Below are 56,136 nucleotides of genomic sequence, written 5' to 3' on the forward strand. Positions count from 1 at the left end.
TGCTTCCGCGCAAAGGCTGGGCGCGACCGCCCCTGGTAAGCGGCGCCTGGATCCGGCTCGGAATGTTGGGGGTGGCGTTTTTGGAGGCGCGGACTGGGACGGGTTCGTGATGATCACGTTGCGGTTAGGCGTCGAGGGGTCATTGCCCCCTGAGCCCAGGCGCCGGCAGGCCCGACAAGCGCGACTACGATCAAAGCCAAGCGTTTCATAGCGCATCTCCCGAGCGAGAACGTCCCCGGGGCAGCCACCGTTCCCATAAGGCTTAGTAACGGGGAATTGTGGTCAGCTTGCTATCTTTCCAGACCCGTTGCGCCGCCACGACGCTGGGCAAACTCCCCGTCGCAAAGTTCCGAAAAGTCGTCGGCCGCGACGGGTCCTCGGTGGTCTGCGTCTTTTTGGTGTCCTGGGCGCTTTTTCCGGGAAAGTTGGCCGGATCCTTGACGCCTTGCGCGAAGGTAGGCTGCACCAGGACGGTGGAAAGCATTAAAACTGCGCGCGGTCAAACACCGGAACAAGAAGTTTTGCGGAATGTCACAGGTTTTGGTGCAAAAGCAAGCGCAGATCCTCCGCTGCCGACGCGCCGTGCAAGCACCTAGCGAGACCGCGTTTTCCGAGCTACTTGATTGGCCTTGATGACCGACCCCGGCGATACCGCGGATACGACCCCGAAGACGCAGGCGATGCGCGCCGAGTTTGTCCGCGTCCTTTCGGAACAAGTCCGCGCCATCTCAAGCGACCCCAAGCAGATGCGGGAGATGGTCTATGAGCTCGCCCGCATCAAGCTTTTGGAGCAGTTTACGCACGCAGACGCTCGCGAGTCTCGCCAGACCCTGCAGGTCCTGGACCACGCCATAAGGGAGGTCGAACGGTCCTTTGCGCGCAACGCTGCTTCGCCGGCTGTCGCAGCTCAACCGCACTCCGTCTCGACAGATTTTCCGCCTCCGCTCCCAAACCTCGAAGCGGAGACGCGCCGTCCCGTCACGCCATTGCCCCCGCCGCCAGCTGATCGCGCCAAAAGAGCCGGCACCTTCAACTCCATCATTCGACTGGCCGCCATCCTCGTGCTCGTTGCGATTGTTGGCGCCGCGATCGCGTATTGGCCGCGGGTGAGAACGCAATTCGCGGCGTTATCGCAACATTCCGAAACGGCTGCGCAGCCTGAACCAGCACCGCCGCCGCGCGCGAGTGAGACTGCCGAGCGGCTTCCGGACATACCCAAAGAGGCGCCCCAGCCTGCGCACCCTGCGATGCCTCTGCCGATCGCATTTGGCGTCTACGTCTTAAGCGATGGCCAGCTTCAAGAGCTAAAGATGGTGCCCGGTAAGGTCCCCGATCGCCGCGTTGCCATTTCGGCCGCGATCACCACGCCAAGCGCAACCACGGTCACCAGTGGGGATGTCAAGTTCATCGTGTTCAGGCCTGACGGAGGCATCGACGCCAGCGGCAACGAAGTCCGAGTCGTCGCAAAAGTATCGCGTGCCATGGGCGTCGATGCGACCGGAAAGGCGGCGGTGGTCAACGCCGGCGATGCCTGGGTCATCCGCAGCATGTCGTTCCCGTACAAGGTCGGTCCGGTCGAGGATCAGCCCAGGATGGTGTTGCTGCAGCCGGAACAGGACGGCTTCACACTCACCCCGGGCCGCTACATCGTGGTGGTCAAGGGCATGGGCTATGACTTTACCGTCGCCGGTGACGTGACCGACCCGAACCAGTGCGTCGAGCGCATCAACGCGACCAACGGCGCGTTCTATTCGCCCTGCCCGCCGCCGAAACGATGACTATTTGCTCGGTTTGCTGTCCTTCGGCGTGGCCGCCGGCGCGTCGTCGACCTTGCCGTTGTTCTCAACGCATTTGTTGAAGTAGTCGCGCTGCTGCTTGGCCGTTCCCTTGGTGCTACCTGCGGCGGGATTGCCGATCTGCTTCGGCGGAAAGGCTTTGGCGACAGCCGCATCACACGCGCGTGCCACCTCGGCGGTAATCGCAGAAGCAGTCGCGGGCGCGACCAACGTCAGGACAAATGCAAATCCAATCGCCTTGCGCGAGATGCTGAAAATCACCTGTTGCTCCATCGCTTCCAAAAGAGTTTCCTTCTGGAACATAGCAAAAAGACTCGGCCGTCCAAATGCCCAAATGCCTCATCGCAGAGCTGAGGGAAGAGAGGGACTTAGAAGGCGATCAGCCCTCTCGCGGCCGCCAGGGCCACCGCGCCCACATGGGTCTGTTCGGCAAATTCACCGGATAGCATGAGTGCACGCAGCTCACCCAACGATGCCGAGCTCACGCAAATGCCGGGCTCCTCTACAAAATCAGGTCGCCGCCCGGCGGTCCGAATAAAGAACGAATAGGTCGTGTTGCTGATCCGGCTGGAGCATGTTGCGCCTTGGCCGATCAGTTCGATGGTCTTCGTTGGATACCCAGTTTCCTCGAGCAGCTCTCGTGCCGCGGCGGAGAGCGGATCTTCATTCGGGTCAAGCAGTCCCGCAGGCAGCTCAAGGGAAAATCGTTCGATCGCGGGGCGATACTGCCGAACCAGCAGGACGCGGGAATCCGGCGTTATCGCCAGGGCGACGACATAGTCGGGCTGGGCGATGGCATAGTAGCTTTCGACGGAGGCCTGGTCGAAAAACTGCACGTCCCGTACGATGACGTCGAGCCAGGGCGACACGGCCAGGCGCGTGGTCGCAAGGATCTTCGGAAGACTATCGGCCATTCAAAGAGGCTCCGCATTTTGCGCGCCGGAGCGCGCGCCTTCCCTCTCGTACTAGGCGAAGCCCTCGCATCTTCCAACACGATTTGCGATTCTGCGCCGTTTCGCCTACCAGAAGGAAACTGAAAGCGGCTTCCCCGCTAGCGAATTTGTTTACTTTACCGGGACATACGTTGTTCGATTCTGGCGACGGTTAAGTCCGAAGAGGCCAAGAAGTTCAAAAATGCTGCGATCGCGGCGGTCAAAATCGAAATCCGAAAAGCCGCGCCTGCCGGCCGGCATTCGCATCTACGCCATCAGCGACATTCACGGCTGCGCCGATCTGCTTGCGCAGATGTTCACCGTCATCGATCGTGACCTCGCGTCCGGCACCACCGACCGCGCGATCCACGTCTTTCTCGGCGATTACATCGATCGCGGCCCGGATTCCAACCGCACCATCGAGCTCCTGGTCGAGCGCGGCCGCAAACACGAATCGGTGTTTCTGAAGGGCAACCACGAATCGTTCCTGTTCGACGTTCTCGAGGACGCATCGCAATTGCACGGCTGGAAGCAGTTCGGCGGGCTCCAGACCCTGGTCTCTTACGGCCTGCGGCCTTCGGTGAACCCCGACGCCGAGGAGCAGGCGGAGCTGGTGCGACAACTCGCGCAAGCCATTCCTCCGCATCACCTGCACTTGCTGAAAAACCTTCGTCCCCGCTTCGTGTGCGGCGATTTCTTTTTCGTTCACGCCGGCGTCAAGCCGGGCGTCGCCCTGGCCAAGCAGCAAGAGCGCGACATGTTGTGGATTCGCGATGAATTTCTCGAGAGCAATCAGAACTTCGGGAAATACATCGTGCATGGTCACACGCCCGTCCAGCAACCCGACCTGCGCCCCAATCGCGCCAACATCGACACCGGCGCCTATGCAACGGGCAACCTCACGCTTTTGACCATTCAGGGCGATCGTCTGCTTGCGCTGTGAATGGCGCGTTCGGGACCGAGCGATCTCGTCGCGCGACCAGATTCGAAATCCGATTCAGCGGGCGGATTTTCCAGCGGCTTCAGGAATCGCCGCTCCCTAATCTACGATCTCGGGCGCGAAGGCCGCGCCTAGTTTGTCGTCGTCGGCCGGTAGTCCGGAAAACGGCTCAGCATCGCCGCTTTCAAGAACTTGAAATGCGCAATCGAGGAGCCGAGTTCCTTGAGCCTGCGCTGGCCGTTCTGGATCTCCTTGTCGAACAGATCCTGATGGTGGCTGTCGAGCGCTTCCCGCTCGAGGTACTCGTCATCGCCATTGCCGATGGTCACCGCGGCCCGCGCCAGCACGTCCTCGACGCGGCGGCTCAGGCCTTCCTGCTCGCGCTCGGCCGCCTGCAAGGCGCTCTCGATGGCGGCCATGATGGCCTCGATGCGGGTCCGGTCGGTCTCGGCGTCCCGCTCGGGTGACCGCGCGCGAAACACCTGCTCGCCGCCCAGGCGATCCCTCAGGAAATTGTGGGTACGGGCCCGCAAGAACAGCTGGAACATCCGCGCATTCTCCGGTCTGAAGCGCCAGACCAGAAGATGGGTCCGGCATGGTTAATAAAGGCTAAAGTTGCTGCCCTGCTCCTTGCGACTTTGCGCCATCCAGGCCTTCCAGGCGCCTTCGTGCTTGGCGTAGAGCTCCAGCCAGCGCTGTTCGCCATCGGCCACCCACCGGCCTCGTTCATCATGCGTTGCCGGCCTGCCCTCCCGATGGAGGATCGACTGGCCGTCCAGCCGCTCGAATTCGAACGTCTCCTCATGCGTCAGGCCGATCAAAACGCGCCGCCCCACCTCATCGATAAAATATCGGCGTGGCGCATTGTCCCGCAGGCTAGTCATGGCGCGTCCCCTCAATCGCGATCCAGGGACCGGTCAACGCGTCGAGACGTCGACCATAGATCCTGACAAAAAGGGGAGCACCCACGAGCGCCCCGATCAGAGCAATCAGCCAGATCATCAGGTAAGACCCCAATCAACGCAACACGAACGGCAATCAATTACTTGCAAAATTCGTGCGCAACCTAGCTGCCAAGTGCCGAGCGAACAACGGCGATCCCGATTTTAACCTAACCCGACATGGTTACCCCCGATGATCGTCGCACACCCAACGCCTGGGCTAGGTCGTCATCCCTCAAAATGCCCGTCGGGTGCTGGCCAGCGGCGCAGAGCGGGAGGGATCATAGGGGGCGTAAAGCCGCTGGCGCTCCCGACGCTTGTGAGATCGCCACGCACGCATCGCGTAACCAAGGCCGAAACCAGCGAAGAAGATCAAGAGCAGGATCAGGACCGGCGCCATCGCAATCTTTCCATTTGCGGAACGTTTCGATCTCCCCGGACGCTCTGTTCATTCGCGCCATTCTCATCGTCCAGTTGTGACGACATCATGATGAACGTCGCTGAATTTCTTGTCACGCTTGAGATTTCTTTGGGCAGCACTCTGCTTGCGAACTAAACTTCGATGCTCCTCAACCGAGGAACCAGAGGAACAACTTCACCAACAACAGCGCGATGAAGTAGACCCAGCCTGCTATCGCAATCAGCGTCACGCCGAAAAATGCGCCATCGAATGCCCGCTGTCTGATCTTTGTAAGCGGCAACGCCGTTAGAGCTCTCTGCAGCATGTCGATATTCACGTCGTTGTTCGCGCAGGGACATAGCAGACCGAATTCGACGATCTCGTGACGCACCTTGTCGCGCGCAAGGAAGGCAACGTGATTCTTCGGAGATGACAGCAATGCGCTGTGCGTGTGCAACCGGATTTGATTTTCAATCTGGTGGATTGCACTGAGTTCGTCTTTGCGTCATCGATCGCCGCCCCGCGGTCCGGAACATGCAATCAACTGGCCAGTTATCCATTCAACGTCATTGGGCTGGAATGGTCAAACTCGTGAAGATTAAGGCTAACGGACAGGACCGATTTGACCACCCCGGTCTATGCACACTATCAATGGCCCGATTCAGATAATTCTTCCCCTGCCAAGCCGCGGAGACGACATGACCAACCGACCGACTGTCCTCGTTACCGGAGGCGCCGGCTATATCGGCTCGCACGCCTGCCGCGCGCTCGTTGCGGCCGGCTATCAACCCGTCGTCTACGACAATCTGTCCACCGGACATAAGAGCTTCGTCGCGAGCCCGCTGGTGACCGGCGATCTGCTGGACGAGGCAACGCTCGCGCGCGTCTTCACCGAACACGAGGTTTCCGCCGTGATGCACTTCGCGGCCGCGAGCCTGGTTGGCGAGTCCGTCATCGATCCGCAGAAGTACTACATCAACAATGTGCTGGGCACGCTGTCGCTGCTCAAAGCCATGCGCAACGCCGGCTGCCATCGCATCGTGTTCTCCTCCACCGGCGCGGTCTACGGCAATGCCGATAGCAAGGCGCTGCCGGAGAATTTCGCCTGCGCACCGATCAACCCCTACGGCGCATCGAAATGGATGATCGAGCGCATGCTCGCGGACTATCGCGCAGCTTATGGCTTCGGCGCGTTCTGCCTGCGCTATTTCAATGCCAGCGGGGCTGATCCTGCCGGCGGCATTGGCGAGCTGCGCGACAACGAGACGCATCTGATCCCGCGCGCCATGATGGCGCTGCAGGGGCATGTCGGTGACTTCGCCGTGTTCGGCGACGACTACGACACGCCCGACGGCACCGCGATCCGCGACTATATCCACGTCACCGATCTTGCCGCCGCGCATGTCGCTGCGCTGAAACTGCTGCTCGAGGGACACGCCGGCGGCAGCTTCAATCTCGGCACCGGCACCGGTTTTTCGGTGCGGGAGATTCTCTCCGCGATCAGGCAGGAGACGGGGCGCGAGGTGCCACACGTGATCAAGCCGCAGCGACCAGGCGACCCGACCTACCTGGTCGCCGATCCCTCCGCCGCACGCAAGGTGTTGGATTTCGTGCCGTCTCATTCCGATCTGCCGACAATCATTCGTACCGCCTGGGCGTGGCACCAGAAGGCCCATCCGCTGCAGCAGACGTGACACGGTGCGGCTGCTAATCCGCCGCGCCAAAATGACTATCCGTGAGAGCGCAGCATCGCTCTCCGCAGATATCAGCGCTCACGGATCGACCTCGGCGAAAAAAACTCCCGTGTTTGTACGGAGCCGCGCGCGCTGATTTCGTCGCGGTAAGGTTGAGCGGTTAGCTTAATCCGCGGTCTTTGTTGCGAGTTTTCGCCAATAGCTTATCCCTCTTGCGCACCGGGCTCCCCCAAGGCCCGGCCCCACCCAAGCAAAGCCGTCGAGCGAACGTGGGTCGCTTGGCGGCTTTGTCGTTGTGTTAAGAGGATCGTTGTCGTCATGGCGCGCAAGCCCTGGTCGTTCAAGGAAGACCGCCGGTTAATGGAGCTAGCCAAGTCTTCAATTACGTTGGAAGAGGCGGCGAAACAGCTGGGACGATCGCCCGACGCTGTCAAGCGCATGGCTCTGCGACTTGGTCTGTCGCTCAAGCCCAAGGCCGCCAAGAAGAGCTGAGGCCCGACGGGCAGGCTTTCAGAATTCTCCGGAACGGCCGCTCGATTCAGGCGGTCTCGACCTTTGGCTGGCGGCCGGCTCTGGACGGCTTAAACCTTATCTTAGCGCCTCGGAGGGTAGGATTCGGGCAATCCTATCTTAACCACCTCGCCGACCGGATGAAACCAGCGCGGCCGCCCGTCTCCCTCATTGCGCTCGTGCTCGCGAGCACGCTGCTCTTTGGTCTGGCGGGCCACCTTGTCGCGACGAGCTTCATCCGCCATCAGCAGGCGCGCCAGCTCGACGAATTGACCGAGGTGGTGCTGCGCCGTTCCGAGTTCGCGATCGACTTTGCCGCTGCGAGCCTCGACGAGCTCGCGGGCCGCGGACTTGCCGATTGCAGCCCCGCGTCGCTCCAGGCGATCCGTCTCCACGTCTACCAGCGTTCCGCGGTCAAGGACGTGCGTCTCGTCAATGCCGACGGCTCGGTGATCTGTTCGGCCTATTCGGAGACGCTGGAATTCGACAAGGGCTGGGTCGACCGCACCGACATGCTGGGGTCACGCGATGCGGGATTGCTCCTGTTCCGCGTCGAGCAGTTCGGCGGTGACGCGCTCGGCGTGCTCCGCGACATCGACCGCAGGAAGGGGTTGGTCGCGATCCTCGGTGTCAATTCGAGCCTGTTCGACATCATGCCGGCCGAACTGCGCGCGCATAGCGAGGTGCTGCTCGCGCTGAGCAATGGCGAAAAGTTAGGCGAGTTCATGCTCGACGCCGACAAGGCACTGCGCGAGACCACCGAGTTCGACAAGAGCTCGGCGCGATATCCGCTTCGCACCACCATTCGCGTCGAGCGCGCGGTGCTGTCGACGTGGAATTCGGAAGTCTATTGGCCGGCGATGGCGCTCGCTCTCGCGCTCGGCGTCCTCTTCGGCATCCTGCTGTCGCGGACCCGGCGCATGGAAGGCCCGGTCGCGGATCTCGACAGCGCGCTCGCGCGCGGCGAGTTCAAGCCGTATTTCCAGCCGATCTTCGCGCTGCGCACGGGCCGGATCATCGGCTGCGAGATCCTGGCGCGCTGGCTGCGCGAGGACGGCTCAGTGGTCCCGCCCATGAATTTCATCCCGCTGGCCGAATCCAGCGGGCGCATCCAGGGCATGACCTGGCAGATCCTGGGCAGCGCGCTTGCCGATCTGCAGCCGCACCTGAAGGCGGACAAGGACTTCAAGCTGTCGCTCAACGTCGTGCCAAAGCACCTCTTGAGCGCCGGCTTCGTTGAGACGTTGCGCAGCACGGTGTTGTCCGCAAAGGTCTCGGCGCGGCAGATCATGGTCGAGGTGACCGAACGCGACGAGCTCGACGATCTCGCACACGCGGCGTCCGTGGTGCGCGAGCTGCGCGACTACGGATTCCGTGTCGCCATCGACGACGTCGGCGTCGGCCACAGCGGCCTGTCGCGGCTGAAGGGATTGGGCGCCAACACCATCAAGATCGACAAGTTCTTCGTCGACACTATCACGGTGGATGCGTCGACCACGACGATCGTCGAGATGCTGGTCGAGCTTGCGCGCGAGCTGCACATGACGGTGGTCGACGAAGGCATCGAGACCGAGGAGCAGGTCCGCGCGCTGATCTCCTGCGGCGTCGAGGAAGGCCAGGGCTATCTGGTTGCGGCGCCATTGCCGTTCGCCAGGTTCATGGCGCTTCTGGACGCACGGCGCCGGGAAACCGGGTCGGATGACACAACCACTGAGACGCCTCTCGTCGCCTAGCCGCGCGCGGCGAACCACGGTCAACCATGTCCACGAAAGGGCAGCCACGTTCCCGCCCGAGGGAGCACGACATCTTAACGATACCGGCAGCTTTTCCGGAGCCTTGTCTTCCGTTGCTCTATGGTAGGGCATGACCCGGAACAAGCTCATTGCCGCAACGGGCCTTTGCCTCGCGCTGATCGTCTACGCCACTCTTGCTGCGCTGACGGGGCGGCCGGTGCTGATCGGCCATGCCGAAGCCTATTGGGTCGTCGTGATCGAACGCTTTAGCGCCTATGGCCTCTTGGGCTTCCTGCTGGCCTTCCTGCTGCCCGGGCGCTTCACCCCGGCCTGCCTGCTCGTGGTCGGCGTCGCCATTTCGCTCGAACTCCTGCAAGCGCTACGGCCGGACCGGGATGCGGCGTTCTTCGACGTCATCCAGAAGGCGGCCGGCGGCGTCGTCGGGGTCAGCATCGCGCAGACCGTTCTGGCGTTCTTGCCCCGGCCGCACTCCTGATCCGGCACTTTCGCGCCTTGCCATGGCGGCATCGGCAACAGAGCCGGTCGGCAGCAGACTTTGGTCGGTAGCAGACTTGCCGAATGACGCCTTGCCCGCCTATTGTCCCGCGGACAATCGAGGAGAGACGTCACCCATGATCAGAATTGTAATTGCGCTTGTGGCAGCTTCGCTGATCGCCGGTGGAAGCGCGTGGGCTCAGACCACCTCTTCGAACGGAATCCGCAGCGGATATGGCGCTCCGGCGGGTTCGCCCACGTCGACGACGCCCACGACGTCAACTTCGACCACTTCGTCAGGCACACGCAATGTGGGAACCGGCCAGGGCCGCACCGAGGGAGCGATGGGCCTCACCCCACAACTCCAGAAGGAACTCGGAATTCGCCGCCAGCAATAGGCAGGAGCCGTAACGGCCGGAGTCTGTCGGCCTTCGCGGAGCGCTGAGCGACTATTTCGCCATCTGCCCGCGGAGCTCGCCCCCCGGATTCGCCGCGGTGTGGATGTTGGCGTACCACTTGCCTGCCAGAAGATCCGCGGCCTGTGCGTCAGAGAGCGTGGCTGTGCCCTGGATCGGGCTCTGGGCCGACTTGAAGGGCAATGCGATGCCGGCGTTGTTGCCGGGCTCGCTCGGGCCATGGAAATGCGCGCCAACCGCAGGCCCGGTCAGACCTGAATAGGTGACCGCATAGGTCAGGACCTTGCTGTCGGTATCGAAGGTCGCCTCGGCCTTGCCGGAGCCGGGACTAGAATTCGGCGGCACCTCGTTGCTGCCCTTGAGCTCGGCCGTCAGCTTGATCACCTCGGCACTGGCCGTCGTGCCCAAAACTGTCGCACCCAAGAGTATTGCACCCGCCAGACGCACGGCTTTCTTCATGACATCCTCCCCAACCTCCAGATCGTATTGCGCTTCGACCCGTTCTGGTTGAACACCCGCGGCAAAGGGAAATTCCGGCAGCAGATTTATGCCTGATTCGAAGGCATCATGTCGCTTGACGAGCCGTCGATCATGTCATCCTTTGGGATGGGTTTCGACCACGGAGCGCATCTCAAGCCACCCCGCGCTTGTCGCCCTCGTCTCGCGTCAGAAGCTCGGCCATCTGCCGATGGGTATCGCGCAAGGCCTCGATCGCACCGTCGAGATCGAAATCCGACTCGCGAATGCTGGCGAAGAACCTGGCCGTCAGCGCGAGATTAAGCTTCACGCGCGTCGCGCCGTCGCTGCTCTTGCGACGGTGAAGCGACAGATGCCGCACCATGAGCCTGGATTCCGCCGCGCTGCAATTGCAGAGCGTCGCGAGTTCATCATACGTCATCCAGACCTGGGGCATGTTCCACCGCCTTGCGAGGCCCGGAAGCTAGACCGGAAATGTAAAGGCGAGGTTGCCGCTGGCGCCTTCCTCAATGCACCGCGGCGTAGAGGATCTTGTCCTGCGTGGCCTCCGCCGCATCGAACTCGGCGACGATGCGCCCGGTGCGGGCGACCAGGATGCGGTCCGAGACCGCGAGCACCTCCGGCAGGTACGAGGAGATCACGACCACCGCCTTGCCCTCGTCGGCAAGCCGCCGGATTTCCGCGTGAATATGCGGGATGGTGCCGACGTCGACACCGCGCGTCGGCTCGTCGAAGATGATGATCGAGGGATCCTGCACCAGCGTCTTGGCCAGCACCACCTTCTGCTGGTTGCCGCCGGACAGCTCGATGATCCTTGCCTTGCGCTGCAGCGCGCTGATCTTGATACGCTCGACCCAATAGCTGGCAAGCTTGCCGCGCCTTGCGCGCGACAAGAGGAAGCTGAAACCCTTCTTGGTGGCGAGCTTGCCGAGATAGACATTGTCGTCGACCACCATGGTCTCGAAGAAACCGTTGGCCTTGCGGTCCTCGGTAATGTAGGCGATGCCGTCGTTGATCGCCTGCCGCGGCACGCGGTAGCGGATCGGCTTTCCGCGCAGGCGAATGGTGCCGCCATTGATCAGATTTCGCTTGAGCGCGCCGTAGATGACTTTTGCGATCTCGGTGCGGCCCGAACCGATCAGGCCGGCGATACCGACCACCTCGCCGGCATAGACGGAGAACGACATGTTCTTGACCGCCATGCCCATGGTGACGTTCTCGACCGTCAGCACCTTTTCGCGGCGCTGGTGGGTCTTCTCCTTGCGGCCATAGACGGCCTGCGCCACCTCGCGGCCGACCATGTGCTGCACCAGGCTGTCGCGCGTGAGCTGTTTTGCCGGCGCGGTGATCACCAGCCTGCCGTCGCGCAGCACCGTGATGCGGTCCGCGATCTGGAGCGATTCTTCCAGCGCGTGCGAGATGTAGATGATCGAGACGCCGCGGGCGCGCAGGTCACGCACCAGATGAAAGAAATGCACGATCTCTTCTGGCGTGAGGGATGCGGTCGGCTCGTCGAAGATGATGATGCGTGCCCTGTTGTAGATCGCGCGCGCGATCTCGACCATCTGCTTCTTGGCGGTGCCGAGCATCGCCACGGGCGTTGCGGGATCGACGTGGAAGTTGAGCGATTGCAGGAGTTGCTGGGCCTGGATGTTCAGCGTGCGGAAGCGCGTCAGGAGCTTTTCGTTGCCGAGTTCGATGTTCTGCGCCGCCGTCATGGTCGGCACCAGGCTCGTCTCCTGATAGACCATGCAGATGCCGGCGTTTAGCGCATCGCGCGGCTGCTCGAAATTGGCGGGCTTGCTGTCGAGCCGGAACTCGCCCGAGGTGAGCCCAATCGCACCAGCAATCGCCTTGCACAGCGTCGATTTGCCGGCGCCGTTCTCGCCGACCAGCGCATGCACTTCCCCGGGATAGAGGTTGAAGTTGACGCCTTCGATGGCGTGCACGCCGCCATAAATCTTGCTGCCGCCGATGATCTCGAGCACGGGCTCGGCCGCGCCGTTGGGGAGATTTGCGCCGTCGCTCATCTGAGCTCTCCCGAATGGAGCAGAAGACAGCCGGTGCCGCGTGCGGCGATCACCACGCCCTGGCGTACCTTGCAGGCGGCCGTGACGCCGTGGAAGCGGCCGCCAGCGCGGCTGTGCAGGCTGTCAGCCGCTTCGCCCTCGGCGTCGAGATGCACGAGCAATCCGTAGGAGCGCGGCGGCGCCCATGGTTTCTGGATGCCGAGCGCCTTGACGCCGCCGATCTGCATCGGCTCCAGGCAGTCGGCGCCGCCGGTAAGCGCCGGCGCGATCCAGTAGTTCTCCGGCATCGTGCGCATCATCTCCTCGCGGAAATCGTCCTCCTTCAGCACGAACTCGATGAGATGCGTGCGCCGCGCGAACAGGCCAAGGAAGAAGCCCCGATTGCCGTCAGGATGCAGTCTTGCAGGATAGCCCGGCAGATTGCCGGCGATGACCTCGCGCTGCCCAAGGCCATTGGCGGTCAGCGGGAAGCGGCTGAGACGATGGGCCCAGCTTTCGGTCAGCCACAGGCTGCCACCATCCGCCGAGACTGTGACGCCGTAGGGATACGGCAGATCGCGCAACAGTACGGACGCGTTCGCGAGGTCCGGTCCGCAGACGATCAGCCGGCCATTGCTCCGCTTCTCCATCAGATCGCGTCGCCACTGATCCGGCGTGCGGCCGGTCGAGCCCTCGACCGCGAAGATGCGCCCGTCCGGCGCCGCCGTGACCGACAGCAGACCTGACAGACCGCGGCCGTCGACGGTCTCCAGCCAGCGCGCGCTGGGGTTGGCCGGATCGATCGCGGCGAGGCCACGCCCGGCGACGCAAACCAGCAGCCGCCCGTCCGGGTGGATCGCGAGCCCACCCGTCTCGTCCTCGAACTCGGCAACCAGCGTCCGTGTCGATAGATCATCGCCCGAGAGCTTCAGGACCCGCTTGCCAGCAGATACATAGATCGCGCCGTCCGCGGCCGCGACGACGTCGTTGACGCCGGGCAAGGGTTCGCCGATCACCGTGCAGCCACCGAGCCGGTCGTTCGGGCTGAGCGCGCCGTCGAGCGGCGGGATCGCGTTCTGGCCGCCATCGCGATCGATGACGCTGCGGATGTCGCGCAGGAGATGATCGAAGAACCCCATCGCCCTACCTCGCCACCCTGCTCTTGTCGCCCCAATAGGCGTCATAGCCGGTCCAGCTCTCGTCGACGCCATCGAGCTTGATGCGGCCGATGCGGTTGTTCTCGAGCCCGCCGAGATAGAGATAGCCCTTGTGCTCGCGCATCGAGGTCAGCGTCGAATGCGAGATGCCGGTCGGATCCCACCAGGATTCCAGCGCCTCACCCTGCTCGTTGAACTTCAGCACGCAGCCATGGTTCAGCGCCGGCGCGAGCCACTCGTCAGCTGGGACCTGCTTGACCATGCGCAGCCGGAAGCCAGGCTTGCGCACGGAGAGATCGAAGGTCGGCGTCCGGATACCGACCAGAGCCAGCCAGTAGGTGCCGTCGGAGGCGCGATTGATGTTGTCGGGGTTGCCTGGCAGCTCATCGATCAGGACTTCGGTCTTGCCCTTCTTCGGTCCTTCGATCCAGTAGCGGAAGACCTTGCAGAGCGAGGTGCTCGCGATCAGCACAGACTTGCCGTCATGCGAGACGCAAACGCCATTCGGGAAATAGAAGTGGTTGATGATCGTGCGCGTCGTCCTGGTCGCGGGATCGTAGCAGACCACGCGGCCGTTGGGCCGTGCTTCGAGGATGTCGAGCGTGTTGGTCGTCATCTCGTAGCGCGTGGTGCAGTCGCTGAAATAGATCTTGCCGTCGGGCGCGATGTCGAGATCATCGGCCATGCGCAGGCGGGAGTCGTCGTTGAGCTTGTACCAGGTGCGGTTGGTCTCGTCGGTGACCTTGAACACGCGCTGGTCTGGCGCGATGCCGTAGACGCCCATGCCTGCCACCGCGACGATCAGATTTTCGTCGCGGTCGAACTGCATGCCGAGCGGCCGGCCGCCGATATGGGCGAACACCTCGCGCGTCTCGAAGTTCTCACCCGAGAAGCGGATCACATTGCCGTCGCGGGTCGAGCCGTAGACCCGGCCCTGGCGGTCGAGGATGACGTCTTCCGGCCCCTCGACCCGGTCGAGCCCGATCGCCTGCGCACGGATCAGCCGATCGTTCTGGGCATAGGGCGAGGCCGCGCCCGGCTGCACCGAGGGCGCCGGCGCCAACGCCACATAGGCTGGGTTCACGTAGATCTTCTGGATCGCCTTGCCGCGGTTCTTCGACCATTTGACATCGATGCCGACGGCGGCGAGCAGGATCATGCCCGTCACCGCCGAGGTGACGTAGCCGGGGATGCCCATCCGCACGAGGCCGTTGATCAGGAGGAAGATGATCAACGCCCCGATCATCGCCCGCCACACCGTGCCCTTGCCGCCGGCGAGCGAGATGCCGCCGAGCACGACCGCGGTCAGAGCCTGGAATTCCCAGCCAACGCCGGTCGTGGAATCCGTGCTGGCCTGCCGTGCGGCATAAAAGATGCCGCTCGCCGCGCACAGCGCGCCCGACAGCACGTAGGTCAGGAACAGCATGAGGCGAACGCGGATGCCGGCGTGCCGCGCGGCCTTGCGGCTCGCGCCGATCGCCGTCAGGTGCCAGCCATAGCGCGAGCGCGACAGGAAGATGTGACAGACGAGCAGCACGACGAATAGCGTCGCCGCATTGACGGGAATGCCGAGCACGCTGCCGGTGCCGATGAAATCCCAGGCATCGCTGTCCACCGAATTGGTCGCGAACACCTGCGCGTAGCCGGTGTTGAGCAAATTGACCGAGGCGCGCAGGATGATCAGCGTCACCAGCGTGGTCAGGAACGGCCGCGTCTTCAGAAAGCCGATCAGGAAACCGTTGATGCTGCCGAGCGCGGCGCCGACCAGAAGCGTCGCCACAACGACGAGGCCGACCGGCCATTCCATCACCAAGAGGAAGAACAGCGCGGCGAAATTGCAGAGGGCGAAGATCGCGCCGACCGACAGGTCGATGCCGCCGCTGATCAGGCAAAATCCCATCGCGAGCGCCACGAAGCCGAACTCGGCGAACAGCCGGAGCAGCGACAACGTGTTCTGCACCGATGCGTAATCCGGGATCGTGAGCGCGAAATAGAGCCACAGGCCGATCATCACCGTGAACGGCACGACCGGCTCGAACCATTGCTTCAGCAAGAGTTCGGACAGCAGCAGGCGGGGTGAGAACCGCCGCGCCGACATTGTAAGGGACTCTGCAAACGCTTCGATCGTCGACATGATCCTGGCACTCCCAAGCAGCCGGCGTGCAGCAGTGCACGCCGGCCAACGTTCAGATCAGCTCTTCTTGGGAAGTGCGAAGCAGTTAGCGCCGGAAGCATTGGTCTTATCGAGCCAGACCGGCCGCGTGTAGAACTCGAGGTTGCGCGTGCCGGGCTTATCGCCGAGCATCAGCAGCGTCTCGGCGGCGAACATCAGGTCGTGGCCCTGCTCTGTCGCCTTGTAGCTGAGGAATTTGTAGAAATTGCCGGAGTTGACCTGATCGCAGTCGAGCGAGGAGCCCTCGCCGGAGGCGAACACCTTGACGTCGTCGATCTTGCCGGCATTGCGGATCGCTTGCGCGGCTCCGGATTCCATGATGCCCCAGAAGCCGATTGAGGCGCAGAGGTCCGGATGCTGCTGGATCACCGTGGCGGTGATGTTCAGCGCGGTGTTGGCGTCCCAGTTTGCGGCCTGGTTCGAGACCACCTTGATGTTGGTATCCTTGTTCAGGACCTCCATGATGCCGCCGACCTGGTCGACGCTGGCCGCCGCCGTCAGCTCACCCTGCACGATCTGCACCTTGCCGGACTTGCCGGACCCGGTGCCGCAGGCCTTGACCACTTCGGTCGCAAGCATCTTGCCGATCTCGCGCCAGTCGGCACCGACGAAGGCACCGGACTTGTAGTTCGAGGACATGTTGATCTGGATGACATGCGTGCCCTGGCTCTCGGCGCGCTTCAGATCCTTCATCAGCAGCGTGACGCTCGGGTTCTGCACGATAAGCACGTCGGGCTTCTGGTCGACCAGCGCGGTCAGGGCCTGCTGCATCGCCGACGGGTTGTTGTTGGGATCGCGGACGATGAACTTCATGCCGCGCCACTCGGCTTCTTCCTGCACAACCCGGCCCCATTCATCGGAGAGGGGAACGCCGAGTGCGATCGGCAGGTATGCAACCGTCTTCCCTTGCAGCGACTTGTCGTAGGACGCGCGAAGCTCACGCGCGGTTTTGGTGCCACCCTCCTCCTGTGCAGCTGCCAGCATCGGCAGCGCAACAAGGGCCGCACCTGCCGCCGCGATCGTCCAGAACTTCCTATTCATGGAATCCTCCTCATCCTGTTTGTTGATTATCGAAACGGGATGCCGTTGACCGGCACTCCTCGTCAGTCACCTTGCCGTGCCGTCTCCTCGTCCCGCGGATGCAGGAAGTTGTCGAGCACGATGGCAGCGAGCAGCACCACGCCCTTGATGATGTTCTGCACCTCGCTGTTGACGTCCATGATGGTGAAGGCGTTGAGCAACGTGCCGATCAGGACGCAGCCGACCACGACGGAGAACACGCTGCCACGCCCACCGATCAGGCTGACGCCGCCGATGACGACGACCAGCACGACGTCGAAGATCATGGTGCCCTGCGTGATCGCCATCTGCATGCTGCCTGTCGTGCCGACCCATACGAGGCCGGCAAGCCAGGCGAGGAAGGCGACCAGCGCATATTCGAGGACGATCAGCGGCCGCAACGGAATGCCGGTCAGCCGCGCCGCTTCAGGGTTGTCGCCCTGCGCATAGATGAAACGGCCGATCGAGGTGCGCGACAGGAACAGGTGCATCGCGATCGCGGAGACGGCGAACACCAGGATCGGCACGGGAATGCCGAACAACCGTCCGGCGCCAGCGAACATCAGTCCCGGCGCGTCCTTCGGCGCATAGACCACCCAGGCCGGCGCGAGCCAGAACGCGAGCCCGTAGATGACGAAGCCCGCGGCAAGCGTCACGAACAACGGCGGCGCCTCCACGAACGCAACCATGACGCCGTTGATCACACCGATCAGGAGCGCGATCGCAAGCGCCAACAGGACAGCGGCCTCGACCGGCATGCCGCGCTGCATTTCGATCAGCCCGATTGCCCAGCTGCCCGCCAGAGTCGCGACTTCGCTGAGATCGATGCCGCGGCTGATCACGATCAGCCCCATGCCGAGCCCAAGCACGCCGAGGATGGAAATGCTTCGCAACAGATTGAGCAGGTTGGAAATGGTCGCAAAGCCGTTCAGCGTGAAGCCAAACACGATCAGCAGCACGATCGTGATCAGGAGGACGATCTGCTCCTGGTTGGGCCTGGCGATATTGAAGGCGATGCGAGGGGTGGTGGCCGGTACAGCAACACTGCGCGATGCCAGAGGCCACCGCATTTGTTTCCTCCCACTCTTATTTTGGTTGCGAGTGTAGGAGCGGCAACCAGTATTCGTCAAATATATTTCTCAAATGCGAGCAGATCACGCTCTCGCGATCATCGCATCGTCGATGATCAGCGTTTGATACTTAGTTTGATTTGACGCGATGAAAATCCCTCTTCGCGGCGAGTAAAATCCGAAGTGGCGATTGTCACAACCAAAAGATGAGGATTTCCATGAAGCGGCATATTGCACGACGCAACAATCTCGTTGCCGCGAAAAGCGGCATCAGGTCAGCGGACTCTTTGACGGCCCGGGCACGCGTGGCGGACGCGGGCGCGAACGGCTGTCCATCGCTTTCGGCAGCTTGTCCGGCTTGAGCTTGACGACCGCGCATTTGGCGTCCGTCGCCGGCACCTCGTTCTGGCTGTAGATCAGCGTCGCCTCGAACAGCACTTCGGGCGCCTCGTTGGCGTGTCCGGAACAGGTCGCCATCGCGCCCGTGCAGATGCCGGACAAATTGACCTCGACCTCGTCGGGACCGAACACCGTCGGCATGCCGTCGGTATGGCGGCGGGTGGTCAGCACCGCGGTGAAGCGATCCTGATCGACCTGGTAGGATCCGCCATAGGTGAAGAAGCTGTCGCTGCCCGATATCCGGCCCTGCGCAAGATGCACGATCCCGGTCCCCTGGCCACCATGCGAGGTCCTGAACCATGCAGCGTATTTGCCGTCTTTCAGCATGGAAAACACCCGCAATAAACGTCGCGCGTATTTGCTACCAAGTCTAGGGCGCGACAATGGCCGATCGCGCGGCCGTCCCGCGACGGTTAACACTTCCGAAAGCAAATCATATAAATTGCGGTTATCGCGGCCGCGAGGGGCGCCCCGAGAGGCGCCGCCAGGAACGACCGCCTCTCCATCCTCGGCTCTTGATCTCGGGTGACCACCAGCTTCCACATGTCAGTCCTGCATTGCGATTTGCGCGAGCTTCTCGTCACGTATGACCATCGCGATAAGCACGCTCGGAGATGCGCTGAAGCGCGCCTCCCGCTACAGCCGCATCACCAATGAGGCCGTCGTGCTCCAGTATCAGGAGGCGCGCGAACCCAAACTGCGCCTGGTCTATTCGGGAATTCCACGCCACGCCGACCTGCAGCAGATTGAATTCTGCATCGTCGCAGTGGTTCGCGTATCTCGCGCGTTGAGTGGCCGCAAGTTCGTTCCCAAACACGTATCCATCAGCCACATCCGTCCACGAGGCTCCGCGAAGTTTGCCAGGGCTCTCGGGAAAGGCGTCGAATTCGGCAGCGAGGTCGATGAGATCGATTTCCCGGCCGGCTCGGCGGAGTGGACACTGGTCAATGCCGACGCGCGACTCAACAAAATCCTGCTCAAGACCTGCGAAGAGAGCCTGACTTCCCGCACGCCCAACGCCGGCAGGTTCCGCACCACCGTCGAGAATACGATCTCTCCCTTGCTTCCGCACGGCCAAGCCAAGGCGAGTGTTGTCGCCAGGAAGCTCGGGATGAGCGAGCGGACGCTGGTGCGGAGGCTTGCCGAGGACGGCGTGACCTTTACCGAGATCCTGCAGCAACTCAAGGCGAGCCTGGCCGTCCGCTATTTGGATGAAGATGGCATGTCGATTTCGAGGATCGCCTGGCTTCTCGGTTTCGAGGAGGTGAGCTCCTTCAGTCACGCCTGCCGACGGTGGACGGGCAAGTCACCCCGGGAGCTTCGGCTTTCGGGCTGATGATCCATCGTCGATTCGCTGGCGGCGGAGAGCCGGCGGACGTGGAATTGCGCAACGCCGTCGCCCGGATATTGCCGGAGAAGCGCGGCGATGTCGGCCACGGCCGTTGGCCGGTCCTCTTCCAGAAGCCGGTCGATGTCATCCCAGCGCTGGCAGAAGGCTAATTCCGCGGCGACGTCGCCTGTGCGCTCGCATCTGAGCTCGAAGATCGTCACGGCCTGCGCAAATCCCTTCGGCCTGATCCGGTCCACCTTGCGAAACACGAAATCAGACTCCGCGCGCTCCTTGACGGCCTCGCTGACCAGCATTTGCGTTCCGTAGCTCTTGTTGAGCTGCTCCAGCCGCGCCGCAAGATTGATGGTGGCGCCGAGCGCGGTGTAATTCATGCGATCCGACGAGCCGATATTGCCCACCACCGCATCTCCGGTGTGCAGGCCGAAGCGGGTCTCGTAAGGCGGCCATCCTTCCGCTGCGAAAGTCTCGTTCAACTCGGTTGACGCAGGCAAGAGCGGCCCGGCAGGCATGCCTCACGTGGTCTGGATCATCCGCAGGCGCATTCCAGAACGCCATCACGGCGTCGCCGATGAACTTGTCGATGGTGCCGTGGTGATCCATGATCATCGACGACAGCGCCGCGAAATAGCGCGAGGTATAGATCATCACGCGCGAGGGGTCGGCGCGTTCGGTCTTCGCGGTGAAATCGGCAACGTCCGTGAACATCACGGTGATCTCACGCCGCGTCCCGCCGAGGCTGAGCGACGATCCGGACTGGATCAATTGGCGCACGATCTGCCGCGGGATGAAGCTCGCGAAGCTGCGCACCACGCTGCGCATGGTGAATACCGAGCGGCCGAGCTCTTCGATCTCTGTGATAACCGAGTGAACGCGCGGGCGCTCGGCGATCTCGAAGCGCTGGATCTCGTCGGTCTCGCGCGCGAGCTTGCGCAGGGGCCGCGCCATCAGAGACCCCAGCCAGAACGCAAACGGCAGAGTGGCACCGACGAAGGCGATCGCCAGCGCGAACAGCGCCCGCCGCTCGGCGATGATCCGTGAGAAGAACTCGTCGGGCGGCGCCATCACGGCGAGCCTGACGTCGGCCTCGCCGGTGGTCTTGATCGGATGAAACGCCACGGCGTAGGTCCGCCCACCCGGCCCCGCGAAGAACTGCTGCGCCGGCGCGCCGCCGCGCCATGCGTGAACCGCCTCGACGAGGCCGGGAAGCCCGATCGCGTCCAGCGCCGGCAGATCGTTGCCGGGCCCGGACCTGTCCTTCATCAGCCGACGCATGTCGGGATGGCCGACGATCCGGCCCACGTCATTGAAGAGGAAGGTCAATCCGGATTCCCCGAGCCGCTGCTCCGCCAGCATCTCCTCGAAGCGGTTGAGCAGCACGTCTGCAGCAACGACGCCGGCCCTGCCCTGCCTGAGCGGCATGCGCAGCGTATAGCCGGGCTCGCCGGTCGCGTAGAAGATGTAGGGCCCGGTGAGGAGCGTCTGGTTATTTCCCAAGCCCTCGACGTACCAGGGCCGCAACCGCGGATCGTAGTCGGCCGGTCCCGCACGTTCGGCCACCGCGAACAGAGCTTCGGAGAGAAAGGTCGTTCGCGACGGCGCACCGGGTGCGATCACGACGAGCCGGAATGCGGCGCTGTCGTCGACAGCGAGGCTCTCCCTGAAGGCTGGCCGCGCGCGGTCGATGACGTCCATCTCGAGGAACGATCCCTCATCATAGCCGACATAGAGATTGAAGAGCTGCGGATTGTTGCGCAGCATGGACGCCAGCACGGCGTAGAGCCGCGGATTGTCCGCGACGCCTGCTGCCTGGATCGAGGGCAGCCCTGCCAGAACCCCGAGATTGTCCCGTACCGTCTTGAACTTCTCGTCGATGTGGTCGGCGCTGAGCTGGGCCGCCTTCTCAATGAAGCTGCTTGCCGCGGCCCGGGTGATCGCGGTAACGCGCGCAAAACTCAAATAGACCAGCGTGAGGCCGACGATCAGCACCACCGCGACGAACACGGCGATGATCGAGGCCCGGAAGCCGATCCGGAACGGGCGGGTGGACTGGTCCGCGAAAAACTTCGTGGCGCCCTCCCTCTAATACTTGCGCACGATCGGCTTCGGCGCCGCTGGCTCTGGCGGCGCCGGCGACACGGCAAAGGTAACCCACGCCGTCCAGGTGTTGGTGCGGTTCTCGACGTCAAGATCTTTGTAGCCACGGACGTTGAGATAGCCTTGGTAGCCTTCAGATAGCGGAATGATAAATCCAATCTGCGGGCCGAGGCCGATCGCCCGCCCTCTGAAGCCGCCGAGCTTCGCGCCCGGACCGGTGTCATCGGTGAGCTGCTGGAAGAAGTAACCGGCCACGCCAATCTGCACGTTCTTGCTGATGAACTGCGAGGCCGCCCACTCGACGTGGAAGTCGATGCCGTTCTGGTACTGAAGGAACGGATTCATGAAGCTGTAGGTGAGCCCGCCGACGACCGAGAACTCGTGCCCGGTCTTCAGGTCGAGATAGGTGTAGCCGGCGCCCGCATCGACAGCCGGAAAGCCGAAGCTCAAATTGGCCAGGCGGATGGGATCGTAAGTGCCGCTCGGGATATTGCCGGTGACGTAGACCATCTCATTGTGGACACCTTGATTCCATTTCAAGCTCCCCTGATAGAACACGTCGGTCAGCGTCGTGCGATTGTCGCTCGCAGTCCCCGAGATGGTATTTCCCCTCGGCCCGGTCAACGAAGCGTCAATGCCGACGCCGACATTTCCGGGCGCCGTGAGCACGGTGAAGGCAGCCTGTCCACCGAGCACGGGCATCGGCGAGGTGTAGGTGATGCCCTGCACGAGTGCGTCGGCATGGGCATTGATGCCGGCGACGACCGAGCCGCGCACGCCGTTGCTGGTGACGAAGTTTTGCCCCGCCCCGGCATTGCCCTGGAGATGGAGATAGATCGTCGAGTAGGCCCACCCCGGCACCGTGGGCACAGCGGCGAGGCTGCCGAAGATGCCGGGCAGCCAGAAGCTGACGCCGCCGGAGTCGGCAAGAGCGGGCTGAGCCGCGAAGCCGCTCGCTGCGAGCGCTACCACCAGCGCAGCCTGTCGGATTTGTACCGCCATATCGTGTTTCCCCATTTTGTCATCATTCACCCAACCTCTCCAAACGACCATGCGACCCCACTACTTCGTGGCACCTCCGATCGTGGTGACGACCCGCTCGACGTCGGGTAGCTTCCAGCTGTGATCAAACAGCGGCTTCTCGGGCCCGTAGAGGCGGAACAGCAGCTCGAATTTTCGCGCGGGGTCGGTGGGCACCCAGTTGGCTTCCTTGCCGTCCGGTGCCTTCGGGCCGAAATAGACGTCGATGGAGCCGTCGGCGTTCTTCTGGATGTCGGGGCTGATCGAGGCTCGGCTGGCGCTCGGCATGTTGCGCACCAGCGCGTGCGTCTCGCGGTCGTAGACGGTTGCCGACCAGTATTGCTTGACCGGCGCATTCGCCGGTACGGTCAGGCGATAGGTGGCGGCGCCGTCGAAATCCTCCCCATCCCTGTCCTTCGCCACCATCAAGTAGAACTGGGCCGTGCCGATCCGCTTGATGCCGGTAAAGCCGAGCGTGTAGGTGACGCCGCGCGCGTCGATCGGATAGCTGTCGGAATCGGCGTAGCCACCTTGCGCCGCCTTCACCATCTCGGGCATCGCTGCCGGGAACCAGCGGATGCCGGGATTAATCACGGGAAAGCCAGCGTCATAGCGCTGCGACAGCAGCGCGTGCGCTTCATGCGCAGCATCGTCCAGGATCGCGGCGGTCTTCTGATCGGGATTGAACGGCTTGCCCTTCTCGATGCCGATCGACCTTAGCTGATCGATCATCGCACGGTCGCGGTCGAGCCAAGGCTCGTTCTGCACGACGCGATCGAGGCTACGATAGAAGCGCGCATCGTAGGGAATCGTGGAATCGAACAGGATATCGTAAGCGTCGGTGAAATTGGTCGGCGGCGGGTTTTGCGCCTGCGCGAGCGGATAAATCTTCACCTGCTTGCCATAGGCGACCGACTTCGCGATATCGGCGTCGGCGTGGCTAGCGAGGTTGGAGCGCAGCAGCGCAAAGCCGCTGAAGGTGTCGGATTGAAGCCCGATGTAGCCCGAGGGCACCTCACCCTTGTAACCGGGCGGCAGGATCAGATACTTGCCGCCCTGCCCCTGATCGGCGCCCGTGGGGCCGGCGTCCTCCAGCGGCATCTGCCATGCGGTGACGATGTTGCCTGCGATCGAGCCGCCCTGTGCCGGCGGGATTTCCAGCACGATCGGCCCATCCTTCACGTTCCAGAACGACATGAAGTAGATCGAATCCGGGTTGGGCGTCAGCGTCTGGTTCTTCCAGTTCACCGGCCTCGACCAGTAGACGATCTCGTTGACCTTGGCTTTCGTGCTACCGAGCATTGCCTGGAGCATCAGATCAGTGTTGACCGCGGGCATCGCCCAGATCATCGCCTCGACCGCCCGGCGCTGGATGTTGCGCGCCGCGAGTTCGTCCGGCGACATGCTTTGCGCGTATGCGCTCGTGGTCATCAGTGCGATGCCGACGGCTCCGATGATGGCTCTCATCATGCTGCACTCCCTCAGAACGGATTGACGTAATTCAGGATCGCGACCTGGCGCAGGATAACGCGACGGACCACATGGGTCGGCTTGAGGCGATCCGTGTAGATCGCCGCCGTGCCGGCGCTGCCGGCCGGCAGGCGCGTGGCGAAATCGGCATCGTCGAGCCTGACCCGCACGATGAAGGGCGCGGCCTCGATCGCCTTTGGCACGACGGCCGTGCCCGACGTCTGCGCCTGTCCGGTCGCGATCGCCTGCAGCACACTCTCGACCTTGCCAGGAAAAATCCTCCCGGGTGCAAATTTGAAGGTGGCCTCCACCTCCTGCCCCGGCGCGACATAGCGCGCGTCGATCTGGTTGATCTGGACGCCGATGATGGTGTTGGAGGTGTCGATGAAGGCCATCACCGGCGACAGCGGCAGATTGGCGACGCGCGCGCCCTTGCGCAGCGCGAGATTGGTGACGTAGCCGTCGGTCGGTGCCCGCACGACGGTCTTGTCGAGATTCCACTGCGCGGCCTCGAGCTGGCCGGAGAGCTGATCGACCTCGGACTGGCGTTGCTCGACGTCGAAACCGCGGCCGGCGTCGCGCTCGTAGAGCTGCGTCATCTGGCCGAGGCGCGTTTTGGCGAGCTTGAACTGCGCGTCGATCGCCTTGACTTGCGCCGCGTACGGCGTCGGGTCGATCTTGAACAGGACGTCGCCGGATTTGAGCGGTACGTTAGCGACGACCGGGACATCCGTCACCTCGCCCGCCACATCCGGTACGATCGACACCGCATTGCGCACGACAAGCGCGTCGCCCTGCGGCGCGCCCCACCCCATCGGGATGAGCAACCCTAACAGCACGAGCACCATCACGATCGCAGGCGACGCTTTCCAGAACAGGTTGAAGCGTACGATCTTGAAGTGCACCAGCAGGAAGAGCAGCACGAGATAAGTATTAAGGATCGCGATCGCCATCACGCATCTCCCGCCTTGCGCGCCGGCACGTCGAGATAGGCCCAGATCAACGCGATCGGCCACAGCGCGAAGCCGAAGAACAGCGTGATCCAGCCGGCGACCGTCACGGCCTGCGCATGAGGATGGTTGCGCGATTTGGCGATGTGGCCCGGCAGCCAGCCGGCGATGCAGACCACGCCGATCGCGCTGGCAAGAAGGATCACCAGCACGATCCAGGCGAAGATGTCGTAGCCGCTCATGGCGGTCGCCTCGCTTTCATCGGAGCGCCGCCACTATTGGCAATAGTTCCAGAAGCCCTGCGTCCGGGACGGATTGGTACAGTACCAGCACATGCGGGCGTATGATCCGACATTGTCGCACCTCTTCTTGCTCGTCCGATTGTTGCCTGCCGAACCGAACCAACATCGCACCCGTCCTTCCCGTCGCCTGCGCACTATTGTGGCTTCATGCGCTCGAGCTCGTTGAGCCGCTTCAGGGCGGCCTGTTGCCGGAGCAGGCCGTAATTGATGCCGCTTGCGTTCAGCGAGCTGCCTTCCTGGTATGGGAACTGGTCGAAGTCGGAGAAGAACTCCTTGATCTTGCCTTGCACGGGCACGATCAGCCACATGTTCCGTGCAAGGAAGTCGATCGCTCCGCCTCCCTCCTCCATGCCCCGCTCGTAGGGGTCCATGCGCAGGTTTGCGATCAGCGACCATGCCGGGACTTCGCGGGTCGCGGTTGCGATGTTGCCCTTGGACGCTGTCGCGAAGCTCAGCTTCCAGTCATTCCACCTGATCGCATTGAGATTGCCGCCCTGATCGAAGTAGTAGATCGCATCACGCGGCGGCTCCTTCGCGTCTCCCTTGAAGAACGGCATGAAGTTGTAGCCGTCGAGGTGAACCCGAAAACTCTTGCCGCCTGCGCCGGCAAAACCGGTCTTCATCTTCTCCTTGATGTCGGGAATGCCGGCAGCAGCGCAGAGCGTCGGGAACCAATCGATCAGCGAGATGATCTCGTTGTATTGCGTGCCGGGCTTCACGACGCCCGGCCAGCGCACCATCATCGGAATGCGCATGCCGCCTTCCCATGTCGTGCCCTTCTCGCCGTGGAAGGGCGTCTGGGCGCCATCAGGCCACAACGCGAGCTCGGCGCCGTTGTCCGTGGTGTAGAGAACGATCGTGTTGTCGGCGATGCCGAGATCGTCGAGCTGCTGAAGCAGTTCGCCCACCATTCCATCGTGTTCGACCATGCCGTCGGCGTGCATGCCTTTGCCGGTCTTGCCAAGCGACGACGGCTTCAAATGGGTGAAGACGTGCATCCGGGTCGAGTTGAACCAGCAAAAGAATGGCCTGTTTGCCCTGGCCTGACGCCCAATGAAGTCCTTGGCGCCGCCGAGAAACTCCTCGTCCACCGTCGGCATGCGCGCCGTGTTCAGGGGACCGGTGTCCTCGATCTTGCCGTCGGCCGACGCCTTGAGGACGCCGCGCGGGCCATATTGCTTCCGGAAATTCGGGTCCTTCGGATAGAAATAGCCTTCCGGCTCTTCCTCCGCATTGAGGTGATAGAGATTGCCGAAAAATTCGTTGAAGCCGTGCTTCGTCGGCAGATGCTCGTCGCGATCGCCGAGGTGGTTCTTGCCGAATTGGCCGGTGGCGTAGCCCTGCGTCTTCATGACATCGGCGATCGTCGGCATCCAGTCCTGGATGCCGTGGGGATCACCGGGCATGCCGATCGTGAGCAGGCCGGTCCGGAACGGCTCCTGACCGAGAATGAAGGAGGCGCGGCCGGCCGTGCAACTCTGCTGGCCGTATGAATCGGTGAAGATGGCTCCTTCGCGCGCGATGCGGTCGATGTTTGGCGTGCGGTATCCCATCATGCCCATGGTGTAGGCGCTGATCTGGGGAATGCCGATGTCGTCGCCGAAGATAACGAGGATATTGGGCTTGCGGTCGCCGGCGGGCGCCGCCGGTGCCTGGGCCGGCGCGGCCTTCTGGGCTTGCGCGAGCGCCTGCGATGTCAGCGCCGCCGCTGCGACGATCGACGATGTGCCGAGCAGCACGGCCCGGCGATGAATTGCTGAATTGTCGCTACAGGTGGAATCGGCAACGGCATTATCCTGCTTCTTCGTCTCACTGGTCATTCGACGCTCCTTGATCTTATTCGATTATGGTTGGCGCTGTTGATACCGAATGATGATCGTCCGTTCCGTCTGAGTGCTCTCCTTGTGCTTCGCTCATCTGGCGGGCTTTTTGCTGCCATACGCAGCAACGTTCGTAGTCCCGACCGGATTCAGATGTTGGGGTAGACCCGTCGTGTCGCAGCGCCTGGCGCGCGGGCGCAGGCTGCGGCGGGCGGCGGCGACGTGGTGCAGCAATTGGCGAGGAGACCAGGAGGCCGGATCGCGCCTATTTGCGAACAGCGCGCTCTCGAGCGCGCCGATCTGATGGTCCAGCACCGGATCGCCTGCGACCGCCTTAAAGGCTCCAGCCGTGTTCGAAGGCGGCGTCGCATTGAGGTGCGGCAGCCACTCAAGCAGCGTGAAATACGATGCTCTTGCGTCGCGATGGCGGATCGCGCGGCGGAGCCGATTGAAGGCGAAGATCTCCGACCGGCGATAGGCCTCGTGGCGGCGGCGATGGTCGGCGGCGATGCGCCTGATCACGCGCGGCGCGACCAGGCCAAGGCCTGCAGCGATAACAGCTGCGAGCAACGCGATCAGCCAGTGATCCGCGACGAGGTCGCGGATGCCGGACCATGTCCATGCCCGCCCCGATCGATCGATGGGCATCTGGCTCATGGCCCCGGCGCTGGCGGCAACCGCGAGAGGCACCGCATCGAGGTGGATCCGTTCAACCTTGCGGTTCGCGGTGCTCCACCAGCCGATCTCGATTGCGGGCAGCGAATATTCGCCCGCCCGTTCCAGCATGTATGTCGCCGAATCGACGCGGGTCGACGTCATGACGTCGGTTCGTCCGTCAATCCTGTCCTCGAGCTTCGGCTGCGCCGGATAGAGCGGCAGTCCATCGACGGCAAGGAATTGCTGAGGAGGCAGCAGCATCGCAGGCGTACCCTCCGCCTTGATCGTCACTGTTCGGATGACGGCGTCGCCGGCCTTGAGCTCAACCGACGAACGCTGGATCTCCTGTTCCGCGGTCAGGCTGCTCGCCGATACGAACGGCTGAAGCGGGCCCGCCGCGTCCGGAATGAACGCTTCGAACGACACGCGCGGCAGCGCGATGGTCACCTCGCGCGTAGCCGGCGGCTCGGCGGCATATTTGATCTTCACGCTCTGGTCGGCGACGGCGTACGAGCCCGGCTCCTGCGGCGAGATGGCGTATTCGAAGCGCACACCGGCGTAGGACACACCGTCCCGCTGATCGCTGGTGTTGACGCTTTGCAGTTGCCGGGTCACTGCGTTGCGGACCTGGAAGCCGGGCAGTTCGGGCGGCGATGTCATGTAGTTCGGCGCCATGGTCGAGATCGCAAGCGTGGTCTGCTGTCCCACCACGACGCGCGGCGGATCGATCGTCACCTGCACGATCGGCTCGGGCGCAGCCGCCTGCTGCGCGCGGTCATCTTGCGACGGGAGCACGGCCGCGAGCAGCAGGGCGATGGAGCCGATCCAACCTCTCACCGCGACGCCCTCCCCTGTTCCGGAGCGGCCGCCTGGATCGCGAATTTCAGCTTGAGGAAATCCGCAGGCGAGGTCTGGACCTGACGCATCCAGGCTTCGGCTGCGCCGGAGGTGGTGACGTCCTCCGGCGTGACCGTGATCTTCTTGCCGCCCTTCTGCTTGGGATCGACTTTCATCTCGTCGGCCTTCTCGTCCGGCGGTGCACTGTCGTCCTGCTCCTGCTTGCGGCGTTTCGCTTCTTGCGCATCCAGCGCAGACTGGACGATGGCGCGGTTGGTCTTTGCGGCGGCATTGCCGGGCTGCTCCTTCAGCACGTCGTCATAGGCCTTGAGAGCCTTTTCATAGGCGTGGTTCTGCGCCTGCGAATTGCCGAGCGCGAATTTGCCCTCCAGCGTCTCAACGCGCGAAAATTCCTCGGCAGCGGCGAGAAAGTCGTACGCACGATAGGCCGAGATGCCGCGCCACATCGGATCGGCGAACAGATTCTTCGCGGCGGCATAGTCACCACGGTCAAACGCAAGCCGCCCCTGCTGATCCGGCGTCAGCCACAGATTGACGAAACGATGGGTCTCTTCCGCCCTCGCGGACTGCGCATGCATCACGATGATCAGGGCAAGCGCCCAGGCGACCGTCGTGCCGCGCCGGAACCAGATCACGCTGAGGAATGCGAGCGGCAGCAAGAGCCAGTAGCCTTCATCCTGCCATCGTGTGCCGAACGCATCACCTTGCGCGGCCTGGAAGCGTGTTTCGATCCGGCGCTCCAGTCGCACGACGTCCGAGCCGTCGACACTGACCTGCACGACATCCGTGCCGGCCGGCAGCGATGGTGTGTCCGCGTTCACCGCCAACACGACGAGATTGTTCCGCCCGGCCGCTTGCCGGACCGTGGCCGCATCCACGGTCCCGAGATCATCTGCGACCAGGAGGATGGTGCCGGCGACCGGCTCGGTCGCGAGTGATTCCGCCGCCAGGGCGATCGCGCGCGCGACGTTCTTGCCATCCGCCGGCATCAATCCCGGCGCAAGCGCGGCCAGGAACGGCGCGATGACGGAACGGTCATCGGTCAGCGGCATCACCAGATGCGCGGTCCCGGCGTAAGCGATGAGCCCGGTGCGGGCGCCGGCACGGGCTGCGAGGAGATCACTGATCTTCTGCTTGGCGCGTTCGAGTCGCGACGGCGCGACGTCGGTCGCGCCCATCGAGGAATCGACGGCGAGCGCGACCATCAGCGGCGCCTTGTCCTCGACGAAGGGCGGCAGCTCGCGCCGCCAGGTCGGGCCGGACAGCGCGATGATGCCGAGCATCAGGGCCGCCGCAACGAGATAGAGCGGATTGATGTGGCGCCCCTGCTGCGGCCGCACGATAAGATGCGTCAGGAGGTGCGGCGCGATCACATTTCCCCATTGTGCGCGCACATTCTGCCGCCGCAGCAGCACCGCGAACACGATGGCGAGCGGGATCAGCGCGAGCAGCCAGAGCGGACGCAAGAGGTGGAAGGAGATTGCGGCAACGTCATGCATGGCTGGAGGTCCTGATCCGGCGCCATTCGCTGCCGAGGAGAAGCGCGATCCACAGGAGCAGTCCAAGCATCACCGCGCCTCCCAGCGGCCACTGAAACAACGGCAGCTTCGGCCGCCACGATTGGGTCTGAAGCTTTGCCGGCGCGAGGCGGTCGATGTCGGCATAGATCGCCTGCAACTGTGCGCCGTCCTCGGCGCGGAAGAAGTGACCACCCGTCGTGGCCGCGACAGATTGGAGAACGCTGAGGTCCACGCGGTTCTCGCCCGAGGCCGCGGGATCGCCGACGCCGATCGTGTAGACCGTAACGTCATTCTGGCGGGCGATGTCGGCGGCGTGTTCGGGCGGCACCCGGCTCGCCGTGTCGTTGCCGTCGGTCAGGAGGACCAGCAGCTTTTGCTTCGCCGTGCTGGCCGCTAACGTCTTGATGGCAAGCCCGATGGTGTCGCCGATCGCCGTCTGCTGGCCGGCCATGCCGACCGCGCTCTGGTCGAGCAGTTGCTGCGCCGTCTGAAGGTCCTGCGTGAACGGAACCTGCACATAGGCTTTGGTGCCGAACAGAATCAGCGCGATGCGGTCGCCTTTGCGGCGCGCGATGAAATCCTTGATGACGCGCTTGACCCCGTCGAGCCGCGTGAGCGTCGTGCCGTCGGACGTCTTGAAGTCGCGCTGATCCATCGACCCGGATATGTCGATGGCAAGGATCAGATCGCGCGCGGAGACATCGCGTGTCACGGGATCGCCGACCCATTGCGGCCGCGCCAGTGCCACAACAAGCAGCGTCCAGATTACCGCCGCCACGATCATCTGCACCGCGCGGCGTTCCAGCACGACAGCGCCCCGCTGCGGCGTCTGTCCGGTCGCAGCCGCCAGCCTCTCGAAGAAAGGCACCTGAACAGAGGCTTGCCGCGCCCGGTATGGCGGCAACAGCCACCACATTAGGATTGGCAGCGGCAACAGCGCGAGCAGCCATGGCCAGGCGAATTCAAGCATGGTGGCCCCCGATCCAGTGGCGGACCAGACGGAGCAGCGATCGCAGTTCGGCATCGTCCGGCGGACTCTGCCGATAAGGCCCGCTCGCGAGGAGGCGGCCCACCCCGTCGGAGAATTCCTCGCCGCCATAACTGCGATCGAGGAACGAGAGCCAGGCCGGCCCGACCAGAGGTGCCACCTGCTCGCGCGGAAAGGCGGCGAGCGCGGTTCGCCGCACCAGCACGGTCAGTTTCGACAGCAGCTCCGACGCTCCCGAATTGCGGGCGTGCTCGATCCGATCGAGCTCCGCGAGCGCTTCCCGTCGGTAGCGGTTGACGCGGCGCAGATGCACAAAGCGCCACACGCCCGCGACGATGGCGGCGAGCAGCAGGACAATTGCGAGCCGCGCCTCCCAGGTCTGCGGCCAGAGGCTCACCTCACGCGGCAGCGGAAAGTCGATCAGGCCGGCAACGGGATCGGCTGTCGTGGATGGAGCTTCAGCCAAGCGCCGCCTCCGTCCGATTGTGGCCGGCGCCTGCGCCGTGATGGGCCGACAAGCCGCCAAGAAGACGACGAACCTGGCCAGCGGTATCCTCTGAGGCGCTGAGCGGCAACACGGGTACCCCGAGTTCGTGCGTCCAGGAAAAGATGCCTTTCAGCCGCTCCTGCGTGGCCTGCGATACGCTCTGGCGGACGCTGTGGCGTCCAACTTCGAGCCGGATCTGCAATTCGCCATCGGTCACGGTCATGCTGGCTGAAGGCGGCAAGTCGCTTTGCAGGGGGTCATGGACCAGCGCGGCGATCACGTCGTTGTGCCGGGCCATGGCGGCGACCATCTCGCGCGTGGCATCGTCCGCGCCGTCGAAATCGCTGATGATGACCACGGCGGCATCATGTGGTGCCCGGCGCCTCGCATGATCGAGCGCAGTGTTGAGCATGGCCGGAGCGGAGACCAGGCCGCGCCCGACGCCGAGCGCCTCGTTGTACGTGACGATGGCAGCCAGGATCTGAAGCACGGTCGCCCGGCTGCGCCGTGCCCTTACCTCGACGAGATCACGATCGCCGAACACGACGGCGCCGACGCGATCACCGACGCCGAGCACCCGCCATGCCCCGATCGCCGCGGCCTCTGCCGCCGTCACCGATTTCATGGCGCGCCGGCTGCCGAAGAACATCGACAAGCGCTGGTCGACCACGAGAATGGTCTGCCGGTCACGCTCCTCGTTGAAGACGCGGATATGCGGCTTGCGCAGCCGCGCCGTCACCTTCCAGTCAATCGAGCGGACGTCGTCGCCGGCGCGATAATCCCTGATCTCTTCGAAGTTCAGGCCGCGACCGCGCATGCGCGAGGCGAAGCGGCCCGAGAGCAGGCTGTGCACCGGCTGGCGCGGCAGGAACGAGATCTTGCGTCCGCGATATTCGAGCGCGATCAGATCGTCGAGACCGACATAGACACCTGGCGTTTTTGCTGATGTCCCGGTCATGCTGGCCTCAGGCTGCTGCGACCAATTCAGTGATCTTGTCGATCACCTGGTCGGGCGTAACGCCCTGCGACACCGCCTCGTAGCTGAGGATGATCCGGTGCCGCAGGCAGTCATGGATCACGGCGCGGACATGATCGGGTGTCACGAAGTCGTATTCGTCGAGCCAGGCCCGGGTGCGGGCGCAGCGGTCGAGCGCGAGGCTGCCGCGCGGGCTGGCGCCGACCTGCATCCATTTGCTCAGGGGCTCGCCGTAGCGGCCGGGAAAGCGCGTCGCGTAGATCACGTCGACCATGTATTTCTGCGCGAGATCGGAGACGAAGATGCCGTCGATCTCGCCGCGCGCATCCAGGATCGCCTGTTGCGGGATCGGCGGCGGCTCGGCTGCGTGGTCTTTCGGCTTCTGGGCGTTTTCGGCCCGATTGAGCGCGATGATTTCGCCTTCGATCGCCTCGTCGGGATAGGTGATGACGACGTGCATCAGGAAGCGGTCGAGCTGCGCCTCGGGAAGCGGGTAAGTACCCTCCTGCTCGATCGGGTTCTCGGTCGCGAGCACCATGAACAGATCGGGCATCTTGTAGGTCTTGCCGGCGACGGTGACCTGGCGCTCCTCCATGGCTTCTAGCAGCGCGGACTGCACCTTGGCCGGCGCGCGGTTGATCTCGTCGGCGAGCACGAGGTTGGCGAAGATCGGCCCCTTCTGGAACTGAAACTGGCCACCCCTGTCGGTCTGGACGTAGATCTCCGCACCCGTCACATCCGACGGCAACAGGTCCGGCGTAAATTGCACGCGCGAGAGATCGGCCGCGAGATTCTTTGCAAGAGTTTTGACCGCGCGGGTCTTGGCGAGGCCGGGGAGGCTCTCGATCAGCATGTTGCCATTGGCGAGCAGGCCGATCAGCATGCTCTCGACCAGGTGATCCTGGCCCAGCACCGCCTTTGCGATGCGCGACTTGAGCTCGAGCACGGAATCACGGGCCGCCGATTTCGTCGTGCTTCCCGGCTCTGTCACGGTTTGCGGCCGGTTCATCCTAAGATCAGGCATGGCTGTCCGCCGATGAGAATGGTCTCCGGCCGTCCGGATCGGTGGCCGGAGCGCTTGTGCTCGCTGGCTATTTCGGTGCCGTCTTGTCGAGGCTCTTCATCAGCGCATCGATCATCTGATCGATGCTGAAGCTCGCCGACCGCTGGCTTGGCGGATACTCCTTGAAGGTCTGAAGGAACGGCGCCACGCGCCAGACACCATACTGGATCAGATAGGCGTTCTTCGCGAACCAGTCATAATATTGATCCGACACAATGTCGGCGCGCTCGAAAGGATCCATCCGCAGGTTGAACACCTTCGGTGCGCGCAAACAGGTGAACGGGTTGGCCCAGACCACGAAACCGCCGGGCTCACGCTGCTCGCAGAACACGATCTTCCAGTCGTTATAGCGATAAGCGACCATGTTGCCGTCATCGTTGAAATAGTAGAATTCGCTGCGTGCCGACTTCGGCTGCTGGCCGGTCAGGTAGGGCAGCTGATTGTAGCCGTCGAGATGGACCTTGAAGGTCTTGCCGCCGAGATCGGTACCCTTCAGGAGCCGATCCTTGATGTCGGCATCACCGGCCGCGGCGAGCAGCGTCGGGAACCAGTCGAGACCGGAAACCATCTCGTTGGAGACATCGCCGGCCTTGATGCGGCCGGGCCACCGGATCATGGCGGGAACGCGGAACGCACCTTCCCAGTTCGTGTCCTTCTCGCTGCGGAACGGCGTCGTCGCCGCGTCCGGCCAAGACCATTGATTGGGACCATTGTCGGTCGTGTAGACGACGATGGTGTTGTTGGCGATGCCGAGATCGTCCAGCGCCTTGAGCAGCTTGCCGACGTCGCCGTCGTGCTCGATCATGCCATCGGCGTATTCATTGCCCGGCATGCCGCTCTGGCCCTGCATCGATGCGCGCACATGGGTGAACGCGTGCATGCGCGTCGTGTTCATCCAGGTGAAGAATGGCTTGTTGGCCCGCGCTTGCCGCTGCATGAAATCGATCGCCGCCGCCGTCGTCTCGTCGTCGACCGTTTCCATGCGCTTGCGGTTAAGCGGCCCGGTATCCTCGATCTTGCCATCGGCGGAGGCCTTGAGCACGCCACGCGGCGAGTTGCTCTTGGTGAAGGTGGTATCGTTCTTGGGATAATAGGGCCGCTCCGGCTCCTCCTCCGCATTCAGATGATAGAGGTTGCCAAAAAACTCGTCGAAGCCGTGTTTCGTCGGTAGATATTCGTCCCGATCGCCGAGATGATTCTTTCCGAATTGTCCCGTCGCGTAGCCAAGGGGCTTGAGCGCCTGTGCGATCGTGACGTCGCGATCCTGCAAGCCGACCGCTGCGCCGGGAATACCGACCTTGCACAGGCCGGTGCGCAGGCAAACCTGACCCGTGATGAACGTCGAGCGGCCGGCCGTGCAGCTGTTCTCCGCATAGTAGTCGGTGAAAATCATGCCTTCATTGGCGATGCGGTCGATGTTCGGCGTCTTGTACCCGACCAGCCCGCGCGTGTAGGCGCTGATGTTGGACTGACCGACGTCGTCGCCGAAAATGACGAGGATGTTGGGTTTTGCCGTAGTCGGCTGCTGTGCGTTTGCAGGCGACTTGACGAAGGGAGACAGGCTTGTCGCGACCAGAGCCGCTGTAAGCAGGCCGCGAAGCAGCGGTCTCCGGCTTCTGACAGCCGAGTTTGCCGCAGCCTTGCCCTTGTCTTTGACTTCGTCATCCATTTGGCACTCGCTACTTTCCAGAAGGCAGCGGTGAGGGCGCAGAAGCTGGCATCCGCACCACGCACCTGAATCCGACATGGCACGTCGACGTGTCGACCGGTTCCGCATGACGCGCAGCGGGGCGATAACGGCGGCAGTAGTTCGGCGCGCAAAGATGCGAACCGCCCTTCAAGACTTTCCGCGGTATCCGGATGCTTGGTTGACATGGATCAAAGCTCGCCTCCTCGCGGCCGCCGCGCGGATTGAGCGGGATGCAGCAGGGCTTCGCCGCGTCGGCCTGATGCCTCGGCGACCACCAGTCCGAGGTCCACTCCCAGACATTGCCGATCATGTCGTAGAGGCCGTAACCGTTCGGGGGAAAGGCCATGACCGGCGAGGTACGCTCGAACCCATCCTCGCCGAGGTTTTGGACAGGGAAGCTTCCCTGCCAGATATTGGCCATGTGTCTGCCGCCCGGCGTCAGCGTGTTGCCCCAGGCGAATTCCTCGCCGTCGAGCCCGCCGCGCGCGGCGAACTCCCATTCCGCTTCGGTCGGCAGGTCCTTGCCGGCCCAGCGCGCATAGGCGAGCGCATCGCTATAGGAGACGTGGACGACCGGATGATCGTCGAGCCCCCTGAGGTTGCTTTTCGGTCCGTAGGGATGCCGCCAATTGGCGCCGCGCATGAACGTCCACCACTGGCTCCAATCCTTCAGATCCGTGATGCGCGGGAGCGGCGAGAAGACCAGCGATCCGGCATAGAGCATCTCGCGCACCGCGCCGGGATAATCCTTCGCGTCGGGAACGATCTGGGCTTCGGTGACATGGCCGGTCGCGTTGACGAACTCCTTGAACTGCCGGTTGGTCACCGGCGTTCGATCGATCCAGAAGCCGTCGACCGAGGCGCGGTGGCTCGGCGCTTCCTCGGGATAGTGGTGATCGGATCCCATCAGGAAGGTGCCGCCGGAGACGAACACCATCTCGCCGGTCCGCGTGTCGTCCGGTCGCCACACGCAATGATCCATGTCCACCCGCAACATGGTCAGACTCCACATCGTTCCCGCTGCCTCAGGGTAGTGGTATTCGGCGATTTCGACGGCTGCGGTTGGCGCGTCTCAGGCGGCACATTGGTCGGGTTCCCATGTCTGCCGGAGGTTCGAGAAAGCCGATGGCCCCTCCCCTCCTTTTCTCTGCGCGCGCGTCACTGCGCACGCAGCCGGCCTTGCGGCGCGTGATCCGCCTTCAGCGGATGATCGCGACGAATATCGTTGAGGTTGCAAAGGCTAACCCAACTTTCGCGCGCTGTGATGTGCAGATCGTGCCAGCACGCGTCGCGTGCAGGCGTCACGCAGTAACGCGTGAGGCGAGATTTTCCAATTGGCCCCGCGCAACCCCAAGTTCCTTTATGTGGAATTCAAGGAAGATTTTCCTCAGCTTCGGAAGTTGGCTCGTCGCGCCGCCGTGATGGCAGGGGACTGCAACTTGCCGCAGAATCAACACGCTTCGGCATCACGCTCACGGAATGGGGACGCATCTACTGGTTGATTCGCGAAGGCTCGACGGTTTCGAAGGGCTGCATCAGGCTGTCCACGGGACCCATGTCGACGTGATGCAGCTCGGGCGCGGCAGGCTCCGCGGCACCTTGTCTCATGTGGGCATCGGCGACTTTTCGCTCAGCATCGGCTCCTTCAACGTCGGCATGCGGACGCAACGGATCTCAAGCGACGACAAGCTGATCGTCGGCATGCTGCTGACGGCCGAAGACCGGGTCAATCACTGGTCGTTCGATATGCGGCCGACCGACGTTCTGGTCATGCCGCCGCTGGTCGAGCATGACGGCATCTTCCACGGCGCCTCCGCCTATGCGGCGATGCGGTTCGACCTCGATGAGGTCGCCTCGATCTTCGGCGGTGAACCGCGACTTGCCGATCCCGAAAGCTGGCGCCACAAGAACCACTTTCGCGCCGATCTCGACGTCGGTCACGTCGCCGCGTCCCGGCTGAGCCGGATCGTGCTCCAGCTCGGAACGCATGACGGCGCCCTGTCCGACTCGTCCGCCGAGTTCTGGAAGCGAGCGATCGCCGAATGCATGGGAATGACGGTCCTGTCCTCATTGCCGCCGGATGGAAACGCGCGGCTGCCGTCGGCGCGACGGATCATCCGCAAGGTCGAGGATTATCTGGAAGAAGCGGGCATCCGTCCGGTCCATATCTCGGAGATTTGCGTCGCGCTCGGCGTGCCGCGTCGCTCGCTGCACCGCGCCTTCAATGAAGTGTTCGGCGTCGGACCGGTGACTTTCCTGCGCCACAAGCGCCTGTGCACCATCCACTCGATCCTGCGCGAAAGCATTCCCGGCTCGACGACGGTGGCAACCGTCGCAATGCAGCAGGGCTTCTACGAGCTCGGACGGTTCTCGCATTACTACCGCGCGATGTTCGGCGAGTATCCGTCGCAGACGCTGGGCGTGCCGGTCGCCGAACTCGTCGATCGGCCGCTTTGACGGCGGCCTCCAAACGGGCTTCCCGGCCGACCGTGCGGCGTCACGCCCTGCGTGCTTCGCATTGAACCTATCCCGGATAAAGTGCACCAATAACCAGAGTGATTCTGGTCACATTTCCTGCGGCTGTCCCCCTGCTACGCGGGGACGCCAGAACCTTTGAATTGGATGAGAAAGCCCATGAGACGCCTGATCGGTGCCACGGCCGGCGTGTTCTGCCTTGCGGCGCCCGCGTGGGCCGAAACTCCGGCCGCGATCGTCGAGGACGTGCAGGGCAAGGTCGACGGCGTCGAGTTCATGGACTACGTGGCGCCCGGCAAGGTCATCAAGCTCGGCCCAAAGGGCACGCTGGTGCTCGGCTATCTCAAATCATGCTGGCGCGAGACCATCACCGGCGGGGTCGTCCTCGTCGGCGCCGAGCAAAGCTCGGTGCAGCTCGGTGACGTCCAGCGAGTCAAGGTGCCCTGCGACGCCAACGCCGCGCAGCTCTCCGAGCGCGAGGCCAACCAGAGCGCAGCAACCACCTTCCGCACCGTGCGCTCGGACACGAAGGGCGCGCCGGCAAAGCTGCCCACGATTTACGGCGTATCGCCGCTGGTCCAGGCCAAGAGCGGCAGCACGCTGGTCATCGAGCGCACGGACGGCAAGGAGCCGACGATCACCGTACCGCTGAAGAGCGATAATCTGGTCGCCGGCAAGTTCTACGACTTCGCAAAGGCCGGCAAGACGCTGACCCCCGGCGGCACCTACCTCGCGACCCTCGGCGCGCGGCGCTACACCTTCCAGGTCGACGCTCAAGCGACTTCGTCCGCGGCGCCGATCGTCGGCCGGCTGCTGCGGCTCGAATAGGCGGCACGCGACGGGGCGATGCGAGGGATCGGCAGGCGGGACATCGTAGCGGCGATCGTGATCGCGCTGCTCGCAGGCGCCGTCTTCACATCGCCGCCCCTCAACACGCTGCAAGGGCTTTCGCTCGATATCTTGACCGCCCTGCGCGCGAGGCTTTTTCAAGATCGTCGCGATGCCGCAGCCTCACCTGTCGTCGTCATCGCGATCGACGACGAAACCCTTGACACCCCCCCGTTCAGGGGGTCGCCGACGCTGACCTGGACGCGCGAGATCGGACGTGTGATTGGCGCCGTGGTCGACGGCGGAGCCAAGGTGATCGGCTTCGACGTGATCTTTCACAGTTCGATCGAACAGTCGGAGATTCCCTTTGCCGATGCGCCGCTCGGCGATCGCATGAAGGGCTTTGACCGCGATTTCCTGATCTCTTTACGGAAAGCATCCGATGCCGGGAAGCTCGTGCTCGGCGCGGTCGTGAGCAACGAGCGTCCGGACTTTCCCTTCCGCGCGCAGCAGTTGGCGGTGAAGGGCAATGTCCGCGCGCTCAACGTCAACACCGACCCCGACGACGTCATCCGGCGAATGCCGCTGAGCTTTTCGATCGATGGCAAGCAGGTTCCCGCGATGGCGGTCGAGCTGGCCTCGCGCGCGCTCGGCGCAGGGCCCGAGCTTACTCCGGACGGCAGCACGGCGCTCGCCGGCTACGCGATACCGAGCGCCGTGCCGAACACGCTGACGCTCAATTTTCGCGGCGTCGGCCGCGATGTTCCGAAGTTTTCCTTCGCGGATTTGCGCGCCTGCGTCGAGAAAGGCGACGGTGAGTTCTTCCGCCGCGCCTTCGATGGCAAGGTCGTCATTTTCGGTAGCGTGCTCAACGTCGACGATCGCAAGCTGACCTCGCTGCGTCTTGCCGGTGGATATGACGGAACGCCCGCCCCGCGCTGTGCGCTGCCCGCCCCTTCACGGGCAGCGCCCATGGCACGCCGCGACATCGCCGGCGTCTTCGTGCACGCGACCGTGGTGCGCAACCTGATGGAGCGCGATGCGGTGAACGAGCTCGGCTTTCCCATGCGGACAGTTCTCACGATCGCCATCGCGGGGATCATCGCATTCGCTTCCTGCCTGCTTGCGCCGGGCCGCGCAGTGCTCGCTTATCTTACAATCATGGCCGTCTACACCGCCTGCGCCGTGAGCCTGTTCGCCCGCGGGCATGCCTTGCCGTTGACCGAGCCGGCACTTGCAGGGCTTGCCGCCAGCGCCATGATGATCGGTTACCGTTTCGTCATCGCCGACCGCGACGAACGCTTCCTGCGCAGGAGTTTTGCGCTCTACCTCGCCCCGCAGGTGATCGAGAGTATGGTGGCTTCCGGCAAGATGCCCGCGCTCGGCGGCGAGATGCGCAACGTCACCGTGTTCTTCTCGGACCTCGCCGGCTTCTCCGCGATCGCCGAGAAGATGGCGCCTGGTGAGCTGGTCGCGCTGATGAATGAGTATCTCTCCGCCATGACCGACGTCATCGAAAGCCATGGCGGGTACGTCGACAAATATATCGGCGATTCCATCGTGGCCGTGTTCGGCGCCCCGGTCGCCGATCCTGATCACGCCCGCAATGCCGTCCGTGCCGCGCTTGCCTGCACTGCGCGGCTGGACGAGCTCAATCGCAGCCGCGCCGCCTTCGAGAGCCTTGCGCACCGCATCGGCCTCAATACCGGTGAGGCCGTGGTCGGCAATATCGGCTCGCGCCGGCGCTTCAACTATACGGTCATGAGCGATACCGTGAACGTCGCCTCGCGCCTCGAGGGCGCCAACAAGTACTTTGCGACCTCGATCATGGCCTCCGAAATGACGGTCGCGCAAACCGCCGACAGTTTTGCCTGGCGCGAGCTCGATGCCGTCCGTGTCAAGGGCCGCGACGAGGCGATAAAGGTCTATGAGCCGCTGGCCGCACGAGGCGCGGAGACGGCGGAGCAAGCGAAAACGGCGATGGGCTATGCCGAGGGGCTTGCGTATTGGCGGGCGCGCGAATTCGCGAAGGCCGCAACTTGCTTCGACCACCTCGCTGCGACCGATGCGCCATCAGCCTTGTTTGCAAAGCGCGCCAAGGAACTCGCCCCCAATCTGCCAGCCGCGGATTGGACGCCGGTGAATACGCTGGAAGGCAAGTAGCGCCAAGCAAGCCGGCGCGCCCTAAAACGGCAATCCAACGTAATTCTCGGCGAGCAGCCGCTGCGCCGTCTCGGACGAGAGCAAATATTCCAGCTCGGTCTGCTGCAGCCTATCCTCGTAGTCGATCCGGTCGGGGAAACGATGCAGCATCATCGTCATCCACCAGGAGAAACGCTGTGCCTTCCAGATTCGCGCGAGCGCCTTGGCTGAATAGCCCTCGAGCCCGGAATCGTCGCCCTTCTGATAATGGGCGAGCATCGCGTGATAGAGATAGTAGATGTCGGAGGCTGCGCTGTTGAGCCCGCGCGCGCCGGTCGGCGGCACGATGTGGGCGGCATCGCCCGCGAGGAACAGCCGGCCATAGCTCATCGGCTCGGCGACGAAGCTGCGCAGGGGTGCGATGCTTTTCTCGATCGACGGACCCGTGATCAGGTGCGCCGCGACCTCGTCCGGCAAACGGCGCTTCAGCTCGCCCCAGAACGCCTCGTCGGGCCAGTCCTCCACCTTGTCGGTCAGCGGCACCTGGATGTAGTAGCGACTGAGCACCTGCGAACGCAGCGAGCAGAGCGCAAAGCCGCGCTCGTGCTTCACATAGATCAGTTCCGGCGAGACCGGCTTGGTACGCGACAGGACGCCGAGCCAGCCGAACGGATAGACCTTCTCGTATTCGCGCAATACGTCCGTCGGGATCGACTTGCGACTGACGCCGTGGAAGCCGTCGGCACCGACGATGTAGTCGCAGTCGACGCGGATGGTCTCCCCGTTCACGCGATAGGTCACGAACGGCTTGTCCGACTTCAGATCGTGCGGCGTGACGTCCTCGGCATTGTGCACCACCTTGCCGCCGAGACGGTCGCGCGCCTCGTAGAGATCGCGCGTCAGCTCGGTCTGGCCGTAGACCAGCACCGAATTGCCACCGGAATGCTTGTGGAGGTCGATATGCGAGAGCACGCCGTCATGGGCGATCTCGAACCCCTTGTGGATCTCGCCTTCACGGTCCATCCGCTCGCCGCACTGCGCCTCGCGCATCAGCTTGGCAAAGCCATGCTCCAGCACGCCGGCGCGGATGCGCGCTAGCACATGGTCGCGGCTGTATTTCTCCAGCACGACCGTGTCGATACCCTTCAGGTGCAGGAGCTGGGACAACAGCAGTCCCGACGGGCCGCCGCCGATGATACAGACCTGAACTTTCATTTTCCCGTCCTCCCGTGCACGAGTTTTTCGCAAATTTCGCGCGGCAAACCGATGGAGGGATTGGCCTTTATCTTGTACAATTCGAACATGCCCCCTGCCCCCTCGACATCGGCCATCAAGGTCTACAATTTGTTCGGCGAATCCGGCGATCTGCCCGACGTCGTGCACTGCGAGACCATCGCCTCCCGCTCGGTGCTGCATGATTGGACGCTGGCCGTGCACCGCCACGCGCGGCTGCACCAGGTGCTGCTGATCGAGCGCGGCGGCGGCGAGGCGACGCTCGACGGGCGCATCGTGCCGCTGAAGCCGATGCAGATCGTCAACGTGCCGGTCGGCCACGTCCACGGCTTCCGCTTCGTGCCTGATACCCAGGGCTGGGTTCTGACGATCGCCGCCGAAATTCTCGACGAGGCGCTGCTCGCCTCGGAAGGGCTGCGCGCGGCGCTGTCGCAATCGGCCGTGGTGCGCGGCACGCCGCAGATCCGCACCATCATGAAGCAGATCTTTGCCGAGCACGCAGCTCGAAACTTCGGCCGCGCGCATGTGCTGCGCGCGCTGTCGGCGGCGGTGATCGGCCTCGTGGCACGCGAACTCGCCGGCACGAGCGGCGGCGGCGGCTCAGCGGATTCCGACCTGTTCCGCCGCTTCGAGGCGCTGCTCGAAGCGCACCATCTCGAACGCTGGAGCGTTGCTGACTATGCCGGGGCACTGTCGGTGACGCCGACCCATCTCAACCGGATCACGCGCACCGCCACGGGAGATACCGCTTCGCATCTGATCCTCAACCGGCTGATCCGAGAGGCGCGGCGCAACCTCGTCTACACCAACCTGCCGGTGTCAACGATCGCCTATGCGCTCGGCTTCGAGGATCCTGCCTATTTCAGCCGGGTCTACGCCGCGGCGACCGGCCGTTCGCCGCGCGCTTTTCGCGCGCAGCTCCATAGCGATGAATGATGATTTCTACGCGGGAGAACGACCTACTTGCCGTTACGTCGCGTGCGGGTTGACGACGGTATAGCCTCGCAGCGACCGCGCGTGAATTCGCGTTGACCGACCACCTGAATTGGCATCATACGCCATCCACATGTCGCCCTGCAGGTGTTGCTCCAAGACGAAGACGTGTCCGCGTCGGGCCGCAACCATTCCCGGTGCGGGCGGTGTCCGTGGGAAGCGCAGCCAGTTGGCCGCAAGGTTCAATTCCGGGACGATCCGGCCGAAGACGTGCAGAGCCGCCCCGCAACCGCAGAAACTCCGCGGACACCCGGACGGGCGACCGCTGACGATCTGGGTGCCGGAAACATTCACCTGTGTCACGGCGGCTTGAGCGTCAGCGACCGCTCCTCGCATCACGAGGTGCGTTCGTCGCGTGTCCCGCGAAACTTTCTCGCGACGAACTTGAGAGGACGAGAAGTCGCACGGCATCGTCACATTGCATTCCGGTGCCGTGTTGGTGCGGGAAGGACGTGCTTCCGCAGCGATCGAACTGGTCACGACAAGGAAAGATGCAATAAGAACAGATTTAAACAACATGCAGGACTCCATATTGAACAGTCCTGCCCCGGCACTTAAGGGCCAATACCAGTTTGGCGAAATTTGGTCTAAACAAAAGCCGATCGCGGTCTTCGGAGCGTTCGAAGACGTTGAAGCGAACAGCGTGCGAGCCGCACGCGGTGCCGGGGTCGCGACCGCGATCATGGAGTGACGGATGGGGGCCGGATCAACCGGCCCTGTTCATTTCGCCACGAACTCCGGCGGGGCTTCGCGCGGCACGATGATGCGGAACGTCGTCCCGCCGCCGGGCTCGGTCTCCAGCTTGATCCGGCCGCCCAGACGGCTCGTCACGATGTTGTGGACGATGTGCAGTCCGAGGCCGGTGCTGCCCTGGTCGCGCCTTGTCGTGAAGAACGGATCGAACGCCTGGCGCCTGACATCGGCGGTCATGCCGCAGCCGTCGTCAGAAAACAGCACTTCGACCTTGTCCTTGCCGAGCGCCTGCGCCGCGATATGAACCGATCCGCGCACGCCGTCCGGAAAGGCGTGCACCGCCGAGTTGATCACGAGGTTGGTGAGCACCTGGCCATAAGGCCCGGCATAGCTGTTCATCGCGAGATTGGGTTCGCATTCGACCCTGACCAGGAGATTTTCGCTGCGTAGCCCGGAGCGCAGTCCCTTGACGACCTGCTCGGTGACCTCGCCGAGATCGAAGCGCCTGCGATCCGACACGTTGCGATCGGCCGCGACCTGTTTGAACGACTGGATCAGATCGACAGCGTGATTGAGGTTGATGATGATCTGCGATGCCGCCTCGCGGCTTGCCGCGATGAATTCGTTGAGGGTTGAGCGACGCAGATCGCCGCGTGCGACGTCGGCTTCAAAACGGTTGGCCTTGTTGGCGAAGGCGGAGGCGACCGTCAGGCTGGTGCCGACGGGCGTATTGATCTCGTGCGCGACTCCCGCCACGAGCCGTCCCAAAGCGGCGAGCTTCTCCGTTTGTAGGAGGCCGTCCTGGGCGGCACGCAGTTCGTCCAGCGATTGCGACAATTGCCGCGTGCGCTCCTGCACCTCGGTGAAAAGCCGCGCGTTCTCGATCGCGATGACCGCTTGTCCCGCGAAGGTCTTCAACAGCTCGACCTGCGCCTTGGGGAATAGTTGCGGCACGAGCCGCATGACGGCGATGGCGCCAATTGCGACCTCGTCTCGAAGCATCGGTATCACGAGGATGCTGCGGTAGCCCGACGTCCGCTGCAATTCGCTATATCCGCCGGAGACGAGCACGTCCGGCTCGTGCACGACGCGCCGCTCGCGAACGGCAACCGAGATGAGGTTTCCGCTAGTGATCGGCGCCGGATAGGCTGTCTGCACCGCCGCGATCGATTCCGGCGAGAACTGGTCGTAGGCGACAAGGTGAACGCGCTCGCCGTCGCTGCGATAGACGGCGCTGAGAACGCTCTGGCAGAGCCGTGCCGCATTCCTGACGATCCGGTCGAACACGCGCGGAAGATCAGTCGGCGCATCCGAGATAAGGCTCAGGACCTCGGCCGTCGCGGCCTGCCGCTCTCTCGCTTCCTGGAGCTCGAGAGCAAGCTGCGTTGCTCCAGGTTTTGTCCGCCTGGAAACGAAAGCGCGAGGCGCCTTCGGCGCGCTGCGTCGCTTTTTCGTCTTCGCCGTGCGGCTGCCCGATTTGCTCGGCCCGCCTGCCCGAGAGTGCTTTCCCATGGCCCTCCTCCGGCCCCAGAATAAGCCATCGTATCGGCTCGGGCGAATAACGGGAACGGTGATCAGCTGCGGGGCCTCAGCAAAAAAAGCCGGCCTCACCATTCGATGAGGCCGGCCTTCGTGGATATCGAGGGCTATCAGACGTCGAAGAACACAGTCTCCTCGGGTCCCTGCAGATTGATCGTGAAGGAGTACACGACCTTGCCGGCGCGCTCGCTGCGCTTGGCGATCAGGGTCGACCGCCGCACCGGCTGCTCGATCAGATTGAGAACGGGATCGGCGGCGTTGGCGGCCTCTTCATCCGAGAAATAGAGCCGCGTGTTCAGCCCGATATTGATGCCGCGGGCGACGATCCAGACGTTGACGTGCGGGGCACATTTGCGCCCCGCTTTGTCGGTGATCGCGCCCGGCTTGATCGTCTCGAAGGTGATCAGCCCGCTGTCGAAATCCGAACCCGCGCGACCCCAGCCGCGAAAGTCCTCGTCCAGTGCGCCAGCCGAGCGGTCGGCCGGATGGTTGTAGCGGCCGGCCGCATTGGCCTGCCAGATCTCCAGCAGCACGTCGCGCAGCGGCGTGCCCGTGCCATCGAGCACGCGGCCCTCCAGCGTAATCCGCTCGCCCTTGGTGTCCGGCGTAACGAGCACGTTGGAGAAGTTCTTCTCGAAAATGTCGAAGCCGGCCATGCCCGGAATCAGTCCGATATGGACGTAGGGCCCGGCGGTCTGGGAGGCGGTTTCCTTGAGATAGTTGAGCGGCTGCGCCATGACTTTAGTTTCCTTCCGGGCGATTTTCGAAATAGGTGGAGCGCGCCCCGCGCAGCACGATGTCGAAGCGGTAGGTGAGCGAATCGAACGGCGTAGAGGCGTTGAGATCGAGCGGGGCGACGAGACGGTCGAGCGCGTCCTTGTCCGGGATCGTCGTGAGGATCGGGCAGACCGGGATCAGAGGGTCGCCCTCGAAATACATCTGGGTGATCAGCCGCTGCGCAAAGCCCGAGCCGAACACCGAGAAGTGGATATGCGCCGGGCGCCAGCTGTTGACGTAGTTGCGCCAGGGATAGGGGCCGGGCTTGATGGTGCGGAAGTAATAGTAGCCGCTGTCGTCGGTCAGCGCGCGGCCGCAGCCGCCGAAATTCGGATCGACCGGCGCCAGATACGTGTCCTTCTTGTGCCGGTAGCGACCGCCGGCATTGGCCTGCCAGAACTCCACCAGCGTGTTGGGCACGCCGCGACCGGTCTCGTCCATCACCCGGCCGTGCACGATGATGCGCTCGCCAATGGGATCGCCGTCCTTGGCGTAGTTGCGGATCAGGTCATTATCGAGCGGCCCGAGGTCGTTGTGACCGAACACCGGCCCGGTGATCTCCGAGATCGAGTTCTCCAGCGAAAGCAATGACTGGCGCGGTGAGCGCAGCACCGAGGATTTGTAGCCGGGCGCGTGCGCCGGCGGGTGGATGGAACGGTCACGCTGGAAGAAGCCGCCATCGCCAAGCGGCGGCGTGAACGGCTCGGGGCGGTTGAGGCGGGCGGCGTCCTGCGCGGCTGCGATACGAGCGGCCTGGGCGGTCATCTGGCGTTGTCTCCCTCTGGCGCCGGGTCGGGCGCGGCTTATCGGAGAGGATGCGCCGGCCTATTCTCAAGATAAATAGATGAATTATAATGTATCTCATGAAGGAAATCGATCATTTGGCCCTCGACGGCCATTCGCTGTCGCTGTTCCTCGCCGTGCTGGAAGAAGGTTCGGTGACGGGGGCCGCGACCCGGCTCGGCCTCACCCAATCCGCCGTCAGCCACGGGCTGAAAAAGCTGCGGCGCATCGCCGGCGATCCCCTGTTCGCCAAATCCGGTCGCGGTATCGTTGCCACCGCGCACGCGCAGGCGCTCGCCGCCAAGGCGCGCGCGCTGATCGACGAGATGCGGAGCTTTGCCGGCGGCGTCACCTTCGAGCCGAAAGCGGCGCACCTATCGCTGACGATCGCCGCCAATGATTTCCAGCGCGACCTGTTGCTGCCGCGCTTCTTCGGCCATGTCGCAGCCCAGGTGAAGAGTCTGAATCTGCGCGTGATCCCCTCGCAATCACCCTCGCCTGCCATGTTGCGCGAGAACCGTTGCGACCTCCTGATCAGCCCGCTGCCTCCGTCCGGCATCGACATCGTGCAGAAGCGCCTGCTGCGAGACCACTACGTCTGCTACTACGACCGAACTGCGCGCTCTGCGCCGGCGACGCGCAATGCCTATCTGGCCGCGCGCCACGTCACGGTGGTCTATACCGACAACGAGCGGCTCGACTTCGATCGCAGGCTTGCGGCAAACGGCTTCCACCGCGACATCGCGATATCAGTGCCGAGCTTCTCCGGCGTGCCGTCTTTCCTGCGCGGCTCGGACATGCTGGCGAGCATGCCGAGCCTGCTTGCGGACGGCCTGATGCGCGACTTCGCGCATGTGCACATTCCGCTCGCCTCGCGCGCCAGGACGCTCGCCGAGCTGCCGATGTTCATGGTCTGGCACCAGCGCTACCAGAAGGACCCGGCCCATCGCTGGATCCGCAGCCAGCTCGAGGCAGTGGCGACGACCGCGGCTGGGGCATGAACAGGGGGCGCCCTGCCCCCCGCCAAACCCACTGGTTGCGCCGCATCCGCCACGCTAGAATTCGGCCATGACCGTGACCGATATTGCGAGCCGAACCTATAACCACAGCTGGCGGCTGGACCCGATCGTCCGCAGCCTGCTTGATACCGATTTCTACAAGCTGTTGATGTTACAGATGATTCGGGAATTTTACCCGGATCAGAGGGTGACGTTTTCGGTCATCAACCGCTCGCGCCATGTGCGCCTCGCCGAGATCATCGACGAGGGCGAGCTGCGCGCCCAGCTGGACCATGCCCGCACCATCCGCTTCACCAAGAAAGAGCTGATCTGGCTTGCCGGTAACACCTTCTACGGCAAGACCCACATGTTCTCGGCCGACTTCATCCGCTGGCTCGCCGAATTCCGCTTGCCCGAATACGAGCTGCGCAAGGTCCAAGGCCAGTACGAGCTGCACTTTCACGGGCCGTGGACCCACACCACGATGTGGGAGATTCCGGCGCTCGCGATCCTCAACGAGCTGCGCTCGCGCTCGGCGATCAAGGGCCGCGGCCGCTTCGAGCTCGACGTGCTCTATGCCCGCGCCAAGGCCAAGCTCTGGACCAAGGTCGAGCGGCTCCGCCAGCTCGAAAACCTGAGGCTCTCGGACTTCGGCACGCGCCGCCGCCACGGCTTCCTCTGGCAGCGTTGGTGCGTCGAGGCGGTGAAGGAAGGGCTCGGACAATCCTTCATCGGTACCTCCAACGTCCTGCTCGCCATGGACAATGATCTCGAGGCGATCGGCACCAATGCGCACGAGCTGCCGATGGTGGCGGCCGCGCTCGCCAAGGACGACGAGGAGCTGCGCTTCGCGCCCTATCGCATTCTCGACCAGTGGCGCCAGACCTATGGCGGCAACCTCCTGATCGCGCTGCCCGACGCTTTCGGCACCAAGGCCTTCCTGCGCGATGCACCGGAATGGGTTGCCGACTGGACCGGCTTCCGCCCCGACAGCGCACCGCCGATCCAGGCCGGCGAAGAGATCATCAAATGGTGGGAGAAGAAGGGCCGCAATCCCAGGGACAAGCTGCTCGTCTTTTCCGACGCGATGGATGTCGGCTCGATCGAGGAGACCTACCATCACTTTTCGGGCCGGGTGCGCCTATCCTTCGGCTGGGGCACCAACCTCACCAATGATTTCGTCGGCTGCCCACCGGACGGCTCGGTCAATCTCGATCCGATCTCGCTGGTCTGCAAGGTGACGTCGGTCGACGGACATCCGGCCGTCAAACTGTCCGACAATCCGGAGAAGGCGACCGGCATGCCGTCCGAGATCGAACGGTATTTGCGCGTGTTCGGCGACGCCGGCCGTGTGCGCAAGGCCGTGCTGGTCTGACGCCTCGCGGAGAGCCCACGCCGGTCGCGCACGGCCCCGCGGACGGTCGATGCAGCATTCTTCGAGACGGTGCGAGGAGGCGTGAGCCGGCAGGCTAACTTGCTCTGCGCCGCTCCTGCGCGTAGCGCAGCAGGGCCGTGAAGCGGTAGATGCCGTGCACGAACTTGCCATAGGGCATGGTGATGAACAGCGCGAACACCGCGCCGAGATGCAGAGCCAGCAGCGGCCCCATCGCGGCAGTCTCACGCAGGACCAGCAGCACGAGGCCCGTGATGCCGGTCAGGAACAGCATTGCGATGAAGCCGACGTCCATCCCGTAGCGGCCCTCATCCAGCAGCGCAGGATCGCGGTCTCTCTTGGCAACAAAGAGCCCGATCGGTCCGACGACGAGGCCGATGCCCCCGAGCGTACCGAGCACAACCGGCAGGTCCCACCACGGATAAGGCGCTTCACGTCCGAGCAGATAGTGGTAGAGCGTGCCGACGCATGTTGCGGCAAAGCACAGCAGGAAGCCATAGAAGGTGAAATGATGGTAGAGCTTGCGTCGGTCGGTCGGACGGTCGTCCTCATTGTAGCAGCCGACGCCGCCGCCATGGAGATAGCGAAGCTCGCCGGCATCGCGGATCGCCTGAAAGATCGAGCCACCATCCGCGCGGCCGCCGATCGGCGCGCCGATGTCGCGCCAGAACGCGCGAACGCTCATCACCAGCGCCAGGATCGCGTAAAGGAACGCGGCACCGAATAGTGCCGCCATCGCGTTGTGCGGCATCAGCTTGTAGAAGGCGCCGGGGCCGGTGTGAACGCCGAATAGCACGTCGCGGTCGTGCGCGACCACAAAGCCAAGGATGAACGCGGCCATGCTGAGCGCAGCCATGACGCTGATGACGAGACCGTTGCGCGCGAACACGCCGGACAGGGCCCGCGGCCAGGCATAGGCCGCATAGGACTCCGCGCGGGCGACGGCGAGCGTCTTCGGGACGTTGACGTTGAACTCGTGCGGCGGCGAAAACTGGCAATCGACGTAGCAGGCGCCGCAGGCATGGCAGAGATTGGCGAGATAATTGAGGTCGCCGTCCGAAAACGCGCGGCGCATCTCCATGGCTGGAAACACCGCGCATAGGCCTTCGCAGTAGCGGCAGGAATTGCAGACCGTCATCAGGCGGTCGGCTTCGTCGAGAATCCTAGTTCCGTGCATGTTTCGCCGCTTCTTGTCCTGCGATCCGCCCGAACACGCTGCCGATGGTCATGCCCATGCCGGCGGCATAGCCCTTGCCCAACACATTGCCGGCCATGATTTCGCCGGCCGCGAACATATTGGCCGATGGCCTGCCGTCCTTCATCAGCATGCGCGCTTCCTTGGTCACGCGTGTGCCGAGATAAGTGAAGGTGATGCCGGGGCGCACCGGATAGGCGAGATAGGGCGGCGTCTCGATCCGCCGCGCCCAATGCGTCTTCGGCGGCGTGATGCCCTCGGTGCGGCAGTCGTCGAGGAGGGTGTGGTCGAAGGTGCCGGGACGCACCGCAGCGTTGAAATCGGTGACGGTCTTTTCCAGTGCGACTGGATCGAGACCGAGCTTGTCGGCGAGCTCGGCAACCGTCTGCCCTGCAATCGGTGGAAACAACGTCGGCATGAAACTCGTGACGACGGTCGAGTCGAAGATGATGTAGGCGATCTGGTCCGGCTGCGCCGCGACCAGCCGGCCCCAGATCGCGTAGCGCTTCGGCCAGAGGTCCTCGCCCTCATCGTAGAAGCGCTGCGCGTGCTTGTTGACGACGATGCCGAACACGACGGAGTCGTGCCGTGTGATGATGCCGCCGTCGAACTTCGGCGCCCGCGCATCGATTGCGACCGCATGGCACTGGGTGGGATCGCCGACTTCCTGCACGCCCTTGGCAAGCAGCATCTTCAGGATGGAGCCGCGGTTATAGGGCGTGCCACGGATCAGGAAATTGTCGGCGGCCTCGCCCCAATATTCCTTCAGCCATTCGATATTGGCCTCGAAGCCGCCGGCAGCGGCGACCAGCGACGTCGCGCGGATCTCGTTTACGGCATCGATCGGCCGCTTCAGACGCGCGGCCAGGAACATGGCGTCCTCGATGACGAGATCGGTGACCTCGGCATCATAGTGGATCTCGACACCGAGCTGCTCCGCGGTGAAATACAGCGCATTGAGCATCGCCCGGCCGCCGCCGAGGAAGAAGGAGTTGGTGCGCCCGAGACTGAGCGTGCCGCCGAGCGAGGGTTGCCAGCGCACACCCTGCTCCACGATCCAGTTCAGGATGTCCTTGGACTCCCGGATCATGTGGCGCGCCAGCTCCTCGTCGGTCTGTCCGCCCGTGACCAGCAGCAGGTCCTTCCAAAACTCGTCTTCGGTATAAGGGCCGGTCAGGATCTCGGTCGCGGCATCATGGGCGCAGCGCATGTTGCGGGTGTGGCGCGTATTGCCACCGCGATAGAATTTGGGCGCGCCTTCCAGCACGATGACCGAGGCACCGCCGCGCCGCGCGGCGATCGCCGCGCAGAGCGCTGCATTGCCGCCGCCGATCACCAGCACGTCGTATTTTTTGCTCATGCCGCCTGCCAGGACCCCAGAGCCGGAGCGATTCCGTGTCTTACTGACGCTACCGCCATTGCGCACCTTTGTATACAAAGATATACAAGAATTGCGCAACGCTCCGCTTTGCATGGGAACGATGCGCCGGGATCGGAGAGAGCATGGCCAGGCGCCCGGCAAAGACAAGCGGATCGATCGATCGCGGTTCCGGCGTGGCGCTGGGCGAAGCCGTGTTCCGCTCGCTGTGCGAGGCACTCCAGGCCGGCAGCTACCGCGCCGGCGATCGCTTGCGAGAGGAGGAGGTCGCGCAGCGGCTGAACGTCAGTCGCACGCCGGTGCGCGAGGCACTGGGGCGGCTTGCCGCGCGCGGCTTCGTGCAGCCGGCCGCGGGCCGCGGGCTGATCGTCCGCAACCTCGACATTTCCGAGGTGCTCGAGCTCTACGCCATGCGCGAGATCCTGGAGGGTGCGGCGGCACGGCTCGCCGCCGAGCACGCCTCGCGCCCCGAGATCGACTCGATGACGGATATCGAGCAGGCTTTCACCGAACATTCCGCCGACGCTATCGAGATGGCCAGGCTCAACCGCGCCTTCCACGAGGCGATCTGCCGCGCCGCGCGCAACCGCTATCTCGACAGCGCCTCGAAGGAGCTCCAGGACTGGATCGCGCTGCTCGGCCCGACCACGTTCTCGGTCACCGGTCGGCCCTCGACCAGCCACAGAGAGCATCAGGCCATCATCAGCGCCATTGCCGCCCGCGACGGCGACAAGGCCGAAAAACTGGCGCGCGCCCACATTCGTGAGGCGCTACGGTGCCGGCTGAAGCTCCTGCAGAAACAATAGCAAGAGGTCACCGAACGATCGATCACGAAACCTTGTGGGAATGAGATCGCGGCGGCCGCGATCTCAGGGAAGAGCGGCAGGCTGTCGGAGCCTGCTGGAACATCTGCAAGGAGAGCTCCTATGACTGTCCGCAAGACGCACGCCGCTGCCCTGGCACTGACAGCGCTCGTGGTCGGCACAGTAGCATTTGCCGTCGCCCCCGTCGCGGCAACGGCCCATCCGATCGCCGGCGCGCGAGTTGCGCCGACGCGGCCCGCAGCACATGCCTATCAGACTCGCGAGACGCCCGCGCCGCATGTCCAGATGCCGCATCCGTCCGACCATCCCGATGGGACATTCCCGTTCATATGGCTCGGATGATCGAGCGGGAGCCGGACTGGTCCCGCGCTGATCAGGCAAGCACGTCTGCAGCCGCGGCTTTCAAGACGTCACGCACATCGCGCGGGCTGAGCCGCACTTGCAAGCCGCGTTGACCGCCATTGACGTAGACGAGGTCATGCGCAAGCGCGCTCTCCTCAATGACGGTCGTCACCGCGCGCCGCTGCCCGAACGGGCTGATGCCGCCGACCTTGAAGCCGGTGACGCGCTCGGCCTCGAATGGCTTCATCATCTGGGCCGACTTGCCGCCTGCGGCGGCCGCGAGCTTCTTCATCGAGACTTCCCGGTCGGAAGGAACGACGACGCAAACCGGCTTGCCGTCGACGAGCGCCATCAGCGTCTTCAGCACCCGCGCCGGATCTTCACCAAGCGCGGCAGCAGCCTGAAGCCCGATGCTCTCGGCGTCGGGATCATAGTCATAGGCATGGACGGTGAAGGATACGGAAGCGGCAGCGAGCGCGCGTGTGGCTGGGGTCACTTTGGACATGCGCCATCGTTTAGCACCGTCATTGCGAGGAGCGAAGCGCAGTGAACCGTATGGGCACACGCCTCGATACTCGCGCTGTCATCGCCCGACTTGATCGGTCGATCCAGTACTCCGAGACGCCCGTAATGATCGATAAGCCGCGGCGTACTGGATGCCCCGCTTTCGCGGGGCATGACAGCAATCGGTATGGCGAGCATCGCCCGCAATGAGAGGAGTACGCCCTTACTCCGCCGCGTCGCGCATTTCCACGCGCTCGGCCCTTGCGGCGCAGAACTTGAACTCGGGGATCTTGCCGAAGGGATCTAGCGCCGGGTTGGTGAGGAGGTTGGCGGCCGCTTCCGCGTAGCAGAACGGCATGAACACCATGTTCTCCGGCACGTCGCGGTCGGAACGGACCTTGACCTCGACCGCGCCGCGGCGGGTCTCCAGGCGAATGAAATCGCCGGGCGTGAGCTTCTTCTTCCGCATGTCCTTCGGCGACATGAACGCCACCGCCTCCGGCTCGATCTGGTCGAGCACCTGCGCGCGTCGTGTCATCGAGCCGGTGTGCCAGTGCTCGAGCACGCGGCCGGTCGAGAGCACCATCGGGTATTCGTCGTCCGGCAACTCGTCCGGCGGAATGACCTTGGCCGGCACGATCTTGCCGCGGCCGCTCGCGGTCGGGAAGCCCGTGGTGAAGATGATCTCATTGCCGGGCTTGTCCGGATCGTCGGCCGGATAGGTGACGGCGCCTTCGCGCACCAGCCGCTCCCAGCTGATGTTCTTGAGCGACGGCATCAGCTCCGCCATCTCGGTGTAGACGTCGCCGGGGCCCGAATAATTCCACGGCAAGCCCATCCGCTTGCCGATTTCCTGGATGATCCAGAGATCCTGCCGCGCATCGCCCGGCGGCTTGATGACCTGGCGCGCGAGCTGCACGCGGCGATCGGTGTTGGTGAAGGAGCCGTCCTTCTCCGCAAACGCGGAGGCCGGCAGGATGACGTCGGCGTGGAAAGCGGTCTCGGTGACGAAGAGATCCTGCACCACGAGATGATCGAGCATGGCGAGCGCCTGGCGCGCATGCTGGAGATCGGGATCGGACATCGCGGGGTTCTCGCCCTCGACATACATGCCCTTGATCTCGCCGGCGTGGATCGCGTTCATGATCTCAACCACGGTGAGGCCCCGGACGGGATCGAGCTCCTGCCCCCACAGCTTCTCGAAATTGCCGCGCATGTCGTCACGGCCGACCGGCTGATAGTCGGGCAGGAACATCGGGATCAAGCCGGCGTCGGATGCGCCCTGGACGTTGTTCTGGCCCCGTAGCGGATGCAGGCCCGTGCCGGGACGACCGACCTGGCCGGTGATCAGCGCGAGCGCAATCAGGCAACGCGCATTGTCGGTGCCGTGGACATGCTGGCTGATGCCCATGCCCCAGAAGATGATCGAGGATTTTGCGCGCGCATAGGTGCGCGCCACCTCGCGCAGGGTTTGCGCCGGGATGCCGCAGATCGGCGCCATCTTCTCCGGCGTGAATTCCTTGATCTTCTCCTTCAGGTCCTCGAAACCCTCGGTGTAACCGGCGATGTACTGGTCGTCGGTCAGGCCTTCGGTGATGATCGTGTTGATCATCGCATTCAGCATGGCGACGTCGGCGCCGGGCTTGAACTGCAAATGCTTGGTCGCATGACGCGACAGCGTCTGCCGACGGGGATCCATCACAAAGAGCTTTGCGCCCTTCTTGGCCGCGTTCTTGATGTAGGTCGCCGCGACAGGGTGGTTCACGGTCGGATTGGCGCCGATCACCCAGATGACTTCGGCGTCCGTCGCGGCCGCGAACGGCGCCGATACAGCGCCCGAGCTTAAGCCTTCGAACAGCGCCGCGACCGACGAGGCGTGGCAGAGCCGCGTGCAGTGATCGACATTGTTCGACCCGAAGCCGGTGCGTACCAGCTTCTGGAACAGATAGGCCTCTTCATTCGAGCCCTTGGCCGAGCCGAAGCCGGCCAGCGCCTTGACGCCCTTGGTATCGCGGATCTTGACCAGGCCCTTGGCCGCGATGTCGAGAGCCTCCTCCCATGAGGCTTCGCGGAAATGGGTGAAGGGGTTGGCGGGATCGACCTGGTCGTTGGCATCCTTCTTCGCGTTCGGCAGCCGCACCAACGGCCTCGTCAGGCGATGCGGATGGTGGATGTAGTCGAAGCCGAAGCGGCCCTTGACGCAAAGACGGTTGTGATTGGCCGGGCCGTCGCGACCCTCGGCATAGATCACCTTCTCGTCCTTGACCTCATAGGTCACCTGGCAGCCGACGCCGCAGAACGGGCAGAGCGAATCGACCTTCCTGTCGGCATAGGTGACGCGGGTCTGGTTCTCGTCGAGCATCACGGCCGGCATCAGGGCGCCGGTCGGGCAGGCCTGCACGCATTCGCCGCAGGCCACGCAGGTGGACTCGCCCATGGGATCGTCGAAGTCGAACACGATCTTGGCGCCGGCATTGCGGTAGGCCATGCCGATGACGTCGTTGACCTGGACCTCGCGGCAGGCGCGCACGCAGAGGCCGCACTGGATGCAGGCATCGAGATTGACGCGCATCGCCGGATGGCTGGCGTCTG

At 63.7% G+C, this 56,136-nt stretch carries 53 protein-coding genes and 1 pseudogene (1 of these 54 cut by a window edge); 15 read left to right on the top strand and 39 right to left on the bottom strand.

Features of this window, described 5'->3' with window-relative positions:
• Positions 1–262: 262 nt before the first annotated feature.
• On the bottom strand, positions 263–484 hold the full coding sequence (locus tag YUU_RS0125220) for a hypothetical protein (RefSeq protein WP_027524880.1): 222 nt from the start codon (positions 482–484) through the stop codon (positions 263–265).
• 148 nt (positions 485–632) lie between these two features.
• Between YUU_RS0125220 and YUU_RS0125225 the strand changes: the two genes are divergently transcribed.
• Positions 633–1,778 carry a hypothetical protein gene (locus tag YUU_RS0125225; RefSeq protein ID WP_027524881.1) on the top strand — a complete coding sequence of 382 codons (1,146 nt, stop codon included), beginning with the start codon at positions 633–635 and terminating at the stop codon, positions 1,776–1,778.
• On the opposite strand, the gene YUU_RS0125230 is transcribed toward YUU_RS0125225, so the two are convergent.
• Together YUU_RS0125230 and YUU_RS55240 are read right to left on the bottom strand one after the other, a co-directional pair.
• The gene (locus tag YUU_RS0125230; RefSeq protein WP_245288095.1) at positions 1,779–2,099 is read right to left on the bottom strand and encodes a hypothetical protein; all 321 of its coding nucleotides are present in this window, start codon (positions 2,097–2,099) and stop codon (positions 1,779–1,781) included.
• Between the two features lie 65 nt (positions 2,100–2,164).
• Positions 2,165–2,710 carry an NUDIX hydrolase gene (locus tag YUU_RS55240; protein WP_051389894.1) on the bottom strand — a complete coding sequence of 182 codons (546 nt, stop codon included), beginning with the start codon at positions 2,708–2,710 and terminating at the stop codon, positions 2,165–2,167.
• A gap of 220 nt (positions 2,711–2,930) precedes the next feature.
• Here YUU_RS55240 and YUU_RS0125240 point away from each other — a divergent pair, with 220 nt between their 5' ends.
• Positions 2,931–3,671, top strand: coding sequence for a metallophosphoesterase (locus YUU_RS0125240; protein WP_027524883.1), 741 nt, complete (start codon positions 2,931–2,933; stop codon positions 3,669–3,671).
• Between the two features lie 128 nt (positions 3,672–3,799).
• Here YUU_RS0125240 and YUU_RS0125250 read toward each other — a convergent pair whose 3' ends face one another.
• The 3 genes from YUU_RS0125250 to YUU_RS58905 all read right to left on the bottom strand — a co-directional run bounded on the left by YUU_RS0125250 (position 3,800) and on the right by YUU_RS58905 (position 5,346).
• A complete protein-coding gene (locus YUU_RS0125250; protein ID WP_027524884.1) occupies positions 3,800–4,216 on the bottom strand; it encodes a hypothetical protein in 417 nt (138 codons plus the stop codon).
• Between the two features lie 51 nt (positions 4,217–4,267).
• Entirely contained in the window at positions 4,268–4,552 is a 285-nt protein-coding gene (locus tag YUU_RS0125255) for a hypothetical protein (protein WP_027524885.1), read from the bottom strand.
• A 626-nt stretch (positions 4,553–5,178) separates the two neighbouring features.
• A complete protein-coding gene (locus YUU_RS58905; RefSeq protein ID WP_156944508.1) occupies positions 5,179–5,346 on the bottom strand; it encodes a hypothetical protein in 168 nt (55 codons plus the stop codon).
• A 361-nt stretch (positions 5,347–5,707) separates the two neighbouring features.
• Here YUU_RS58905 and galE point away from each other — a divergent pair, with 361 nt between their 5' ends.
• From galE to YUU_RS0125290, 4 genes are all read left to right on the top strand, one after another.
• Complete coding sequence (gene galE, locus YUU_RS0125275; RefSeq protein ID WP_027524886.1) at positions 5,708–6,703, top strand: UDP-glucose 4-epimerase GalE; 996 nt, start codon at positions 5,708–5,710, stop codon at positions 6,701–6,703.
• Between the two features lie 318 nt (positions 6,704–7,021).
• Positions 7,022–7,195: a hypothetical protein gene (locus tag YUU_RS60345; RefSeq protein WP_198031824.1), complete on the top strand. Its 174-nt coding sequence runs from the start codon at positions 7,022–7,024 to the stop codon at positions 7,193–7,195.
• A gap of 158 nt (positions 7,196–7,353) precedes the next feature.
• Positions 7,354–8,946, top strand: a complete 1,593-nt coding sequence (locus tag YUU_RS51755; RefSeq protein WP_051389895.1) for an EAL domain-containing protein — start codon at positions 7,354–7,356, stop codon at positions 8,944–8,946.
• A gap of 130 nt (positions 8,947–9,076) precedes the next feature.
• On the top strand, positions 9,077–9,442 hold the full coding sequence (locus tag YUU_RS0125290; protein ID WP_027524887.1) for a VanZ family protein: 366 nt from the start codon (positions 9,077–9,079) through the stop codon (positions 9,440–9,442).
• A gap of 198 nt (positions 9,443–9,640) precedes the next feature.
• On the opposite strand, the gene YUU_RS58910 is transcribed toward YUU_RS0125290, so the two are convergent.
• The 9 genes from YUU_RS58910 to YUU_RS0125335 form a co-directional block, all read right to left on the bottom strand.
• Positions 9,641–9,796 carry a hypothetical protein gene (locus tag YUU_RS58910; RefSeq protein ID WP_156944509.1) on the bottom strand — a complete coding sequence of 52 codons (156 nt, stop codon included), beginning with the start codon at positions 9,794–9,796 and terminating at the stop codon, positions 9,641–9,643.
• A gap of 94 nt (positions 9,797–9,890) precedes the next feature.
• Entirely contained in the window at positions 9,891–10,316 is a 426-nt protein-coding gene (locus tag YUU_RS0125300; protein ID WP_027524888.1) for a CHRD domain-containing protein, read from the bottom strand.
• Positions 10,317–10,488: 172 nt separating this feature from the next.
• On the bottom strand, positions 10,489–10,770 hold the full coding sequence (locus tag YUU_RS0125305) for a hypothetical protein (protein WP_027524889.1): 282 nt from the start codon (positions 10,768–10,770) through the stop codon (positions 10,489–10,491).
• A 70-nt stretch (positions 10,771–10,840) separates the two neighbouring features.
• Entirely contained in the window at positions 10,841–12,364 is a 1,524-nt protein-coding gene (locus tag YUU_RS0125310) for a sugar ABC transporter ATP-binding protein (RefSeq protein WP_027524890.1), read from the bottom strand.
• On the bottom strand, positions 12,361–13,482 hold the full coding sequence (locus tag YUU_RS0125315) for an SMP-30/gluconolactonase/LRE family protein (protein ID WP_051389896.1): 1,122 nt from the start codon (positions 13,480–13,482) through the stop codon (positions 12,361–12,363). Before YUU_RS0125315 ends, YUU_RS0125310 begins: the two co-directional genes overlap by 4 nt.
• A gap of 4 nt (positions 13,483–13,486) precedes the next feature.
• Positions 13,487–15,634, bottom strand: a complete 2,148-nt coding sequence (locus YUU_RS0125320; RefSeq protein WP_051389897.1) for an SMP-30/gluconolactonase/LRE family protein — start codon at positions 15,632–15,634, stop codon at positions 13,487–13,489.
• 57 nt (positions 15,635–15,691) lie between these two features.
• Positions 15,692–16,714 (bottom strand): sugar ABC transporter substrate-binding protein, encoded by a 1,023-nt coding sequence (locus YUU_RS0125325; RefSeq protein WP_027524893.1) that lies wholly within the window; start codon positions 16,712–16,714, stop codon positions 15,692–15,694.
• 62 nt (positions 16,715–16,776) lie between these two features.
• A complete protein-coding gene (locus YUU_RS0125330) occupies positions 16,777–17,802 on the bottom strand; it encodes an ABC transporter permease (RefSeq protein WP_245288096.1) in 1,026 nt (341 codons plus the stop codon).
• A gap of 270 nt (positions 17,803–18,072) precedes the next feature.
• Positions 18,073–18,528, bottom strand: a complete 456-nt coding sequence (locus tag YUU_RS0125335) for a hypothetical protein (protein WP_027524895.1) — start codon at positions 18,526–18,528, stop codon at positions 18,073–18,075.
• Positions 18,529–18,787: 259 nt separating this feature from the next.
• Here YUU_RS0125335 and YUU_RS51760 point away from each other — a divergent pair, with 259 nt between their 5' ends.
• Positions 18,788–19,537: an AraC family transcriptional regulator gene (locus YUU_RS51760; protein ID WP_051389898.1), complete on the top strand. Its 750-nt coding sequence runs from the start codon at positions 18,788–18,790 to the stop codon at positions 19,535–19,537.
• Here YUU_RS51760 and YUU_RS62390 read toward each other — a convergent pair.
• The 15 genes and pseudogenes from YUU_RS62390 to YUU_RS0125415 form a co-directional block, all read right to left on the bottom strand.
• Positions 19,480–20,061: an adenylate/guanylate cyclase domain-containing protein gene (locus tag YUU_RS62390; RefSeq protein WP_256375300.1), complete on the bottom strand. Its 582-nt coding sequence runs from the start codon at positions 20,059–20,061 to the stop codon at positions 19,480–19,482. The genes YUU_RS51760 and YUU_RS62390 overlap by 58 nt on opposite strands.
• Before the next feature lie 22 nt (positions 20,062–20,083).
• Positions 20,084–21,553, bottom strand: a pseudogene (locus YUU_RS51765) (cache domain-containing protein); the annotation flags it as partial.
• A gap of 78 nt (positions 21,554–21,631) precedes the next feature.
• Positions 21,632–22,648 (bottom strand): transporter, encoded by a 1,017-nt coding sequence (locus tag YUU_RS0125355; protein WP_027524896.1) that lies wholly within the window; start codon positions 22,646–22,648, stop codon positions 21,632–21,634.
• Positions 22,649–22,708: 60 nt separating this feature from the next.
• Positions 22,709–24,136, bottom strand: coding sequence for a DUF1254 domain-containing protein (locus YUU_RS0125360; RefSeq protein ID WP_027524897.1), 1,428 nt, complete (start codon positions 24,134–24,136; stop codon positions 22,709–22,711).
• A gap of 11 nt (positions 24,137–24,147) precedes the next feature.
• Positions 24,148–25,089: an HlyD family secretion protein gene (locus YUU_RS0125365; RefSeq protein ID WP_027524898.1), complete on the bottom strand. Its 942-nt coding sequence runs from the start codon at positions 25,087–25,089 to the stop codon at positions 24,148–24,150.
• Positions 25,089–25,328, bottom strand: coding sequence for a DUF3302 domain-containing protein (locus tag YUU_RS0125370; protein WP_014495358.1), 240 nt, complete (start codon positions 25,326–25,328; stop codon positions 25,089–25,091). The genes YUU_RS0125365 and YUU_RS0125370 overlap by 1 nt, the downstream gene beginning before the upstream one ends.
• A gap of 194 nt (positions 25,329–25,522) precedes the next feature.
• The gene (locus YUU_RS0125375; protein WP_027524899.1) at positions 25,523–27,208 is read right to left on the bottom strand and encodes an arylsulfatase; all 1,686 of its coding nucleotides are present in this window, start codon (positions 27,206–27,208) and stop codon (positions 25,523–25,525) included.
• Between the two features lie 93 nt (positions 27,209–27,301).
• The gene (locus tag YUU_RS0125380) at positions 27,302–28,702 is read right to left on the bottom strand and encodes a BatD family protein (protein ID WP_027524900.1); all 1,401 of its coding nucleotides are present in this window, start codon (positions 28,700–28,702) and stop codon (positions 27,302–27,304) included.
• Positions 28,699–30,222, bottom strand: a complete 1,524-nt coding sequence (locus tag YUU_RS0125385) for a VWA domain-containing protein (RefSeq protein ID WP_027524901.1) — start codon at positions 30,220–30,222, stop codon at positions 28,699–28,701. The genes YUU_RS0125380 and YUU_RS0125385 overlap by 4 nt, the downstream gene beginning before the upstream one ends.
• Positions 30,215–31,213, bottom strand: a complete 999-nt coding sequence (locus tag YUU_RS0125390; RefSeq protein ID WP_027524902.1) for a VWA domain-containing protein — start codon at positions 31,211–31,213, stop codon at positions 30,215–30,217. The genes YUU_RS0125385 and YUU_RS0125390 overlap by 8 nt, the downstream gene beginning before the upstream one ends.
• Complete coding sequence (locus tag YUU_RS0125395) at positions 31,206–31,697, bottom strand: DUF4381 domain-containing protein (protein WP_027524903.1); 492 nt, start codon at positions 31,695–31,697, stop codon at positions 31,206–31,208. The genes YUU_RS0125390 and YUU_RS0125395 overlap by 8 nt, the downstream gene beginning before the upstream one ends.
• On the bottom strand, positions 31,690–32,676 hold the full coding sequence (locus tag YUU_RS0125400; RefSeq protein WP_027524904.1) for a DUF58 domain-containing protein: 987 nt from the start codon (positions 32,674–32,676) through the stop codon (positions 31,690–31,692). Before YUU_RS0125400 ends, YUU_RS0125395 begins: the two co-directional genes overlap by 8 nt.
• 7 nt (positions 32,677–32,683) lie before the next feature.
• Positions 32,684–33,703: a MoxR family ATPase gene (locus tag YUU_RS0125405; RefSeq protein WP_051389899.1), complete on the bottom strand. Its 1,020-nt coding sequence runs from the start codon at positions 33,701–33,703 to the stop codon at positions 32,684–32,686.
• Between the two features lie 82 nt (positions 33,704–33,785).
• Complete coding sequence (locus YUU_RS0125410) at positions 33,786–35,426, bottom strand: arylsulfatase (RefSeq protein WP_051389900.1); 1,641 nt, start codon at positions 35,424–35,426, stop codon at positions 33,786–33,788.
• Positions 35,427–35,436: 10 nt separating this feature from the next.
• Positions 35,437–36,444: a formylglycine-generating enzyme family protein gene (locus tag YUU_RS0125415; protein WP_027524907.1), complete on the bottom strand. Its 1,008-nt coding sequence runs from the start codon at positions 36,442–36,444 to the stop codon at positions 35,437–35,439.
• A gap of 482 nt (positions 36,445–36,926) precedes the next feature.
• On the opposite strand from YUU_RS0125415, the gene YUU_RS0125425 reads away from it, so the two are divergent.
• The 3 genes from YUU_RS0125425 to YUU_RS0125435 all read left to right on the top strand — a co-directional run bounded on the left by YUU_RS0125425 (position 36,927) and on the right by YUU_RS0125435 (position 40,913).
• Positions 36,927–37,904, top strand: a complete 978-nt coding sequence (locus tag YUU_RS0125425) for a helix-turn-helix domain-containing protein (RefSeq protein ID WP_027524908.1) — start codon at positions 36,927–36,929, stop codon at positions 37,902–37,904.
• 177 nt (positions 37,905–38,081) lie between these two features.
• Entirely contained in the window at positions 38,082–38,750 is a 669-nt protein-coding gene (locus tag YUU_RS0125430; protein WP_027524909.1) for a hypothetical protein, read from the top strand.
• 18 nt (positions 38,751–38,768) lie between these two features.
• Positions 38,769–40,913 carry an adenylate/guanylate cyclase domain-containing protein gene (locus YUU_RS0125435; RefSeq protein WP_027524910.1) on the top strand — a complete coding sequence of 715 codons (2,145 nt, stop codon included), beginning with the start codon at positions 38,769–38,771 and terminating at the stop codon, positions 40,911–40,913.
• Between the two features lie 21 nt (positions 40,914–40,934).
• On the opposite strand, the gene pobA is transcribed toward YUU_RS0125435, so the two are convergent.
• Entirely contained in the window at positions 40,935–42,107 is a 1,173-nt protein-coding gene (gene pobA / locus YUU_RS0125440; protein WP_027524911.1) for a 4-hydroxybenzoate 3-monooxygenase, read from the bottom strand.
• A gap of 51 nt (positions 42,108–42,158) precedes the next feature.
• On the opposite strand from pobA, the gene YUU_RS0125445 reads away from it, so the two are divergent.
• Positions 42,159–43,061 (top strand): helix-turn-helix domain-containing protein, encoded by a 903-nt coding sequence (locus YUU_RS0125445; RefSeq protein ID WP_027524912.1) that lies wholly within the window; start codon positions 42,159–42,161, stop codon positions 43,059–43,061.
• 33 nt (positions 43,062–43,094) lie between these two features.
• On the opposite strand, the gene YUU_RS56660 is transcribed toward YUU_RS0125445, so the two are convergent.
• From YUU_RS56660 to pcaH, 4 genes are all read right to left on the bottom strand, one after another.
• The gene (locus tag YUU_RS56660; RefSeq protein ID WP_245288097.1) at positions 43,095–43,637 is read right to left on the bottom strand and encodes a hypothetical protein; all 543 of its coding nucleotides are present in this window, start codon (positions 43,635–43,637) and stop codon (positions 43,095–43,097) included.
• Between the two features lie 201 nt (positions 43,638–43,838).
• Positions 43,839–45,425, bottom strand: a complete 1,587-nt coding sequence (locus YUU_RS62765; RefSeq protein ID WP_371260503.1) for an ATP-binding protein — start codon at positions 45,423–45,425, stop codon at positions 43,839–43,841.
• Between the two features lie 35 nt (positions 45,426–45,460).
• On the bottom strand, positions 45,461–46,087 hold the full coding sequence (gene pcaG, locus YUU_RS0125460) for a protocatechuate 3,4-dioxygenase subunit alpha (protein ID WP_027524914.1): 627 nt from the start codon (positions 46,085–46,087) through the stop codon (positions 45,461–45,463).
• 4 nt (positions 46,088–46,091) lie between these two features.
• The gene (gene pcaH / locus YUU_RS0125465) at positions 46,092–46,892 is read right to left on the bottom strand and encodes a protocatechuate 3,4-dioxygenase subunit beta (RefSeq protein WP_027524915.1); all 801 of its coding nucleotides are present in this window, start codon (positions 46,890–46,892) and stop codon (positions 46,092–46,094) included.
• Between the two features lie 89 nt (positions 46,893–46,981).
• Between pcaH and YUU_RS0125470 the strand changes: the two genes are divergently transcribed.
• Positions 46,982–47,911: a LysR family transcriptional regulator gene (locus tag YUU_RS0125470; RefSeq protein WP_027524916.1), complete on the top strand. Its 930-nt coding sequence runs from the start codon at positions 46,982–46,984 to the stop codon at positions 47,909–47,911.
• A gap of 67 nt (positions 47,912–47,978) precedes the next feature.
• Complete coding sequence (gene pncB / locus YUU_RS0125475; RefSeq protein ID WP_027524917.1) at positions 47,979–49,283, top strand: nicotinate phosphoribosyltransferase; 1,305 nt, start codon at positions 47,979–47,981, stop codon at positions 49,281–49,283.
• A 94-nt stretch (positions 49,284–49,377) separates the two neighbouring features.
• Here the strand turns inward: pncB and tcuB are convergent, their stop codons facing one another.
• Both tcuB and tcuA read right to left on the bottom strand, forming a co-directional pair.
• Positions 49,378–50,478, bottom strand: a complete 1,101-nt coding sequence (gene tcuB, locus YUU_RS0125480; RefSeq protein ID WP_027524918.1) for a tricarballylate utilization 4Fe-4S protein TcuB — start codon at positions 50,476–50,478, stop codon at positions 49,378–49,380.
• Positions 50,465–51,856: an FAD-dependent tricarballylate dehydrogenase TcuA gene (gene tcuA / locus YUU_RS0125485; protein ID WP_027524919.1), complete on the bottom strand. Its 1,392-nt coding sequence runs from the start codon at positions 51,854–51,856 to the stop codon at positions 50,465–50,467. The genes tcuB and tcuA overlap by 14 nt, the downstream gene beginning before the upstream one ends.
• 143 nt (positions 51,857–51,999) lie before the next feature.
• On the opposite strand from tcuA, the gene YUU_RS0125490 reads away from it, so the two are divergent.
• Positions 52,000–52,680: a GntR family transcriptional regulator gene (locus YUU_RS0125490; protein ID WP_027524920.1), complete on the top strand. Its 681-nt coding sequence runs from the start codon at positions 52,000–52,002 to the stop codon at positions 52,678–52,680.
• 120 nt (positions 52,681–52,800) lie between these two features.
• A complete protein-coding gene (locus YUU_RS0125495) occupies positions 52,801–53,040 on the top strand; it encodes a hypothetical protein (protein ID WP_027524921.1) in 240 nt (79 codons plus the stop codon).
• A 31-nt stretch (positions 53,041–53,071) separates the two neighbouring features.
• Here YUU_RS0125495 and ybaK read toward each other — a convergent pair whose 3' ends face one another.
• Together ybaK and fdhF are read right to left on the bottom strand one after the other, a co-directional pair.
• Positions 53,072–53,545 (bottom strand): Cys-tRNA(Pro) deacylase, encoded by a 474-nt coding sequence (ybaK, locus tag YUU_RS0125500; protein ID WP_027524922.1) that lies wholly within the window; start codon positions 53,543–53,545, stop codon positions 53,072–53,074.
• Positions 53,546–53,767: 222 nt separating this feature from the next.
• Positions 53,768–56,136: the 3' portion of a formate dehydrogenase subunit alpha gene (gene fdhF, locus YUU_RS0125505; protein WP_027524923.1), read on the bottom strand. Its footprint extends 397 nt past the window's final position; the window shows 2,369 of its 2,766 coding nt (coding positions 398–2,766); its start codon lies beyond the right edge, outside the window — the gene reads right to left on this strand; it ends in the stop codon at positions 53,768–53,770.

This window comes from Bradyrhizobium sp. Ec3.3, from assembly GCF_000472925.1.
Classification (GTDB): Bacteria; Pseudomonadota; Alphaproteobacteria; order Rhizobiales; family Xanthobacteraceae; genus Bradyrhizobium.

What these genes read in the sequence shown, in the direction of transcription:
- YUU_RS0125220 (WP_027524880.1), bottom strand. Translation starts at nt 484, where the DNA reads ATGCTTTCCACCGTCCTGGTGCAGCCTACCTTCGCGCAAGGCGTCAAG.
- YUU_RS0125225 (WP_027524881.1), top strand. Translation starts at nt 633, where the DNA reads ATGACCGACCCCGGCGATACCGCGGATACGACCCCGAAGACGCAGGCG.
- YUU_RS0125230 (WP_245288095.1), bottom strand. Translation starts at nt 2,099, where the DNA reads ATGTTCCAGAAGGAAACTCTTTTGGAAGCGATGGAGCAACAGGTGATT.
- YUU_RS55240 (WP_051389894.1), bottom strand. Translation starts at nt 2,710, where the DNA reads ATGGCCGATAGTCTTCCGAAGATCCTTGCGACCACGCGCCTGGCCGTG.
- YUU_RS0125240 (WP_027524883.1), top strand. Translation starts at nt 2,931, where the DNA reads ATGCTGCGATCGCGGCGGTCAAAATCGAAATCCGAAAAGCCGCGCCTG.
- YUU_RS0125250 (WP_027524884.1), bottom strand. Translation starts at nt 4,216, where the DNA reads ATGTTCCAGCTGTTCTTGCGGGCCCGTACCCACAATTTCCTGAGGGAT.
- YUU_RS0125255 (WP_027524885.1), bottom strand. Translation starts at nt 4,552, where the DNA reads ATGACTAGCCTGCGGGACAATGCGCCACGCCGATATTTTATCGATGAG.
- galE (WP_027524886.1), top strand. Translation starts at nt 5,708, where the DNA reads ATGACCAACCGACCGACTGTCCTCGTTACCGGAGGCGCCGGCTATATC.
- YUU_RS60345 (WP_198031824.1), top strand. Translation starts at nt 7,022, where the DNA reads ATGGCGCGCAAGCCCTGGTCGTTCAAGGAAGACCGCCGGTTAATGGAG.
- YUU_RS51755 (WP_051389895.1), top strand. Translation starts at nt 7,354, where the DNA reads ATGAAACCAGCGCGGCCGCCCGTCTCCCTCATTGCGCTCGTGCTCGCG.
- YUU_RS0125290 (WP_027524887.1), top strand. Translation starts at nt 9,077, where the DNA reads ATGACCCGGAACAAGCTCATTGCCGCAACGGGCCTTTGCCTCGCGCTG.
- YUU_RS0125300 (WP_027524888.1), bottom strand. Translation starts at nt 10,316, where the DNA reads ATGAAGAAAGCCGTGCGTCTGGCGGGTGCAATACTCTTGGGTGCGACA.
- YUU_RS0125305 (WP_027524889.1), bottom strand. Translation starts at nt 10,770, where the DNA reads ATGCCCCAGGTCTGGATGACGTATGATGAACTCGCGACGCTCTGCAAT.
- YUU_RS0125310 (WP_027524890.1), bottom strand. Translation starts at nt 12,364, where the DNA reads ATGAGCGACGGCGCAAATCTCCCCAACGGCGCGGCCGAGCCCGTGCTC.
- YUU_RS0125315 (WP_051389896.1), bottom strand. Translation starts at nt 13,482, where the DNA reads ATGGGGTTCTTCGATCATCTCCTGCGCGACATCCGCAGCGTCATCGAT.
- YUU_RS0125320 (WP_051389897.1), bottom strand. Translation starts at nt 15,634, where the DNA reads ATGTCGACGATCGAAGCGTTTGCAGAGTCCCTTACAATGTCGGCGCGG.
- YUU_RS0125325 (WP_027524893.1), bottom strand. Translation starts at nt 16,714, where the DNA reads ATGAATAGGAAGTTCTGGACGATCGCGGCGGCAGGTGCGGCCCTTGTT.
- YUU_RS0125330 (WP_245288096.1), bottom strand. Translation starts at nt 17,802, where the DNA reads ATGCGGTGGCCTCTGGCATCGCGCAGTGTTGCTGTACCGGCCACCACC.
- YUU_RS0125335 (WP_027524895.1), bottom strand. Translation starts at nt 18,528, where the DNA reads ATGCTGAAAGACGGCAAATACGCTGCATGGTTCAGGACCTCGCATGGT.
- YUU_RS51760 (WP_051389898.1), top strand. Translation starts at nt 18,788, where the DNA reads ATGACCATCGCGATAAGCACGCTCGGAGATGCGCTGAAGCGCGCCTCC.
- YUU_RS62390 (WP_256375300.1), bottom strand. Translation starts at nt 20,061, where the DNA reads ATGCCTGCCGGGCCGCTCTTGCCTGCGTCAACCGAGTTGAACGAGACT.
- YUU_RS0125355 (WP_027524896.1), bottom strand. Translation starts at nt 22,648, where the DNA reads ATGGCGGTACAAATCCGACAGGCTGCGCTGGTGGTAGCGCTCGCAGCG.
- YUU_RS0125360 (WP_027524897.1), bottom strand. Translation starts at nt 24,136, where the DNA reads ATGATGAGAGCCATCATCGGAGCCGTCGGCATCGCACTGATGACCACG.
- YUU_RS0125365 (WP_027524898.1), bottom strand. Translation starts at nt 25,089, where the DNA reads ATGGCGATCGCGATCCTTAATACTTATCTCGTGCTGCTCTTCCTGCTG.
- YUU_RS0125370 (WP_014495358.1), bottom strand. Translation starts at nt 25,328, where the DNA reads ATGAGCGGCTACGACATCTTCGCCTGGATCGTGCTGGTGATCCTTCTT.
- YUU_RS0125375 (WP_027524899.1), bottom strand. Translation starts at nt 27,208, where the DNA reads ATGACCAGTGAGACGAAGAAGCAGGATAATGCCGTTGCCGATTCCACC.
- YUU_RS0125385 (WP_027524901.1), bottom strand. Translation starts at nt 30,222, where the DNA reads ATGCATGACGTTGCCGCAATCTCCTTCCACCTCTTGCGTCCGCTCTGG.
- YUU_RS0125390 (WP_027524902.1), bottom strand. Translation starts at nt 31,213, where the DNA reads ATGCTTGAATTCGCCTGGCCATGGCTGCTCGCGCTGTTGCCGCTGCCA.
- YUU_RS0125400 (WP_027524904.1), bottom strand. Translation starts at nt 32,676, where the DNA reads ATGACCGGGACATCAGCAAAAACGCCAGGTGTCTATGTCGGTCTCGAC.
- YUU_RS0125405 (WP_051389899.1), bottom strand. Translation starts at nt 33,703, where the DNA reads ATGAACCGGCCGCAAACCGTGACAGAGCCGGGAAGCACGACGAAATCG.
- YUU_RS0125410 (WP_051389900.1), bottom strand. Translation starts at nt 35,426, where the DNA reads ATGGATGACGAAGTCAAAGACAAGGGCAAGGCTGCGGCAAACTCGGCT.
- YUU_RS0125415 (WP_027524907.1), bottom strand. Translation starts at nt 36,444, where the DNA reads ATGTTGCGGGTGGACATGGATCATTGCGTGTGGCGACCGGACGACACG.
- YUU_RS0125425 (WP_027524908.1), top strand. Translation starts at nt 36,927, where the DNA reads ATGGGGACGCATCTACTGGTTGATTCGCGAAGGCTCGACGGTTTCGAA.
- YUU_RS0125430 (WP_027524909.1), top strand. Translation starts at nt 38,082, where the DNA reads ATGAGACGCCTGATCGGTGCCACGGCCGGCGTGTTCTGCCTTGCGGCG.
- YUU_RS0125435 (WP_027524910.1), top strand. Translation starts at nt 38,769, where the DNA reads ATGCGAGGGATCGGCAGGCGGGACATCGTAGCGGCGATCGTGATCGCG.
- pobA (WP_027524911.1), bottom strand. Translation starts at nt 42,107, where the DNA reads ATGAAAGTTCAGGTCTGTATCATCGGCGGCGGCCCGTCGGGACTGCTG.
- YUU_RS0125445 (WP_027524912.1), top strand. Translation starts at nt 42,159, where the DNA reads ATGGAGGGATTGGCCTTTATCTTGTACAATTCGAACATGCCCCCTGCC.
- YUU_RS56660 (WP_245288097.1), bottom strand. Translation starts at nt 43,637, where the DNA reads ATGTTGTTTAAATCTGTTCTTATTGCATCTTTCCTTGTCGTGACCAGT.
- YUU_RS62765 (WP_371260503.1), bottom strand. Translation starts at nt 45,425, where the DNA reads ATGGTGAGGCCGGCTTTTTTTGCTGAGGCCCCGCAGCTGATCACCGTT.
- pcaG (WP_027524914.1), bottom strand. Translation starts at nt 46,087, where the DNA reads ATGGCGCAGCCGCTCAACTATCTCAAGGAAACCGCCTCCCAGACCGCC.
- pcaH (WP_027524915.1), bottom strand. Translation starts at nt 46,892, where the DNA reads ATGACCGCCCAGGCCGCTCGTATCGCAGCCGCGCAGGACGCCGCCCGC.
- YUU_RS0125470 (WP_027524916.1), top strand. Translation starts at nt 46,982, where the DNA reads ATGTATCTCATGAAGGAAATCGATCATTTGGCCCTCGACGGCCATTCG.
- pncB (WP_027524917.1), top strand. Translation starts at nt 47,979, where the DNA reads ATGACCGTGACCGATATTGCGAGCCGAACCTATAACCACAGCTGGCGG.
- tcuB (WP_027524918.1), bottom strand. Translation starts at nt 50,478, where the DNA reads ATGCACGGAACTAGGATTCTCGACGAAGCCGACCGCCTGATGACGGTC.
- tcuA (WP_027524919.1), bottom strand. Translation starts at nt 51,856, where the DNA reads ATGAGCAAAAAATACGACGTGCTGGTGATCGGCGGCGGCAATGCAGCG.
- YUU_RS0125490 (WP_027524920.1), top strand. Translation starts at nt 52,000, where the DNA reads ATGGCCAGGCGCCCGGCAAAGACAAGCGGATCGATCGATCGCGGTTCC.
- YUU_RS0125495 (WP_027524921.1), top strand. Translation starts at nt 52,801, where the DNA reads ATGACTGTCCGCAAGACGCACGCCGCTGCCCTGGCACTGACAGCGCTC.
- ybaK (WP_027524922.1), bottom strand. Translation starts at nt 53,545, where the DNA reads ATGTCCAAAGTGACCCCAGCCACACGCGCGCTCGCTGCCGCTTCCGTA.